This window comes from Escherichia sp. E2661 (assembly GCF_004745185.1).
Taxonomy (GTDB): domain Bacteria; phylum Pseudomonadota; class Gammaproteobacteria; order Enterobacterales; family Enterobacteriaceae; genus Escherichia.
On the sequence record NZ_PDIG01000013.1, the window covers coordinates 1 to 57,671 of the forward strand.

Genomic DNA, 57,671 nt, shown 5'->3' on the forward strand with positions numbered 1-57,671 from the left:
CCAGGCCTGATAAGACGCGCCACCGTCGCATCAGGCATTGAGCACCGAATGCCGGATGCGGCGTGAACGCCTTATCCGGCCTACAAATTCAGCGATTTCAATACGTTGTGAAACTCCAGGCCTGATAAGACGCGGTAAGCGTCGCATCAGGCATTGGGTCTTATCCCTGCTCCCCCATCATCTCCCGCACCAGCTCCACGCAGCGCAGGAAACGGCTGTCGTAATCGTCCTCTTCAACTCGCACAAATTCGATATTGTTCTCTTCCAGCATCTCCACCAGCAAGTTCTGGAACTCTTTGCGATCCACCGAACTGCCGAGGCTGCGTAAACCATCCGCCACCCACGGGGTGTTGTTCTCCAGCAGGATCACCAGATCGAAACGGTATTCATCAATCAGCGCCTGCACGAACGGATGCTCGCGTCCTTCGTACTTTTTGCAGAACGCCTGAGTAGTCACAAAATCAGTGTCGATAAACGCCACTTTATTGGCATATTTTACTGCAAAATCAATGTATTGAGCGTGACCCAGCGCGATCTTATCGTAGTCGGAATACTGCAATGCGATCTCATCGCCGCCGAGATGCGAAAAGACATAATCACGACCAAACTCCCACGCACTGGTGGTGTTGAAGATATTGGCAAGTTTGTTTACCAGGGTGGATTTACCGCTCGACTCGCCGCCGAGGATCGCCACGGTGCGCACAAAGAACGGCTTCACTTCGGTAGGAATATATTCCCAGTAGCGGAACGGGTTTTCGCGGATCTGCGCACCGCTGATACTCATAAAAGTGCGTTTCGGATCGACCAGCACTGTTTCGATCCCCAGATGTTCCATATACTGCGGCGCGTCGGCTTCTTCCGATGTGTAGATCAGATCCGGCTGGATCCCCTTTTCAGCCATAAACTTTTTGATGCCGTTGCTCCACACATCCCAGCCGTGCGGATACGGCTCCATGCCCTCTTCGTTAAAGGCATGAATACGAATGTTTTTTTGATACTTAAAGGTTTGCAATAACCAGCGCAGACGATCCGGCACGGTCGGCTGCTGCGACATGGCGCTGTCTTCGAACAACGCGCGGTCGCGGGTATCGTCAAAACCCATAATGATATGCAGCTCGTCAACCTGGCTACAGGCGCGCTGGATAAGGTAGATATGTCCGGTATGCAGTGGGTAGAACTTACCGAATACAACGCCGATCGTTTTCTTCTGCCGTGGAAACTCAAGCCCCAAAAAACGGTGCAACGCCTCCAGCTTTTGCGCGCTGGGGCTTTTAATTTTGGCATTCAGTAACTGGCTTAAATACCCTTTGGTCATACCGCTGGCATCAGCTACCTGCTGTAGCGTGCAGCCCTGTTGCTTGATGGCAGTTTTCAGGTAATCAAATGACGACATATCTCCCTCCGTATCTCTTATTATAAGTCGTCGAACACGCTAAGCGCGTCGGAGAGTTTTTTAACGCCAAAAATCTGCATCCCTTCCGGCGCTTTTTTCGGTACGTTAGCCGCCGGAACAATTGCCCGCCGAAAACCGTGTTTCGCCGCTTCTGAGATTCGTTCCTGGCCGCTGGGCACCGGGCGGATCTCCCCTGCCAGCCCGACTTCACCAAACACCACCAGATCCTGCGGTAGCGGCCTGTCACGCAGGCTGGAAACCATCGCCAGCAGTAACGCTAAGTCGGCGCTGGTTTCCGTTACCTTCACGCCGCCGACCACGTTCACAAACACATCCTGATCGGCCATTTGCAACCCACCGTGACGATGCAGCACTGCCAGCAGGATTGCCAGACGGTTTTGCTCCAGACCTACCGCCACGCGGCGCGGATTCGCCATCATCGAGTGATCGACCAGCGCCTGAATCTCCACCAGCAGCGGACGCGTTCCTTCCCATACCACCATCACTGAGCTACCGGAGGTCACTTCATCGCCGCGACTTAAGAAAATTGCCGAAGGGTTGCTAACTTCACGCAGCCCCTGTTCGGTCATCGCAAATACGCCCAGCTCATTCACCGCGCCGAAGCGGTTTTTATGGCTGCGCAAGGTGCGAAAACGGGAGTCGGCATCGCCGTCCAGAAGCACCGAACAGTCGATACAGTGTTCCAGCACTTTAGGGCCAGCCAGCGAACCATCTTTGGTTACGTGCCCCACCATGACAATCGCCACACCGCGCGTTTTGGCGAAGCGCGTCAGATAAGCCGCTGTTTCACGCACCTGCGCCACGCTGCCTGGCGATGACTGAACATCCGCCATATGCATCACCTGGATCGAGTCAATTACCATCAGCTTCGGTTGCTCTTCTTCGGCAATCAGGCAGATCTGCTCGATGCTGGTTTCCGACAACATATTGAGATTGTCAGTCGGCAGGCCAAGGCGATGAGCGCGCATTGCCACCTGTTGCAGCGACTCTTCGCCAGTGACATACAGCGTTTTCATCTGCTGCGCCAGTTTGCACAGCGTTTGCAGTAGCAGCGTGGATTTCCCGGCACCTGGGTTACCGCCAATCAGAATGGCGCTTCCCGGCACAACGCCGCCGCCTAATACGCGGTCGAACTCTTTAAATCCGGTGGAAAAAACGCGGCAGCTCTTCAAGGCTGATATCGGAGAGTTTCTGGACTTTAGCCACTCCGGCGCTACCGGCATAGCCACTCAGACGCTCGTTACGCGCCACCGTTGGCGACGCAGCAAGACGCACCTCGGTGATGGTGTTCCAGGCATGACAGGCGCTGCACTGCCCCTGCCAGCGCGGATAATCGGCCCCGCATTCATTACAAACAAAGGCGCGTTTTGGAGCTTTTGCCACGGTGTACCTCGTTAATGCTGTGCCGCCCGCAGGATGACGGGCGGGCAATTACTTCTGATTCAGGCTGCCAGAGAGGATGCAGAATACCCCCATCAAGTCAGCGTGACGGATGGTGACTTCCGTCTTTTCATTCACTTTTGGCTTGGCATGGTAGGCAATCCCCAGCCCTGCCGCTTTGATCATCGGCAGGTCGTTGGCACCATCGCCAATCGCCACGGTTTGCGCCAGCGGAATATCATACTCCTGCGCCAGCCGCGTCAGGGTTTTCGCTTTGTACTGCGCGTCCACAATGTCGCCGATCACATTGCCGGTAAATTTACCGTCCATGATCTCCAGTTCATTGGCTACCACGGCGGTTAATCGCAGCTTGTCGCGCAGGTATTCAGCAAAGAAGGTAAAGCCGCCGGAGGCAATCGCCACTTTCCAGCCCAGCGTTTCCAGCTTCAGCACCAGTTGCGTTAAGCCTGGCATTAGCGGTAGATTTTCACGCACCTGTTGCAGAATGTTCGCGTCAGCGCCTTTCAGCGTCGCCACGCGGCTACGCAGGCTGGCAGTGAAATCAAGCTCCCCGCGCATTGCCCGTTCGGTCACCTCCGCCACCATCTCGCCCGTTCCGGCCAGTTTGGCTATTTCATCAATACATTCTATCTGGATGGCGGTGGAGTCCATGTCCATCACCAGCAAACCCGGCGTGCGCAGGTGCGGGATTTTCCCCAGCGGCGCGACATCCAGCTGCGCTTCGTGGGCCAGGCGCGTAGCCCGGGCGGTGAGTGAACCTGCCAGACGAATCACCTGATAATCTTCCACGCACCAGGCGGCAACAATCACCATTGCCGCGCCCAGTTTGCTTTGGTACTGGGTCAGACGTTGTTTATCCAGCCCACGACCATACAGCAGCCAGCCGCTACGACCTGCGTGGTAATCCAGTGGCATCACTTCATCACCACTTAATGAAAGAGGCAGACCAGGCCATAAAGAGACATCTTCAGGCAGGTCGCACCAGGTAATGTTAGGCATTAAGGCTCCTGTAAAATCGTTCGAAGCAGGGAAAATAACGCATGAGGCTACCTTGTATCCATTGCTTCTGGCAACATTAAGTCTCAAATTTTCAACGGGTGGAATATGGCTCGCACAAAACTAAAATTCCGGCTGCATCGGGCAGTGATTGTCCTGTTCTGTCTCGCGTTGTTAGTCGTACTAATGCAGGGAGCATCATGGTTTAGTCAAAACCACCAGCGACAGCGTAATCCACAGCTGGAAGAACTGGCCCGCACCCTGGCGCATCAGGTAACCCTGAACGTTGCGCCGCTGATGCGTACCAACTCACCTGATGAAAAACGCATTCGGGCGATCCTCGACCAGTTGACGGACGAAAGTCGCATCCTCGACGCGGGTGTGTATGACGAACAAGGCGATCTTATCGCCCGCGCAGGCGAAAGTGTCGAGGTGCGCGACCGGCTGGCGCTCGACGGTAAAAAAGCAGGTGGCTATTTTAACCAGCAGATTGTCGAACCGATTAAGGGGAAAAATGGACCGCTCGGATATCTGCGCCTCACGCTCGACACCCATACGCTCGCCACCGAAGCCAAACAGGTGGATAACACCACCAATATTCTACGCCTGATGCTGCTGCTCTCACTGGCAATCGGCGTAGTGCTGACCCGCACGCTGTTGCAGGGTAAACGTACCCGCTGGCAGCAATCGCCCTTCCTGTTAACCGCCAGCAAACCTGTACCGGAAGAGGAAGAAAGCGAGAAAAAAGAGTGACCCATTACTACAAGAAAGGAAATCGTTATGTCCACATTACGCCTGCTCATTTCTGACTCTTACGATCCGTGGTTTAACCTGGCGGTGGAAGAGTGTATTTTTCGCCAGATGCCCGCCACGCAGCGCGTTCTATTTCTCTGGCGCAATGCCGACACGGTAGTGATTGGTCGCGCGCAAAACCCGTGGAAAGAGTGTAATACCCGGCGAATGGAAGAAGATAACGTCCGCCTGGCACGGCGCAGTAGCGGCGGTGGCGCGGTGTTCCACGATCTCGGCAATACCTGTTTTACATTTATGGCTGGCAAGCCGGAGTACGATAAAACCATCTCCACGGAGATTGTGCTTAATGCGCTGAACGCGCTCGGCGTCACCGCAGAAGCGTCCGGGCGCAACGATCTGGTGGTGAAAACCGCCGAAGGCGACCGCAAAGTCTCAGGCTCGGCCTATCGCGAAACCAAGGATCGCGGTTTCCACCATGGCACCTTGCTGCTCAATGCCGACCTCAGCCGCCTGACAAACTATCTCAACCCGGATAAAAAGAAACTGGCAGCAAAAGGTATTACCTCGGTACGTTCCCGCGTGACCAATCTGACCGAGCTGCTGCCGGGGATCACCCATGAGCAGGTTTGCGAGGCCATAACCGAGGCCTTTTTCGCCCATTATGGTGAGCGCGTGGAAGCGGAAATCATCTCCCCGGACAAAACGCCAGACTTGCCAAACTTCGCCGAAACCTTTGCCCGCCAGAGTAGCTGGGAATGGAACTTCGGTCAGGCTCCGGCGTTCTCGCATCTGCTGGATGAACGCTTTACCTGGGGCGGCGTAGAACTGCATTTCGACGTTGAAAAAGGCCATATCACCCGCGCCCAGGTGTTTACCGACAGCCTTAACCCCGCGCCGCTGGAAGCTCTCGCCGGACGGCTGCAAGGCTGTCTTTACCGCGCGGAAATGCTGCAACAGGAGTGCGAAGCGCTGTTGGTCGACTTCCCGGAACAGGAAAAAGAGCTACGGGAGTTGTCGGCATGGATGGCAGGGGCGGTGCGGTAACTCGCTCATTAAAATATCCAGGGAAGGAAATATGATCGATCTGGAGAACCAGGAACGGGAGATTATCAATTTAATGTTCAGCCAGGGTATATCCTGGCTAGCCGCCGTGCGTATCAGGCATAAATTATCGCTTGCTGAAGTAAGTAAAATGTTAGGTATCTCGATTAATTCTCTAAAACGGCTCGAAAAGACGGAACGGCTTAGTTCAAACATCAAAAGCAAAATGGCAGGAATTTATGGTTGTCCGCCAGAGTTGCTGATATGCCCTTACTGGATGACGGTTGAACATAAATGAATAGATTCGTGAATAGATACTTGAATGGATTTGATTTCCTATCCATATGAAAAATAATAGTAAATCTATAAATCAGTTGCTATTGATGAATAGATACTAAAAAGCCGGAGCAGTCTCCCGCTCCGGCTTCACAAGGCAATCGCCTTTCAGCGAAACACAATTACTCTTTATCGCCCAGCAGAACGGATTCCAGTGCGATTTTGATCATGTCGTTGAAGGTGGTCTGACGCTCTTCAGCAGTGGTCTGCTCGTGAGTACGGATATGGTCAGACACGGTGCAGATAGCCAGTGCTTTCGCACCAAACTCTGCAGCCACGCCGTAGATACCCGCCGCTTCCATTTCCACGCCGAGGATGCCGTATTTTTCCATCACGTCGAACATTTCGCCGTCCGGAGAGTAGAATAGGTCAGCGGAGAACAGGTTACCAACACGCGCATCAACGCCCAGGGCTTTAGCCGCGTCTACCGCGTTACGCACCATGTCAAAGTCAGCGATAGCGGCGAAGTCATGGTCTTTAAAACGGATGCGGTTAACTTTGGAATCGGTGCAGGCCCCCATACCGATAACGACGTCGCGCAGTTTTACGTGCGGCAGAACTGCGCCACAGGAACCTACGCGGATAATTTTCTTCACGCCGAAATCGGTGATCAGTTCTTTGGTGTAGATGGAGCAGGACGGGATACCCATACCGTGGCCCATTACGGAAATTTTGCGGCCTTTGTAAGTACCAGTGAAGCCCAGCATACCGCGAACGTTGTTCACTTCACGGGCATCTTCAAGGAAAGTTTCAGCAATATACTTCGCACGCAGCGGGTCGCCAGGCATCAAAACTACGTCAGCGAAATCGCCCATTTCTGCATTAATGTGTGGGGTAGCCATCGTTTTATCCTTTTTGTGACATAACAAAGGCGGAGTCAACGCTCCGCCCAAATCCATCAGAACATGGCTTTGCCATATTCCATATCAGAAGTACCAAAATATTTTGCCAGAGTCTGGCCGATATCCGCGAAGGTTTCGCGGTGACCCAGCGAACCCGGTTTTACTTTCGGGCCGTAAACCAGTACCGGAATGTGTTCACGCGTGTGGTCAGTACCGGTCCAGGTCGGATCACAACCGTGATCAGCGGTGAGGATCAGGATGTCGTCATCGCGCAGCAGAGACATCAGCTCCGGCAGACGGCGGTCGAACAGCTCCAGCCCCGCAGCATAGCCTGCGACATCGCGACGGTGGCCCCAGGAAGAGTCGAAGTCAACGAAGTTGGTGAAGACGATGGTGTTATCACCCGCTTCCTTCATCTCTTTAATGGTGGCGTCAAACAGCGCGTCCAGGCCGGTCGCTTTCACTTTCTTGGTGATACCGCAGTTAGCGTAGATGTCCGCAATCTTACCGACAGAAACCACCTGACCATGTTTTTCATCAACCAGTTTCTGCAGCACGGTCGGTGCTGGCGGTTCAACGGCCAGGTCGTGACGGTTACCGGTACGCTGGAAGTTACTGGCTTTGTCGCCGATAAACGGACGAGCGATAACACGACCGATGTTGTAGCCGCCGTTGGTCAGCTCTTCACGGGCGATTTCACACAGTTCGTAGAGTTTATCCAGACCGAAAGTTTCTTCATGGCAGGCAATCTGGAACACGGAGTCAGCGGAGGTATAGAAAATCGGCTTGCCGGTTTTCATGTGCTCTTCGCCCAGTTGATCCAGAATGACCGTACCGGAAGAGTGGCAGTTACCGAGGTAACCTGGCAGGTTAGCGCGTTCAACCAGTTTATCCAGCAGCTCTTGCGGAAAGCTGTTTTCGTGATCGGAGAAGTATCCCCACTCAAACAGAACCGGGACACCGGCGATTTCCCAGTGACCAGACGGGGTGTCTTTACCAGATGACATTTCGTGCGCCCATGCGTACGCGCCGATAACTTCAGCGTTGCCGTCCATTCCTGCCGGAATGAAACCGGTAGAACCTTCATGTGCTTTCGCCAGCCCCAGACGGGTCAGATTTGGCAGATTGAGCGGGCCTTTACGACCGTTATCAGCTTCGCCTTTGGCACAGGCTTCTGCGATATGACCCAGGGTGTCAGCCCCGACGTCACCAAAGCGTTCTGCATCTTCTGTAGCGCCGATGCCGAATGAGTCCAGCACCATAATAAATGCACGTTTCATATGTTCTCCGTACTCAGTGCTTCAAATTTAAATGATCAGATCAGTATACCGTTATTCACTGATACGACGATAGACAGTTGGTGTGCTTTCCGGTGCTTTATCGGCAAGTTTAATTGCCGCTTTCACCGCTTTCGCCGCTTCCTGCCAGCTGTTTTCGTCTTTCGCGTGGATAACCGCCAGCGGACGCTGACCGTCTACCTGGTCGCCCAGACGCGCCATATCAGTAAAGCCGACGCTGTAATCGATGGGGTCAGATGCCTGACGGCGACCGCCGCCCATTGCAACCACTGCCATCCCCAGCGCACGGGTATCCATTTCACTGACAAAACCTTCGGTATCAGCATAGACTGCTTTCGTCAGCATCGCTGTCGGCAGATACTTCGCGTAGTTCTCAACGAAGTCGGTCGGACCTTTTTGTGCCGCTACCATACGACCAAAGACTTCTGCCGCTTTACCGTTGTCCAGCACCGCCTGCAATTTCGCGCGCGCTTCGGCGTCATCTTTCGCCAGTTTACCGGAGATAAGCATCTCCACGCACAGCGCCATCGTGACATCAAACAGACGCGGGTTACGATACTCACCCGTCAGGAACTGCACCGCTTCACGAACTTCAACCGCGTTACCTGCACTGGAGGCCAGTACCTGATTCATGTCGGTGAGCAGCGCGGTGGTGCGCACGCCAGCGCCGTTAGCCACGCCAACAATCGCTTCGGCAAGGGCTTCAGAGAGTTCGTAGGTCGGCATAAACGCGCCGCTACCCACTTTCACGTCCATCACCAGCGCGTCCAGACCTTCCGCCAGTTTCTTCGCCAGGATCGAGGCGGTGATCAGCGGAATGGAATCCACGGTTGCGGTAATATCGCGGGTCGCGTAGAAACGTTTATCCGCCGGAGCCAGTGAGCTGGTCTGACCGATAATCGCCACACCGACGTCTTTAATGATTTCGCGGAAACGGTTGTCATCCGGGAAGATGTCGAAGCCAGGGATGGATTCCAGTTTGTCGAGCGTACCGCCAGTATGACCGAGGCCGCGACCGGAGATCATCGGAATGTAACCGCCGCAGGCTGCGACCATTGGCCCCAACATCAGCGAAGTGACATCGCCGACGCCACCGGTCGAGTGTTTATCAACAATCGGGCCATTCAGATGCAGGCCTTTCCAGTCGAGAACGGTTCCTGAATCTCGCATCGCCATGGTCAGCGAGACACGCTCCGGCATCGTCATATCGTGGAAGAAAATGGTCATCGCGAGGGCGGCAATCTGCCCTTCGGAGATAGTGTTGTCGCGAATGCCGTTGATAAAGAAACGAATTTCTTCATCACTCAGCGCATGACCATCACGTTTTTTACGAATAATTTCTTGTGCGAGAAACAAGGTAACCTCCCGTGGAATAAGTTTGAAGGCGTTGTTGCCAGATGGCGGATGTTGTTATTGCCTGATGCTCGCTGCTTATTATCATGCCTACACGGCACTCGCCCCGTAGGCCGGATAAGGCGTTCACGCCGCATCCGGCATCACTGCTGACGGCCTGATGCGATGCTGACGCGTTTTATCAGGCCTACATCCACCCTCTGGCAAAAGGCAGCTTAGTAACTGCTGGCGCTCTTACCGTCGCCGTGGCCCAGAGCTTTCAGCAGGCTTGCCAGCAGGCTGGAAGCGCCAAAGCGATAGTGGCGCGCATCTGCCCAGTCAGCACCGAACAGTTCATCTGCAATGGCGAGATATTTCTGCGCATCTTCCGCAGTACGCACGCCGCCCGCCGGTTTGAAACCAACGGTTTTCTCTACGCCCATATCACGGATCACTTCCATCATGATGCGCGCGCTTTCCGGCGTCGCGTTCACTGCCACTTTACCGGTAGAGGTTTTGATGAAGTCGGCACCCGCTTTGATGGAGATTTCAGACGCTTTGCGGATCAGCGCTTCGTCTTTCAGTTCGCCGGTTTCGATGATCACTTTCAGCAGTATGTTCGCCGCTGCGCAAGCCTCTTTACAGGCTTTCACCAGATCAAAACCAACTTGCTCGTTGCCCGCCATCAGCGCACGGTACGGGAACACCACGTCAACTTCATCAGCACCGTAGGCGATTGCCGCACGGGTTTCTGCCAGTGCAATTTCAATGTCATCGTTACCGTGTGGGAAGTTGGTTACCGTAGCAATACGGATTTCCGGGGTGCCCTGCTCTTTCAGCGTTTTGCGAGCAATCGGGATAAAGCGAGGATAGATACAGATAGCAGCGGTATTGCCGACCGGAGTTTTGGCCTGATGACACAGGGCGATCACTTTCTCGTCGGTGTCGTCGTCATTCAGGGTAGTCAGGTCCATCAATTTCAGTGCACGCAGGCTGCTTGCTTTCAGATCAGTCATTTCATTCTCCTGGCTTGTCGCCAATAAAATTCACCTTGCGAGTTTGTTAGTATTCTAACATCGACTCCGCAACACACTTCGATATACATCACAATTAAGAAAATCTACTTACAAATTTGCAGTACGGTAATGCGATCTGGTTCAAATAATTCACTTTCAAATGAATGCACCGGTGGTGACAAACGCATCAGGATCAAAGTGAACATCACGAAACTTCTTACAATGGCGCATCACCTTTGGCATAAAAGGAAAAGAAGATGCCCACTTCTCACGAGATTGCACTGCAACAACGTTGCCAGCAAATTGTCACAAGTCCGGTGCTTAGTCCGGAGCAGAAACGCCATTTTCTGGCGCTGGAAGCAGAAAACAATCTGCCTTATCCGCAGCTGCCTGCCGAAGCCCGCCGCGCGCTGGATGAAGGCGTAATCTGCGATATGTTTGAAGGTCATGCGCCGTACAAACCGCGCTATGTCTTACCCGATTACGCCCGTTTTCTGGCGAACGGTTCTGAATGGCTGGAGCTGGAAGGCGCGAAAGATCTTGATGACGCGCTCTCTCTGTTGACCATTCTTTATCATCATGTCCCTTCGGTCACATCGATGCCGGTCTACCTGGGGCAGCTGGATGCGTTGTTGCAACCGTATGTTAGAATTCTAACACAAGACGAGATCGACATTCGAATAAAACGTTTCTGGCGTTACCTCGACAGAACCCTGCCAGACGCCTTTATGCACGCCAATATCGGCCCGTCTGATTCGCCCATTACCCGAGCAATTTTACGCGCAGACGCAGAGCTGAAGCAGGTTTCACCGAACCTGACCTTTATCTACGATCCTGAAATTACCCCTGATGACCTGCTGCTGGAAGTGGCGAAAAACATCTGTGAATGTAGCAAACCGCACATCGCCAACGGTCCGGTGCATGATAAAATTTTCACAAAAGGGGGCTACGGGATTGTAAGCTGTTACAACTCACTGCCGCTGGCGGGTGGTGGCAGCACGCTGGTGCGCCTTAACCTGAAAGCCATTGCCGAGCGCAGCGAATCGCTGGAAGACTTCTTTACGCGCACTCTACCGCACTACTGCCAACAGCAGATCGCCATCATCGATGCGCGGTGTGAATTCCTCTATCAACAATCACACTTCTTTGAGAATAGCTTCCTGGTGAAAGAAGGGCTGATTAACCCTGAACGTTTTGTGCCAATGTTTGGCATGTATGGGCTGGCGGAAGCGGTTAACTTGCTGTGCGAGAAAGAAGGGATTGCCGCGCGCTACGGTAAAGAAACCGCTGCAAATGAAGTGGGTTATCGCATCAGCGCGCAACTGGCGGAGTTTGTCGCCAATACCCCCGTGAAATATGGCTGGCAAAAACGCGCCATGTTGCACGCACAGTCGGGGATCAGTTCTGATATCGGCACCACGCCGGGCGCACGCTTGCCGTATGGCGATGAGCCAGATCCGATCACCCATCTGCAAACTGTCGCCCCGCATCATGCTTATTATTACTCCGGCATCAGCGACATTCTGACGCTCGACGAAACCATCAAACGTAACCCGCAGGCACTGGTACAGCTTTGCCTCGGTGCCTTTAAAGCCGGAATGCGTGAATTTACCGCCAATGTCAGCGGTAACGATCTGGTTCGCGTTACCGGTTATATGGTGCGTTTGTCGGATTTAGAAAAATATCGCGCCGAAGGTTCACGCACCAACACCACTTGGCTGGGCGAAGAGGCCGCACGTAACACTCGTATTCTGGAACGCCAGCCGCGCGTGATAAGCCATGAACAGCAGATGCGCTTTAGTCAGTAAGATTATCCCCTTCTCCTGCGTTGACGGGCCAGGCAGTCGTCTGGCTCTGTTTTTGCAGGGCTGCAATCTGCGCTGCAAAAATTGTCACAATCCGTGGACGATGGGGCGCTGTAATGATTGCGGAGAGTGCGTGCCACAGTGTCCGCATCAAGCGTTGCAGATTGTTGATGGCAAAGTGCTGTGGAACGCTGTGGTTTGCGAGCAATGTGATACCTGCCTGAAGATGTGTCCGCAACATGCCACGCCAATGGCGCAATCCATGAGCGTGGACGAAGTGCTTAGCCATGTCCGCAAAGCGGTGCTGTTTATTGAAGGGATAACGGTAAGCGGCGGCGAAGCCACGACCCAGCTGCCGTTTGTGGTGGCGCTGTTTACTGCCATCAAAAATGATCCGCAATTGTGCCATCTCACCTGTCTGGTGGACAGTAACGGCATGTTGAGTGAAACCGGCTGGGAAAAATTACTCCCGGTGTGCGACGGCGCGATGCTCGATCTCAAAGCGTGGGGGAGCGCGTGCCATCAACAACTCACCGGACGCGATAATCAGCAGATTAAGCGCAGCATCTGTTTGCTGGCAGGGCGCGGCAAGCTGGCGGAACTGCGTTTGCTGGTAATCCCAGGCCAGGTGGATTATTTGCAACACATCGAAGAACTGGCGGCGTTTATCAAGGGACTTGGCGATATTCCGGTTCGCCTGAACGCATTTCATGCCCACGGCGTGTATGGCGAGGCGCAAAGCTGGGCGAGCGCCACGCCGGAAGACGTTGAGTCGTTGGCTGATGCGTTACAGGAGCGCGGGGTGAGCCGGTTGATATTCCCGGCGCTGTATTTGTGACATGCCGGATGCGGCCTACGGTTCGGCGCAAGCCTCCAGGCATGAAAAGACGCGTTAAGCGTCGCATCTGGCATTGTGCACCGACTGCCGGATGCGGCGTGAACGCCTTATCCGACCTACGGATCGGCACAGATCTGTAGGCATGATAAGACGCGTTAAACGTCGACATCTGGCATTGTGCACCAACTGCCGGATGCGGCGTGAACGCCTTATCCGACCTACGGCACGTTAAACAACGTATGCGTGTTATTAAGCAACGCTTGCGCAATCTCATCCGCCGGTTCCGGGCGTAACTCGCAAAGCACGGCAAACACACGGGCAGCCTGCTCCGGGCGGTTAGGCTGCCCCTGAAAACCGTTGAGCGGCATATCCGGCGCATCGGTTTCCAGCAACAACGATGCCAGCGGTAATTTTGCGATGACATCGCGGGTTTTACTGGCGCGTGGATAGGTGATAGTACCGCCTACGCCAATTTTGTAGCCCAGCTGTACAAACCTCTCGGCCTGTTGCAGGCTGCCGGAAAAACCGTGAACCACCCCAGTGCACGGCAAATCGTGACGCTTAAGATGCATCGCCAGTTTGTCGTGCGTGCGCCGTGAATGAAGGATCACCGGCAGATCGTAGCGTTTCGCCAGTTTCAGTTGTTCGTCGAGCAACCACTGCTGCCTCTCAAATTGCGGATCGTCGCCGAAGAGATCCAGGCCGATCTCCCCCACCGCCACCACCTTCGCCGGACGCCTTTCCAGCGCCTGCTGTAACTGCTCCAGCGATGCATCGCTATGTTTTGCCAACATACCCGGATGCAAGCCCAATGCGGCATACAGTGGCTGATAATTTTCCGCCAGCGCCAACACGCGGGCAAAATTTGCCGCCTCAGTCGCCGGAACAATGATCTTGCCTACGCCCGCTTGTGCCGCGCGTTGCAGGCTGGCCTCTTCATCGCCACTAAACGGCGGGAAATCAAAATGGCAGTGGGTGTCGATAAAACGGCAAATCAAGCCAGATCCTCATTGTTAAATGTCGGGTCGTTCGCCTGCGGAGCATCGCTCACTTCGGCAACCAGCGTATCGTTGGCGACTGGCGCAGGCGGAATGACTATCGATTCCGGCGTCACCACTGGCACCAGATGGCGGGTAAGTGGCGCTTTTTCAGTTAATAGCTTGCCAACCGTGGCGAGGAAATAACGACCGCATAAACGCCCAAGTTTATAGTCTTCACGCAGCGCCGGAATCCGACTGCCAAGCGCGATACTATGCAATGGCTTCGGCGGGTAAATTTCGAATATCCGCAGCTTGCCCGGTGGTTTCTCAATAAACTGCTGAATGTCACGATAGCTGGTTTCATGATGCTGCACCAGATTGACCAGCGGCTGCAGGCTACTGTCACCCAGCCAGCGTTCCATGCGCTTGAACCACTGCGGCGTGTAGTACATTTGTGACGGCACGGTGCGGATGACGACCAACGTTTTTGCTCCCTGCCTTGCCGCCTCTTTAACCGGAATCGCATCACTGATCCCACCATCCAGGTAGTTAATGCCTTCCAGCGACACTCCGCTACGATAAAAACCAGGTATCGCACTGGAGGCGCGAATCACATCCAGCCAGTTTTGTTTGGTCGGTAAAAAGTAATTCGGCGCATAGTCGTCCTGACGACAGGCACACATATAAAACGATTTACCGCTCTCAAACAGCCGCGCGGCGGTGTCCATTTGCAATGGCATCTGGCTTGCGGTGGCCTCCACCAGCCAGTCGAGATCGATAAGATTTCCTCCACGGACAAAGCGCACTGGATCGAAAAATTCGCGTTTTGTGGTATAGCGCATGATGACTTTGCGCGCGTAACCGGGCTGATTGCAGATATATGCCGAAAGGTTCTGCGCCCCGGCTGATGTGCCGAGATAAAGATCGAAAGGATTAAACTGCGCGCGCATAAACTCATCCAGCACACCAGCCGTGAAAATTCCACGCTGCCCGCCGCCTTCGCACACCAGAGCAATTCGTCCAGGCTGGAACGGCCTTAGCGACAACGGCGCAATATTACCAAGCGTTACAGGTATTCGCTGCCCCACCTCTGCCTTCCTGTTTTTGTTGTGAAAGACTGACAAAGTAACGCAATTTATTATTCGCTAAAACCGCAAAAGCCAGTCCGCTGGACTGGCTTTGTATAAAATTTTCTTAATAGTTTGAAATCTAGGGTCGTTTTCGGCCCATAAACAAACTCACCAGGAACAGAATAATCCCGACGACAAAGACAATTTTAGCTGCGCCTGCAGCGGTACCGGCCAGACCACCAAACCCAAGTGCGGCGGCGATTAACGCGATAACCAGAAATATGATGCCCCAACGAAACATAAGCGTCTCCTTTACCATAGTTAATGTCACCGCTTGATATGAGCGTGAAAATCACTCAATGCGATATTTTTAGTGTGGTGCACATCGCGCCTCCCGACAAAGTTCGGGAGAACGAATTACGACGAATTACTTAGTTTTCAGATCATTTTTAACGCTTTTCACACCATCTACCGCTTTGGCGATACTTTCAGCACGGTCGCTTTGTGCCTGGGAATCGACGGTACCGGAGAGCTGAACCACGCCGTCGGTGGTTTCAACTTTCACATGACGGGAAGGGACGATGTCATCCGCCAGCAGTTTGGCTTTGATTTCACTGGTGGTGGCGGTGTCACCCGCATAGCCCTTCACAGAGCCTTCTTTAGCGTCGCGAACGTGCAGTTTGTCGCTGACAGAGGTCACGCCTTCAACGCCTTTCGCCACTTTCACAGCCTCTTCGGCCTGGGCCTGGCTTTCAACGAAACCGCTCAGGGTCACAACTTTTTTGATCGGTTTTGACAGAGATATCAGTGCTCTTGATGTTGTCATGATCCACCAGGGCCGCCTTCACTTTCGCGGTGATGGCGCTGTCATCCATGAAATTACCGACTTTATTCATAGAGCTATCGACTTTTTGCCCTGCGCTTTCATTGGTTGTCTGCGCGCTGTTTTCCGCAAAAGCAGAGCCGGTCGCGACGGCAGAGGTCAACATTACAGCCAGCAGAGTTTTCGAAATCTTCAGTCTTGTCATAGTCATCGATTTATTCCTGTATGTTTGCTCGTAATTTGAGCCAGGCAACACGAGGTTGCATTGCTGAAAGGGAGAGACTTCACCCTGTACAGAAGTCAATGGTCGCCATCACAAAAGCGATGAGTGATGAATAACGACCATTACAGCCTCTGAATCAGTTATTAATATCAATCGGATGACAGTTAACGGTTTTAAATACTGATATTTACGTATTGATCGGTATTTAAAGCCGTCACAAATGTCATCACTTTGTTAAATATAGATCACAATTTTGAAACCGCTCGCCGTATCGACTAAAAAACGCGCAAACATAAGCAAAAGCGAATGTTTTAAGAACATTCCGCAAGCGGCTAATAAGGAAGGGAAATTGACAGGGCGCGGCGGTTACCGCGCCCTGGAGGCAAGAATTAATGCTCGCGGGTCTGGTGGAACTGAACGTCCGGGTAACGCTCCTGCGCCAGGCGCAGGTTGACCATGCTGGTAGCGATGTAAGCGAGATTGTCGCCGCCATCCAGCGCCAGTTGGCTTTCGTTCTTACGCTTGAACTCTTCGAATTTCTTCGCGTCCGCGCATTCTACCCAGCGAGCGGTGGCGACGTTGACTGACTCATACACCGCTTCGACGTTGTATTCGCTCTTCAGGCGCGATACCACCACATCAAACTGCAGCACACCAACCGCACCAACGATCAGATCGTTGTTGGAGATCGGACGGAACACCTGCACTGCGCCCTCTTCGGAAAGCTGTACCAGCCCTTTGAGCAGCTGTTTTTGCTTCAGCGGATCTTTCAGGCGGATGCGACGGAACAGTTCTGGTGCGAAGTTCGGAATACCGGTGAACTTCATCATCTCACCTTGGGTAAAGGTGTCGCCGATCTGAATAGTGCCGTGGTTGTGCAGACCAAGGATGTCGCCCGGATACGCTTCTTCAACGTGCGAACGGTCACCCGCCATAAAGGTCAGCGCGTCGGAGATCACCACATCTTTCGCGGTGCGCACCTGGCGCAGTTTCATGCCTTTTTCATATTTACCGGACACCACACGCATAAACGCCACGCGGTCGCGGTGTTTCGGGTCCATGTTGGCCTGAATTTTAAATACGAAGCCGGTAAATTTATCTTCGCTCGCTTCTACGGTACGGGTATCGGTCTGACGCGGCATCGGCGCAGGCGCCCACTCCACCAGGCCATCCAGCATATGATCAACGCCGAAGTTCCCCAGCGCAGTACCGAAGAATACCGGAGTGATTTCGCCCGCAAGGAACAATTCTTTGTCGAACTCGTTAGACGCGCCTTTCACCAGTTCCAGTTCGTCACGTAGTTGTTGTGCCAGATCTTCACCGACAGCTGCGTCGAGATCCGGGTTATTCAGCCCTTTAACAATGCGGACTTCCTGAATGGTGTGGCCTTTACCGCTCTGATAGAGATAGGTTTCATCTTTATAAAGGTGGTACACGCCTTTAAACAGCTTGCCGCAGCCAATCGGCCAGGTGATCGGCGCACAGCCGATTTTCAGCTCGTTCTCAACTTCATCGAGCAGTTCCATCGGGTCGCGGATATCACGGTCAAGTTTGTTCATAAAGGTGAGGATCGGTGTATCGCGCAGACGGGTAACTTCCATCAGCTTACGGGTACGATCTTCAACACCTTTTGCGGCGTCGATAACCATCAGGCAGCAGTCCACCGCCGTCAGGGTACGATAGGTATCTTCCGAGAAGTCTTCGTGCCCCGGGGTGTCGAGCAGGTTAACCAGGCAATCGTGATACGGAAACTGCATCACAGACGTAGTAATGGAGATCCCACGCTGCTTTTCCATCTCCATCCAGTCCGACTTGGCGTGCTGGTTAGAACCACGGCCTTTTACTGTACCGGCGGTCTGAATGGCCTGTCCGAACAGCAGCACCTTCTCGGTGATGGTGGTTTTACCGGCGTCCGGGTGAGAAATAATGGCAAAAGTGCGGCGCTTCGCCACCTCTTGCAAATAAGGAGACAACGTCATAATTCTTTCTTCTTGAGTAAGCGGCATCGCGCCGCGCTTGTTGAAAACGAAAAATTGCGGCTATTTTACCCATCAACGGGGGGGAGGCAATCAGTGTTTACACAGGAGCTGCTCCAGTTCGTGCAACGAAGAGACGGTCCAGGTGGGCGCGATGCCTTCTGGTTGCTCGCGATTGTGCGCATTCAGCCAGCAGGTCGCAAGCCCGGCGTTGATGCCACCGAGAATATCGGACTCGGCAGTGTCGCCAACCATCAGCACGCGTGAACGGTCAGGATTGCCTGCCTGTTCCAGCGCATAATCGAAAATTTTCTTATTCGGTTTGGCAACGCCAACTTCTTCGGAAATCACCAGCAAATCGAAGTAATCACGCAGGCCCGTGCGTTCCAGACGCACTTGCTGCAAGGCGCTAAAACCGTTGGTGATGATGCCGATTTTGGCGTTGCCACGAATGGCGTTAAGCAGGGAAACCGCCCCCGGCAGCGGCGTACAGATTTCCGCCATCGCATTAATAAAGGCGTCGTTGAGTTTACCCGGCTCGACGTTCAGGCGTTCGGCCCAGCTCTCAAAACGCCCGTGCTGAAGCTGTAATGAAGTGATCGCGCCGTTTTGATAATCCACCCACAGTGGCTTGTTAACGGCTGATAGTCCTGAAAATCTTCAGCGGTAAAGGTGACGCTGTAATCAAGAAACATCCGCTGCAGGCCGGTGAATGAGTCAAAGGTAAACAGCGTTTCATCGGCATCAAAGAAAATCCAGTCCCACTTCATTATTCCACCTTGTCTTACATACTGATTGGCAACGCCATGATGATGGCGTCTTCGCGACCGTCCGTGGTGGGGTAGTAATTGCGGCGAATCGTCGCCTCGTTAAAGCCTAAACTTTCGTACAGGGCAATGGCGGCAGCGTTTGAGGCACGGACTTCCAGCCATAGCGTCGCCACGCCGCGTTTTTCCAGTTCGTCGATCAGATGTTCCAGCAGCGCCCTTCCCAGTCCCTGACGCTGATAGTCAGGATCGACCGCAATATTGAACAATGTAGCTTCATCCAGCACCACTTGCGTAATCGCAAACGCCGCCATTTTGCCGTTTTGCGTTAACTGAAAGTTGAGATAACGCTCGCCCTGATTGCTGGCAAACGTTTTTTCACTCCACGGAAAGGCGTGGGCGCGTTGTTCAATGTGGAAAGCCGCTGGTAAATCAGTCGTTTCGAGGGAAGAAATCGTGTTCATATGTGCAAATTTGTTGCCATAACGCGGCGCGTGCCGTTGGGTTTGCCCGTAATTCGGTGAGCGCCGGTGATGCCACCTGAGCGCCTTCCAGTGATAGCGGTTCGTCAGTACCCAACCGCCAGCTGTTGCAGCGACTGCCTTGCGGCAGCATCGCGATCCTATCTGGCGTCAGTTGCAGCACTTGATCGGGGCTGACGGTTAATGCACGCAGAACGTCGCTCACCAGGGGATCGGTCAGGGCGGGAAGATCGTTTGCCACCATCACCAGACGGACGTGTGCCGGGATCGCAATGGCAATCTCCCCCTGCAACGCGCCAGGGCGACGCAGCGACCACTGGGTAATGCCCAGTTGCTGTAACTGCCAGTCTCGTCGGGATGTCATAGCGAATCGCTCCTGTTGTCAGGGGCGCAAATATAGCAAATTCGTCGATACCGCGCCAACATATGGCTATAATCGCCGCCAGTATCAATTGAGGAGCATTCCATGTCTGCATTTACCCCGGCAAGTGAAGTCTTGCTGCGTCACAGTGATGATTTCGAACAAAGCCGTATTCTGTTTGCCGGAGACTTACAGGATGACCTGCCCGCGCGTTTAGATACCGCGGCCAGCCGTGCTCATACCCAGCAATTCCACCACTGGCAGGTGTTAAGCCGCCAGATGGGAGATAACGCCCGTTTTAGTCTGGTCGCCACGGCGGATGACGTCGCAGATTGCGATACGCTGATTTACTACTGGCCGAAGAATAAACCAGAAGCCCAGTTCCAGTTGATGAATTTACTTTCTCTGCTGCCGGTGGGGACGGATATTTTTGTCGTTGGTGAAAACCGCAGCGGCGTACGCAGCGCCGAGCAGATGCTGGCCGATTATGCGCCGTTGAATAAAGTCGACAGCGCCCGTCGCTGTGGCCTCTATTTTGGTCGTCTGGAAAAACAGCCGGTATTTGATGCCGATAAATTCTGGGGCGAATACAGCGTCGATGGCCTGACGGTCAAAACGCTGCCGGGCGTGTTTAGCCGCGACGGTCTGGATGTCGGTAGCCAGTTGCTGCTCTCGACGTTAACCCCGCACACGAAAGGTAAAGTGCTGGATGTCGGCTGTGGCGCGGGTGTGCTTTCAGTTGCCTTTGCGCGCCATTCGCCGAAAATTCGTCTCACCTTGTGCGATGTCTCTGCACCAGCAGTTGAAGCCAGCAGTGCAACACTTGCGGCCAACGGTGTTGAAGGTGAAGTCTTTGCCAGCAACGTCTTTTCCGAGGTGAAAGGTCGTTTTGATATGATCATCTCCAACCCGCCGTTCCACGATGGGATGCAAACCAGCCTGGATGCGGCGCAAACGCTCATTCGCGGCGCGGTGCGTCATCTTAACAGCGGCGGTGAATTGCGGATTGTAGCGAACGCCTTCCTGCCTTACCCGGATGTGCTGGATGAGACATTTGGCTTCCATGAAGTTATCGCGCAAACCGGTCGCTTCAAGGTGTATCGTGCCATTATGACCCGCCAGGCGAAGAAAGGTTAAGTATCTGGCACCTGTCGCCGCAAGCCTTGTGGGATGCGGCGTGAACGCCTTATTCAACCTACAAAACCTGTACGTTACCCGTAGGCCAGATAAGACGCGCCAGCGTCGCATCTGGCATCTGCACCCGCAAGCCGTGTCGGATGCGGCGTGAACGCCTTATCTGACCGACAAACGAATTATCCACAATCCGCTGATGGCCATTTTTCCAGCAATTACACATCTGGCGATAATTAACTATTGACGAAAAGCTGAAAACCACTAGAATGCGCCTCCGTGGTAGCAATTCTTTTTTAAGAATTGATGGTATGCGAAGGTGGCGGAATTGGTAGACGCGCTAGCTTCAGGTGTTAGTGTCCTTTCGGACGTGGGGGTTCAAGTCCCCCCCCTCGCACCAAACGAGGCGATATCAAAAAGTAAGATGACTGTGCGAAGGTGGCGGAATTGGTAGACGCGCTAGCTTCAGGTGTTTAGTGTCCTCTCGGACGTGGGGGTTCAAGTCCCCCCCTCGCACCAATTATCTTTACTTCCTTTCTTGTTTCTTCCTTGATTTTTCATCCCTGATTCAAATTCATTATCATCAGCATGATGCCAGCACTAAGCGCCAGGCACGATGGTAGCAAAACGTAATGCCGTAACTGTTTGTGATACAGCATCACCGGCGTCAATACTAATCCCATCAGAATGACAATCCGCCACTGATCCGGCGATAAATCCGCATACATCAGCCCTGCAATCAGCAATCCTGGCAGCAACACTCCCCAGCCACTGCCCAGCATACGTTGCAACATGGTTTGATCTCTTTCATTGATAATGATAACCAATATCATATGATAATTTTTATCATTTGCAAGCCAGAGAAATCCCTTGCTATCGGGTAAACCTATCGCTAGGATTAGCAATCATTATCATTTAGATTACTATCACGATTATGGCCTATCGTTCCGCACCGCTCTATGAAGATGTTATCTGGCGAACGCATCTCAAGCCGCAAGATCCCACGCTTGCACAAGCGGTTCGCGCGACGATCGCCGAACATCGTGAACATTTGCTGGAGTTTATCCGTCTGGATGAACCCGCCCCGCTTAGTGCCATGACGCTGGCGCAATGGTCCTCTCCCAATGCGCTAAGTTCTCTACTGGCGGTCTATTCCGATCATATCTACCGCAATCAACCAATGATGATCCGCGAGAACAAACCGCTGATCTCACTGTGGGCGCAATGGTATATCGGCCTGATGGTGCCGCCATTAATGCTGGCGCTGCTGACGCAGGATAAAGCGTTAGATGTGTCGGCGGAACATTTCCACGTTGAGTTTCACGAAACCGGTCGTGCTGCCTGTTTCTGGGTCGATGTGTGTGAAGATAAAAACGCAACATCACATTCGCCACAGCAGCGAATGGAAACTTTAATCAGCCAGGCGCTGGTTCCGGTTGTGCAGGCATTAGAAGCGACAGGTGAAATTAACGGCAAACTTATCTGGAGTAATACCGGTTATTTGATTAACTGGTATCTGACCGAGATGAAGCAGTTGCTTGGCGAGGCGTTAGTTGAATCGCTCCGCCATGCCCTGTTCTTTGAGAAAACGCTCTCCAGCGGCGAAGATAATCCATTGTGGCGCACAGTCGTGCTGCGCGACGGCCTGCTGGTGCGCCGCACCTGTTGCCAGCGTTATCGCTTACCGGATGTGCAACAGTGTGGGGATTGCACGCTGAAATAAGCACACTGCCGGGAGGATAAACCCGGCATTAAGTAGATTAATATGGATGCAACACATTACTTGTTTCTGAAATCCGCATACATAACAGAATATCTGCCGCCTCAAGCAATCCGGCATCAGAACTGACACCCAGTTTCGACATCACATTAAATTTATGCGCGCGGATCGTTTTTATATTGCGTTTAAGCTGTTCAGCAATTTGCGTCATTGAGTAGCCACGCGACATAAACCGTAATATTTCCCTCTCCGTCGGGCTCAGCGTCCGGCTTTGATTAATATACCACTGGTTGTTCAGTCGATCGGTCGCCTGACGTACGCCATTTAATGACAGAAACAGCTCCTGGTGAAAAACATCCAGTGTTGATGCTTTACTTAACACACCATCCAAAGGAGAAGGCGATAATGAGCCAATCAACCGCGCTTCAATATCATCATCCGCAATAACCAAACGCCGGGTACGTGGAAATTTGATTGCCAGCTCAGTCAGACAAGATAATCCCTCCCTGCGCTCAGTTCTCATGGCAGAAAAAAGAAAAAAATGACCGCCGCAAATGAAACCCGCGACATAGCATCCTGAAAAGCCTCCTGGCTGGTATACGTATAGAGTTTATAAGGATTACCCGCAAACTTTCTGAATAAACTCTCAATACCGATACTGCTCATGACGCACTTTTCTATGAGTGCGACATTTCTCTTCTTAATTCGGTTGTGTTCCATTCCGCGGCATCTCCATAAACAGAAGGCAAGTTAAGTTCCCTTGCCCCCTGTGCGCTATTAATCCATGCATACATCTCAGCGTTACTGTGAATTGCCAGCCGACGCATCGCACTGTTTTTTGTGCGCTGATGGTTTTATTGCTTTTCTTAAGCAATGAAGCTATTTGGTTGATGCCCCATCCTTTACCTAACAGCCGCAGTACCTTGCGTTCAGAAAGGGTAAGAATCACGGTGCGATAACCAAATTCCTGAATTTCCGGCATTGCAGGCGAAGTCAGCATGGCGCTGATGCGATCTGCATGGACATTGCCGGAACGAACGGTCTTAACCAGATTCTCAATGGGCTCGATATCGGACAGTAACGTCGCAGTTGGACACATAAGCAGTTCCACCGCCTGAGAGTACCAGGCTCGCGAAACCATGAAAACCCAATGAATTTCCCGGTATTGTGAGATCAATGAATAGTAATGTTCACAAACAGAACGCGGATCTTCTGTTTGTCCGGCTAAATCGGCAATAACTAACCCAGCCCGACGTAATTGTAATATGGTCAGCTCCTCCGCAGAGGTGCTACTCGTTATATCGTATTCAGGGAGATGGGTCCTCATGACCTCTTTTAACCCTGCCTGCATAACGGGTATTTTACTGATAACAATTCCATTTTTGCAGCATCCTGGCAACATATATCCTCCACATCCACTGTCTATAAATTATGATGGTTTATTCAGAATATTCATCCTTTAAATAATTCCAATAAATTAATAGATTCAGCGAATAATTTATCCTTAGCATTCACTTCATATCAGTTTACCCCAGCCACACAAAAAATCCTTTGTATGTTTCAGGAGACTAGCATCAAATAATAACCTGGAAAAATACCTCTGACACATTTAAAATATCTAAATTATGTTGTTAGAAATACTTAATCAACTTCCTCAAAATCAATCAGTTTAAGATATCATTTAAAATAACGAATAAAAGTTAAATGAAACGCCTTTAGCCAGAATATCAAGAAAAAAACCAATAAAAACTGAAGGGTATTTCTTACCAGAAACCGAAAAAAATGATTTCACCGGCCATTACTCAAACGCGTAAAAACAAAACGATAAATTCATTTTAATGATAATATTCATGGAATTATTTATTCCACTCAAAACTTGCATCGCTTCCCTTCAGCGAACTCATCACCGCAACCAGGATTAATCAGCGCAATTTTGATCTTAACCAACGTCAAAACAGCCATGCTTCGTGATACAAAAGGGTTCTCATTTTTTGAAAAATACGCAACGCGTCTATGACAAAGGGCGAGTTATGCAAACAGAGCAACAGCGAGCCGTTACACGGCTATGTATCCAGTGCGGATTATTTCTTTTACAGCACGGGGCGGAGAGCGCGCTGGTTGACGAGCTTTCTTCACGACTGGGTCGGGCGGTAGGGATGGACTGCGTTGAAAGCTCCATCTCTTCCAATGCTATCGTACTGACCACCATTAAAGATGGTCAATGTCTGACATCTACGCGCAAAAACCACGATCGCGGCATTAATATGCATATGGTTACTGAGGTACAACACATTGTGATTCTGGCGGAACATAAGCTGCTGGATTACAAAGGTGTTGAGAAACGTTTTAGCCAAATACATCCCCTGCGCTATCCGCGTTGGCTGGTCGCTTTGATGGTGGGACTCTCTTGCGCCTGTTTCTGTAAACTGAATAACGGTGGTTGGGATGGGGCGTTGATTACATTCTTCGCCAGTATGATCGCCATGTATATCCGCCAGCTACTGGCACAACGCCACCTCCATCCACAAATAAACTTTTGCATCACTGCCTTCGCCGCCACCACAATTTCTGGCCTCCTTCTACAACTTCCGACATTCAGTCATACGCCTACTGTGGCAATGGCGGCCAGTGTTCTTTTACTGGTGCCGGGTTTTCCGTTGATAAATGCTGTAGCCGATATGTTTAAAGGTCATATAAATACCGGACTGGCACGCTGGGCGATTGCCAGCCTGCTGACACTGGCAACCTGCGTTGGCGTGGTGATGGCACTCACAATTTGGGGGCTACGCGGATGGGTGTAATCGAATTTCTCTTAGCATTAGCGCAGGATATGATCCTCGCGGCAATCCCAGCGGTCGGCTTTGCGATGGTGTTCAACGTGCCAATCCGGGCATTACGCTGGTGTGCGCTGCTTGGCGCGATGGGTCATGGTTCACGAATGATTTTAATGACTACCGGACTCAATATTGAGTGGTCGACGTTTATGGCTTCGCTACTGGTCGGCACCATTGGTATTCAGTGGTCGCGCTGGTATCTGGCGCACCCGAAAGTCTTTACCGTGGCGGCTGTCATTCCGATGTTCCCGGGCATCCCGGCGTATACTGCAATGATTTCAGCGGTAAAAATCAGTCAGTTAGGTTACAGCGAACCGTTAATGATTACCCTGTTAACTAACTTTCTTACCGCTTCTTCAATTGTTGGCGCGTTATCCATCGGTCTTTCCGTTCCTGGATTGTGGTTGTACCGCAAGCGCCCCCGCGTATAAAATTGCCTCGCTTAAAGCACATGGATGAGAGGCTGCCTGGCCTCATCCGTGTGTTACTATAAAAGTAATCTCCCTTCTCGTTCATCGTTCCATATTGAGAAACAGTATGTCCTCCAGAGTTTTGACCCCGGACGTCGTTGGTATTGACGCCCTGGTACACGATCACCAAACCGTTCTGGCAAAAGCAGAAGGCGGCATGGTTGCCGTATTTGCCAACAATGCCCCGGCGTTTTATGCCGTTACGCCCGCGCGTCTTGCTGAACTGCTGGCGTTGGAAGAAAAACTGACGCGTCCGGGAAGTGACGTGGCCCTGGACGATCAACTCTATCAGGAACCGCAAGCCGCCCCCGTTGCCGTACCCATGGGCAAATTCGCCATGTACCCAGACTGGCAACCCGATACCGACTTTATCCGTCAGGCGGCATTATGGGGCATGGCGCTAAAAGAGCCGGTGACTGCCGAAGAACTGGCGTCATTTATTGCTTACTGGCAGGCGGAAGGCAAAGTCTTCCATCATGTGCAGTGGCAACAAAAACTGGCGCGCAGCCTGCAAATAGGTCGTGCCAGCAATGGCGGATTAACGAAACGAGATGTGAACACAGTCAGTGAACCTGACAGCCAAATTCCACCGGGATTCAGAGGGTAACGATGAAAAAACGTTGGCGACCTGATGCAACGTCTGCAAAAAATGATGCCAGCCCATATCAAACCCGCCTTCAAAACGGGTGAAGAACTTCTGGCATGGCAGAAAGAACAAGGGGCGCTCCGCGCCGCCGCTCTTGAGCGCGAGAATCGGGCGATGAAAATGCAGCGTACCTTTAACCGCTCTGGCATTCGTCCACTGCATCAAAACTGCTCCTTTGAGAACTATCGTGTTGAGTGCGAAGGGCAGATGAATGCGTTGAGCAAAGCGCGCCAGTATGTCGAAGAGTTCGACGGCAACATCGCCAGCTTTATCTTTTCTGGCAAGCCTGGAACTGGCAAAAACCATCTGGCGGCGGCAATCTGCAACGAACTGCTGCTACGCGGTAAATCCGTATTGATCATCACCGTGGCCGATATTATGTCGGCGATGAAAGATACCTTCAGAAATAGCGGTACCAGCGAAGAACAACTGCTTAACGATCTGAGCAACGTTGATCTGCTCGTGATCGATGAGATCGGCGTGCAGACCGAATCGAAATACGAAAAAGTGATCATCAACCAGATCGTCGATCGCCGCTCTTCTTCCAAACGCCCGACCGGGATGCTGACCAACAGCAATATGGAAGAGATGACCAAGTTACTGGGCGAACGCGTTATGGATCGTATGCGACTGGGTAACAGTCTATGGGTTATTTTTAACTGGGAAAGCTATCGTAGCCGGGTAACGGGTAAAGAGTATTAATCCTCCTTTCCGGCGCTATACTGCGACACAATTCCACCTTGAGTAATGATGATGAAAACTATTAAACACCTTCTGTGCTGTGCCATTGCCACCAGCGCATTAATTTCCACCGGGGTGCATGCTGCGTCCTGGAAAGATGCGCTTTCCAGCGCCGCCAGCGAGCTTGGCAACCAAAACAACACGACACAGGAAGGCGGTTGGTCGCTCGCCTCATTAACTAATCTGCTTAGTAGTGGCAACCAGGCGTTAAGCGCAGACAACATGAACAATGCCGCAGGCATTTTGCAATACTGCGCGAAGCAAAAGCTGGCTTCAGTTACCGATGCGGAAAACATCAAAAATCAGGTCCTGGAGAAGCTGGGCCTGAACAGCGAAGAGCAGAAAGAAGATACCAACTATCTGGATGGCATTCAGGGTTTGCTAAAAACCAAAGATGGTCAGCAGCTTAATCTGGACAACATCGGTACGACGCCTTTGGCTGAAAAGGTAAAAACCAAAGCCTGCGATCTGGTGTTAAAGCAAGGTCTGAACTTTATTTCCTGATCCGCATAACGCCGCGTTTTAGCTATTAAAAAGCTAACGCGGCCCTTCCCCGCTCTTTTCCCTGTTTCTGGTCGTCTTTCCCTCTGTTACACGGGAAGCTTTCTTGCGCAAAAAAGCCTGTTTATAAACTAATTCCTAACAACATCGCATTTTTTTGACACTAGAATTGCAGCTATATGGCAGCACCATTACATTGTGTTTCTCAAAAAATCTTAAACATCGGCTAACCGGCCTGTTTTAGTGAGGATCGCCCGTTGTCAGAACTATTCTCTTTCGCCCTATTTCTCGCCTCTGTGCTGATCTACGCATGGAAAGCGGGACGTAACACCTGGTGGTTTGCCGCCACGTTAACGGTACTGGGGTTATTTGTCGTTTTAAACATTACCCTGTTTGCCAGTGACTATTTTACTGGCGATGGTATTAACGACGCGGTGCTCTATACCTTAACTAACAGCCTGACCGGTGCTGGCGTCAGCAAGTATATCCTGCCGGGAGTGGGTATCGTGCTGGCGCTGGCGGTAGTTTTCGGCGCGCTGGGCTGGATCCTACGCCGACGCCGTCATCATCCTCACCATTTTGGCTACAGCCTGCTGGCGCTCTTACTGGCGCTGGGTTCTGTGGACGCCAGCCCGGCGTTTCGCCAGATAACGGAGCTGGTAAAATCCCAGTCACGCGACGGCGATCCTGACTTTGCGGCTTATTATAAAGAACCGTCGAAAACCATCCCTGCCCCCAAACTTAACCTGGTTTATATCTATGGTGAGAGTCTGGAGCGGACCTATTTTGATAACGACGCTTTTCCGGACCTCACTCCCGAACTGGGCGCACTGAAAAATGAAGGGCTGGATTTCAGTCATACTCAACAACTGCCAGGAACGGATTACACTATCGCGGGCATGGTGGCGTCTCAGTGCGGGATTCCACTGTTTGCCCCGTTTGAAGGTAACGCCTCTGCCTCGGTTTCCAGCTTCTTCCCGCAGAACATCTGTCTTGGCGATATCCTGAAAAACTCCGGTTATCAGAACTATTTTGTGCAAGGGGCTAACCTGCGTTTTGCGGGTAAAGATGTGTTCCTGAAATCACACGGTTTCGACCATTTGTATGGTGCAGAAGAGCTGAAAAGTGTGGTGGCGGATCCGCATTATCGCAACGACTGGGGATTCTACGACGATACCGTGCTGGATGAAGCGTGGAAAAAGTTTGAAGAGCTTTCCCGCTCTGGTCAGCGATTCTCACTGTTTACTCTGACGGTCGATACCCATCACCCGGATGGTTTTATCTCTCGCACCTGCAACCGCAAAAAATATGATTTTGACGGTAAGCCGAATCAGTCATTCAGCGCGGTAAGTTGCAGCCAGGAGAACATCGCGACGTTTATCAATAAAATCAAAGCGTCACCGTGGTTTAAAGATACCGTCATCGTCGTCTCATCTGACCATTTAGCGATGAACAACACGGCGTGGAAATACCTTAATAAACAGGATCGTAACAACCTGTTTTTCGTCATCCGTGGCGACAAGCCACAGCAAGAGACGCTGGCGGTGAAGCGCAACACCATGGATAACGGCGCTACAGTGCTGGATATTCTTGGTGGCGATAACTTTATCGGCCTTGGGCGTAGTAGCCTCTCTGGTCAATCCATGTCGGAAGTGTTCCTCAACTTTAAAGAGAAAGTGCTGGCGTGGAAGCCCGATATCATTCGTCTGTGGAAATTCCCCACCGAGATGAAAGAGTTCACCATTGATCAGAATAAAAACATGATCGCCTTCTCGGGTACCCATTTCCGTCTGCCGCTGCTGTTACGCGTGTCGGATAAACGTGTGGAACCACTGCCAGAAAGCGAATATTCTGCACCACTTCGTTTCCAGTTGGCCGATTTCGCTCCACGCGACAATTTCGTCTGGGTTGACCGTTGCTACAAGATGGCGCAGCTATGGGCGCCAGAGCTGGCTCTCTCCACTGACTGGTGTGTTTCCCAGGGGCAGCTTGGTGGTCAGCAAATTGTTCAACATGTTGATAAAACAACGTGGAAGGGCAAAACCGCATTTAAAGATTCCGTCATCGATATGGAACGCTACAAAGGCAATGTCGATACGCTGAAGATTGTCGATAACGATATTCGCTACAAAGCCGACAGTTTCATTTTTAACGTCGCGGGTGCACCGGAAGAAGTGAAACAGTTTAGCGGGATTTCCCGTCCGGAGTCGTGGGGACGCTGGTCCAACGCGCAACTGGGCGATGAAGTGAAAATCGAGTACAAACATCCTCTGCCGAAGAAATTTGACCTGGTGATCACCGCCAAAGCATACGGTAATAACGCCAGCCGTCCCATTCCGGTACGCGTAGGCAACGAAGAACAAACCATCATACTGGGCAATGAAGTGACCACCACCACGCTGCATTTCGATAACCCAACCGATGCCGACACACTGGTAATTGTGCCGCCGGAACCTGTCTCAACCAACGAAGGGAATATCCTCGGACACTCGCCGCGTAAGCTCGGCATTGGCATGGTGGAAATTAAAGTGGTGGCGCGTGAAGGATAATTCCTGACTGATTTGTAGGTCGCATAAGGTGCGACCTACACGCCTTCTCCGACCTACAAAACATTATTAAGAAACAGAAAAAACAGCGCCCAACATTTCCCCGGGCGCTGCATGGCAACTCGCATTATCAGAAAGTAATCACGCCCTTAATCAACTCACGATTGTTAATCACATCGCGCTCATAGATTTCTGCCAGCGTGGCGAATGGATAGCGATGGGTTAACATCATGTCGGCAGTAATTTTCCCTTCCGCCATCAGCCGCCCGACTTTCGCGAAATCTTCCGGCGTGGCATTTCGGCTGCCCATCATTGTGGTTTCTTTTTTATGGAATTCTGGATCAGAGAACTGCAACTCGCCTTTAAACAGGCCAACAAATACTACCGTGCCGCCATGACGAATCAGATTAACGGCGTTATTCATCGCATGTTGATTACCTGTTGCGTCGATCACTTTCTGCGCCAGCGAACCACCAAATTGCGCCCGCAACTGGTCGTCAAAATCCTCGGCTGACGGGTCCATCACGGGCAACTCCAGACGCGTTGCCACATGCTCACGCCGCGCCGGACTGGTATCCGCCACCACCACCTGTGCGCCATCGGCTTTAGCGATTGCTGCCGCGCCCAGACCAATTGGTCCCGCCCCGACCACCAGCACCTGCTCACCTGGCGCAATTGCTGCGCGACGAACCGCATGAGCGCTAATAGCGAAAGGTTCAATCAACGCTGCCGCCTGCGGATCAATACCATCCGCAGGCAAAATGTTCGCCACCGGCACGCTCAAATACTCACTAAAACCGCCATCCTGATGCACGCCAATGACCGAAATTTTTTCACAGCAATTGGTGCGACCGCTTTTACACGCCGGACATTCCTGACAAGAAATATACGGAATTACCGCAACTTGCTGTCCAATATTAAAATTGTGAATGTTTTTTCCTGATTCAATAATTTCCCCACATATTTCATGGCCTAAAACGCGTGGATAACTAAAAAATGGCTGATTACCTGCCCAGGCATGAATATCAGTACCACAAATCCCAACAGACTTAATTTTTATTAATGCTTCATTATCACCAGGAATAGGTATCTCGCATTGTTTCCAGATTAATTCTTTCGGCTGCTGGCAAATTAAAACATTCATCGTAGACATGATTCGGCTCTCCATTTTTTGTTGCCTTAGATATCAATGAAAATGAAAAATGGCAGCGGAACGGAAAATCTGTTTTGTGAAAACACACGCATAAAAAATGTTTTAAATCGGTTTTTAATGGACTCACAAGGAGAATAATATGAGTCGTTCACAAAATTTACGCCACAATGTGATTAACCAGGTCATTGATGATATGGCGCGGGGTCATATCCCTTCCCCACTTCCATCGCAAAGTGCGCTGGCGGAAATGTACAACATCAGCCGCACTACAGTGCGTCATATTCTCAGCCACTTACGCGAATGCGGCGTCTTAACGCAGGTTGGAAACGACTATGTTATTGCGCGTAAACCTGACCATGATGACGGTTTCGCCTGTACTACCGCTTCAATGAGTGAACAAAACAAAGTGTTTGAGCAGGCTTTTTTCACGATGATAAACCAGCGCCAGTTACGCCCTGGGGAAACTTTTTCTGAACTGCAACTGGCTCGGGCCGCGGGTGTCAGCCCGGTTGTAGTAAGAGAATATCTTTTAAAATTCGGCCGTTATAATCTTATTCAAAGCGAAAAGCGCGGCCAGTGGAGCATGAAGCAATTCGATCAATCCTACGCTGAGCAGCTGTTTGAGCTACGCGAAATGCTCGAAACACATTCACTTGAGCACTTTCTTGACCTGCCTGATCATGATCCCCACTGGCTGCAGGCGAAAAGCATGCTCGAACGCCATCGCCTACTACGAGACAACATCGGCAATAGCTTTCGTATGTTTTCCCAACTGGACAGAGATTTTCACTCCTTACTGCTTTCAGCTGCCGATAATATCTTTTTTGATCAATCGATTGAGATAATCTCAATCATCTTTCATTTTCACTATCAATGGGACGAAAGCGACCTTAAACAGCGCAATATCATTGCCGTCGATGAGCATATGACCATTCTCAGCGCTCTGATTTGCCGCAGTGACCTGGATGCCACCCTTGCGCTCCGTAACCATTTGAATTCAGCTAAACAATCAATGATTCGCTCCATTAATGAGAACAAACGTCATGCTCATTAAGTACGGATTAAAAACAGCAAACTATTAGCGAGTGCACGGTTTTATTAAAAGATAAATACCGGAAAATTTCCACTTACCTATGCTCACAATCAGTCGACTAAAAATGTTTTGTGAGCGGCAGTAAAGTCCTAAAACTTTAACCTGCCATTAATATCAACCTTGCGTAATGCATAATTACGCAAACCAATTAAAATTATAAATACAGGAGTCCGGCGTGGAAAAAGAAAATATCAACCTCGATCCGCATTCTTCGTTTACTGCATCTTCGTTGGCAGATATTCCCGTGCCACCAGATGGATTAGTTCAACGCAGCGCCAGAATTAAACGCATTCAAACCACCGCCATGTTATTATTATTTTTTGCGGCGGTAATCAATTATCTCGACCGCAGTTCGCTGTCGGTAGCAAATTTAACGATTCGTGAAGAACTGGGGTTAAGTGCCACCGAGATCGGCGCTTTGCTCTCCGTGTTTTCACTCGCTTACGGGATTGCGCAACTCCCTTGCGGCCCACTATTGGATCGCAAAAGCCCGCGACTAATGCTGGGCCTTGGGATGTTCTTCTGGTCACTGTTCCAGGCAATGTCTGGCATGGTGCACAGCTTTACGCAGTTCGTGTTGGTTCGTATCGGTATGGGGATTGGTGAAGCGCCGATGAACCCATGCGGTGTAAAAGTCATTAACGACTGGTTCAACATCAAAGAGCGCGGACGCCCGATGGGCTTCTTCAACGCAGCGTCTACCATTGGCGTAGCCGTAAGCCCACCGATTCTGGCGGCGATGATGCTGGTGATGGGTTGGCGCGGGATGTTTATTACCATTGGTGTGTTGGGTATTTTTCTCGCCATCGGCTGGTATATGCTCTATCGCAACCGCGAGCACGTAGAACTGACTGCCGTTGAACAAGCTTATCTCAATGCTGGTAGCGTCAATGCCCGCCGAGATCCGCTCAGTTCTGCCGAATGGCGCAGCCTGTTCCGTAACCGCACAATGTGGGGAATGATGCTCGGATTCAGTGGCATCAACTACACTGCGTGGCTGTATCTGGCCTGGCTTCCTGGTTACCTGCAAACAGCCTATAACCTGGATTTAAAAAGCACAGGGTTGATGGCGGCTATCCCTTTCCTGTTTGGGGCTGCCGGGATGCTGGTCAACGGTTACGTTACCGACTGGCTGGTCAAAGGGGGAATGGCTCCGATTAAGAGCCGGAAGATCTGCATTATTGCCGGGATGTTCTGTTCTGCCGCCTTTACGCTGGTAGTACCGCAAGCGACAACATCCATGACGGCGGTTCTGCTGATTGGCATGGCACTGTTCTGTATTCACTTTGCCGGAACATCCTGCTGGGGATTGATCCACGTCGCTGTCGCTTCTCGCATGACTGCGTCGGTGGGCAGTATCCAGAACTTTGCCAGCTTCATCTGCGCCTCTTTCGCGCCGATTATTACCGGTTTTATTGTTGATACCACACACTCATTCCGTCTGGCGTTAATCATCTGCGGTTGCGTTACCGCAGCGGGGGCACTGGCGTACATCTTCCTGGTTCGTCAGCCGATCAACGACCCACGTAAAGATTAATCTCCCTATGCCCGATAACATTTTGCTTATCGGGCATTTTTCATGGCGATTAAAACGTTTCCCAGTTATCCCCGCTATCAGCGACGGCAATTTTGCGCGGCACAACAACCGGCAACGCTGCGTTTACCACTGGTAAAGCTTCATGCTGACGCTGTTGCGTTTGCTGTATACGGAACACCGCCACGGCTTCGGTCAGACGGCTGGCCTGCTCTTCCAGCGCGGCGGCAGCGGCGGCAGACTCTTCCACTAACGCGGCGTTCTGTTGCGTTACCCTATCCATTTCGACAACCGCTAAACCAACCTGATCAATGCCACGGCTTTGCTCATCAGAGGCTGAAGCGATTTCTCCCATAATGTCAGTAACGCGTGTTACGGCGCTGACAATCTCTGTCATGGTTTCCCCGGCACTTTCGACCTGCGTAGATCCGACATCCACTTTACTTACGGAGTCTTCAATCAGGCTTTTAATTTCACGGGCCGCCTGGGCGCTACGCTGCGCCAGGTTACGCACTTCCCCCGCAACTACCGCAAAACCACGCCCTTGCTCACCCGCGCGCGCCGCTTCAACCGCCGCGTTCAAAGCCAGAATGTTGGTCTGGAAGGCAATACCATCGATAACGCTGATAATATCGGCTATCTTCTGCGAACTGGTGGAGATATCGCGCATCGTCTGCACCACGTTATCCACTACCTTGCCACCACGTTGCGCGGTTTCAGAAGCACTTAACGCCAGATGACTGGCCTGACGCGCGTTCTCGGCGTTCTGTTTCACCGTTGCAGTCAGTTGCTCCATGCTGGCCGCCGTCTCTTCCAGTGAAGCCGCTTGCTGCTCAGTACGTGATGAGAGATCGTTATTACCCGTGGCAATTTCGCTGACACCGCTATAAATGGCATTAGCACCGTTACGTACATCTCCGACAGTACGCATCAGTTCACTTTGCATATGGCGCAAACTCTGAGCCAGTTGTCCTACTTCGTTAGAACCATCCACCTCAATGGGTTTTACCAAATCCCCGCCAGCAATATGACAAATGCTTTCGATCAGGCGATTCATTGGTGCTACCAGCGAGGCTTTAATACCAAACCAGACGGACACAATGACGGCTAATACGACGATCAACACGCCCACCAGCACCCACATCGCCTGGTTATAGGAAGCATTATTATCGCTGACGGCAATATCGTAGAGACGATCGTTTTGCTCCATATAAGCCATATACAGCTTCTCGAAACCGTCCTGATATCCCTGAGTTGGCTGATCAAAGAACTCATTGATTTTGCCTGCGCCTAACAGCTGGATCAGCTCCGCCAGCGCATTGTGGTAAATATCGTAATTACGTTTGATTTCCGCCGCTGCGGCTGTGCTCTGACGCGGGTCACGCGGCAACGCTTCGTAGTCCGCCCAGTTTTTTTCCGCTTGCTTCAGCGAAATACTGGCACTCTGCATCAGCTCGGCGACGGTTGAACCGCTGCCAATATTGTTCTGATCCATCATGTAGCGGATACCCGCGCGGTTGAGAGTGTTACGTGTCTGCAACAACGCGACCCAGCTGCCATTCAGCGTGGACTGCTGCTGACGAATGGTTTGTAAAACGGAGAAATTTTCTTTGTCATTTTTTAAGGCATTAAAGAACAAACCGCCTGATGTCAGTTGTAAAAGGCCAAAAACGGCCAAAACCAGCAATAAGCTGGTCACGATCTTAATACGTTTAAACATGGTTTCTCTTCCCTCCAGACCTGATACTCAGGTTGTCGGCCTGGTGGTAGAAAACTTTATGATCTGGAGCGGTGTTGAGCGTTTTTTTGTCGCTGCGTACTTACATTTTTTATGAGGGTCACACTCTGGAGCAATTTTTATGGTACAAAGTACCAGTTTTTACTGAATCAGTGATACTCCCATGGCTTATAGCATCGATATCATCTCCTGCATTACCGAACGGTTTATGGCGTTAACCGCCACTGAAAAGCGTATCGCACAATTTATTCTTGATGACGTCTCCGCAGCCGTGGAACTGCCAATTGCCGAGCTGGCGCGGTTAACACAAACCAGCCAGGCGTCGGTGACGCGTTTTGCCCGTGCATTGGGTTGCAAAGATGTCCGCGAACTGAAAGTCAAACTGGCGCAGTCACTGGCTATCGGGCAGCGGTTTATTCTCGATGTACCGGATCTTGACGGCGTTCAGGGGATCTACGAATCAATTATCAGCGTGCTGGAAACGCATCGTCGCTCACTGGATATGAACGCCATCAGTCAGGCGGTCAGTTGGTTAAGTCAGGCACGGCAAATTCTTGCATTGGGAACGGGCGGCGGTTCTACCATCTGCTCGCAGGAGATCCAGTACCGTCTGTTCCGTCTGGGATTGCCAGTGGTCAGTCAGAACGATGCTCTCATGATGAGAATGATGTGCTCAGCCGTGATGCCGCAGGATGTGGTGATAGTTCTTTCACTCGGCGGCTATACGCCAGAAATCATCGAAAGTGCTGCTATCGCCCGTCAGTACGGCGCGCGTGTTATTGCCATTACGCCTGCACAAACACCACTGGCAGAACAGGTGGATCTGGTATTGCCGTTGCTGGTTCAGGAAAGTGATTACATTTTTAAGCCCACGCCTTCCCGTTACGCCATGCTCGCGATGATCGATGTGCTGGCAACAGAGCTGGCTATGGCAAATAAAGCGCAGGCGAAAGATCGCCTGCGGCGGATAAAACTGGCATTAGACAGCCACCGGGGTGGCGCTAACCGCCAGCCACTTGGCGATTAGCACTATTGGTTATGCCTCTTCAGGTTTGGTGATCACGATACTCTGGTTTTCACGCTCATTGGTGATAATAGCCAGAGCTTCTTCCCGGCTGATCTCGCTTGCTGGCGTTACCAGCGTCACCAGTACGCCAGCGACCAGGCTTCCCAGCACTGACGGAATACACGGGTTACCCCAGTAAGCCAGCCAGTCGGCATTCATCAGCACCACAATTGACATCACCATACCGCTCACTAACGCCGCCAGTGCGCCCTGCCAGTTAAAGCGTAGCCAGAAGCGACCGAGAATCGAGCAGATAAACAGCCCGGACATCAGCATCGAAATCATTTTGGTAATGTAGCTGATGATGTCATTAGAGGTCAGAGCAAAGACCAGCGCCAGGCCAATAACAAAGGTCAGCATCCAGCGTGAGTAAGTGATTGCCTTGTTCTCCGGCGGCATTTTGCCGGTAATCATGGTGTAGACATCGCGCATCATAATCGCCACCGCTGCGATGGCATCGGAGCTGGCAGAAGACATGGTGGCAGAAAGCCCGGCAATCAGTACCACCAGGCCAAGCAATGGCGGCAGAAAACTGGTGGCGAACAAGAAGGCATAGTTACTGTTTTCCAGATTCGGGTTCATGGTGAACGCCGCCATGCCGATAATGGCAGGCAGAATCGAGAAGAACAGATACAACACGCCAGTAATAACAAACGAACGGCGTACAGAGGGAACATCTTTACCCGAGTAAATACGCTGGCGATAAGACGGTGTGGCCAGTACACCAACGCCAATAACCAGCGCCAGCGAAAGCGCAGGTAACACGCCCATTTTATCAATCGCAAACAGGCTCATCGCTTTTGGGTCCATCGCCTGTTCAATCGCACTCCAGCCGCCTACGTGAACAACGGCAAGAATAGCCATCAAAATAAAACCAAAGAACAGAATTAAGGCCTGAATGGTGTCTGTCCACACTACCGCCGAATAACCGCCGATAATAACGTAAATCGCAAAAGCTAAGGCAATAATTAATTTTGCCACAGTAAGATCAATACCTGTTGCCCAGGCAAGATACATACTGCCACCTAAAATATGCGCACCCAGCCAGCCAATAGAAGCAATAAATATCATCAGGCCGACAATATTTTTAATTAAATGACTCCCGCCAGTATAATAAGAGAGTTCTTCACTCATGGTCATAAAACGTAATTTACGTACCGGAGCAAACAGCCACGCCACCAGCAATATACCTACGGCCCCACCGACGCCATAAAGCATTCCGGCCCAGCCATTGCTGTAACCAAAGCCCACTGCGCCCATACTGGAACCCGTGCCAACCATCGTGGCAACGGTTGAACCCAGCGTCAGAAACAGCGGCAGCGAGCGCCCGCCCAGCAGAAAATCTTCTCCGCTTTTCTGATTACGAGAAACAAACCAACCAAGCCAAATCATGGCGATGGCATAAATAATAAAGCCGACTAAAAAGATATGACTGTTCATAATTCACATCCTGCCAGTAGAGAGAAATTAATGTAAGAGTTCCCGGAGTGCTGAATGTATTCAGCACTCAATTGCGGTCTGTTTTTTTAATTCTTAAATTTATTAGCGGGTCGCGTTATAACAGGTCACATCGACTTCGACTTTACAATCGACAACCAGATCAGCCACACAACAAATACGTGCAGGCGGATTCTCGCCAAAAAATTCTCTGAATACTTTATTAAATGACTGGAAATAGCGGGCGTCGGTCAGGATCACTTTCACGTGAACCACATCCGCCAGGCTATAACCGGCTTCAGTCATGATGTCGACACAGTTTTGGATCGCCAGTCGTGACTGTTCAACGATACCGCCTTCTACCACTTCACCATTTTTCATGGGGGTTTGCCCGGAGACGTACAGCCAGCCGCCCGCCTCAACCGCCCTGGCAAACGGCAAATGCTGCCCGCCAGTGCCTGTTCCACCTTCCGTACCGTAACGTTTAATGCTCATATTCACTCCTTAATGTGAGGTCTGGCGGCGCAGGAAACGGCCCGCACGGCCTGTAATATGTTTATCGCGACCATAGCTCATAACGCCGTTCACCATCACCGCCTCAATGCCATCTGCCGGGCGTTTGGGATCAGAAAAACTGGCAACATCACGAATGGTTTGCGGATCGAACAACACCAGGTCCGCAAAATAGCCGACTTTCACCAGCCCACGCTGGGGCAGACGAAAACGGCTGGCAGAAAGCCCGGTCATTTTGTGGATAGCCGTGGTCAGCGGGAATAAGCCTTCATCACGACAATAGTGACCCAGCACGCGAGGGAAAGCGCCCCATAAACGCGGATGCGGCATGGGATCATTGGGCAGACCGTCAGAGCCAATCATACTGACCGGATAACTCAACACTCGGCGGACGTCGCGCTCGTCCATGTTGTAATAGATAGCCCCGGCAGGCATTAGCAGCTTTGCAGCCTCCAGCATACTCATCTGCCAGTCGATGGCGATTTGTGCCAGTGTCTTCCCGGCCTGCTGCGGATGTGTTTGTGACCAGGTGATCACAATATCGAATTCGTCGGTGACTTGTTTGAGATCCAGCGTTGAAGAGCTGGCCGAGTAAGGGTAGACATCGCAGCCAATTTCCTGGTGTTGACGCATTTGGTCAAAAAAAGCCAACGTTTCTTTTGTCCGCCCCCAGTTTTTCGCCCCAGCGCATTTATGGTGGGAAACCACAACAGGCACTTTGCCATGACGCCCAATACGAAACGCCTCATCCAGCGCATCCAGAATCGGTTCGAATTCAGAACGCAGATGAGTGGTATAAACTCCCTTCTCACCTGCCAGTTCTTCCGCCAGCGCCATGACTTCTTCGGTAGTCGCCTGAAATGCCGTGGCATAGGCCAGTCCGGAACTTAACCCCAGCGCCCCCTGACTCAACGCCAGACGTAAGTCGGCACGCATAGCGGCAATTTCATCCGCCGTCGCCGGGCGAAACAGGTCGTCCATATGATTATTACGCAGCGCCGTATGACCAATCAGCGTGCCAACGTTCAGTGACGGTCTGGCTGCTTCCACTGCCTGGGCATAGCTTTCAACGGTGGGATAAATAAAGTGCTCCGCTTCCCCCAACAGATTCATCGGGTCAGGGACTTCGCCTTTCATTTTCGCCGACGCTGCACTGATCCCGCAGTTGCCGACAATCACCGTGGTGATCCCCTGGCTGATTTTTGGCAGATATTCCGGGATACGAATAACGTTGATATCGTCATGGGTATGAACGTCGATAAACCCTGGTGCCAGCACCCGTCCTTCACCGTCAATAACCTGCTGCGCCGTAACGTTAAGCGCAGGGGCAATATCGACAATCCGATCGCCTGTTATTGCCACGTCACCGCGAAATTCAGGGCCGCCGCTGCCGTCGATAACCGTCACATTTTTGAATAACCAGTCAACCTGCATGTTCGTCACTCCATTTCTGCAATGGTGATAAGTTAACCATTTACAAGGATGAAAAACAGTGGAAAACTACGCAAAACCCAGATGATTTTCTGATACTTTTATTCATAAATCATAAGATAAATAAACTAAATATTTATATTTCATTTAGTTACAAATGATACTCGCATCCGATACGGTGAAAAACTCAAAAGGTAAATGTTATGAAATACCACTCAGAACCTCTGGTTCCCCATAAATCTGCTCTGATGCAAATGCCCGCAAATATCCTTGCCGAAGATGTTTGTTTACCTGCCGCGATCATTAAAAAGCAGGCGCTGGAGAACAACATTGCGTGGATGCAGCGTTACGCTGACGCGCGCGGCGTTTCGCTGGCACCGCACGGTAAAACCACCATGACGCCGTGGATTTTTCAGGCGCAGCAGGCGGCTGGTGCCTGGGCAATAGGTGTCGGTAGCGCGTGGCAGGCTGGTGCGGCAATGGCGAGCGGTATTCAGCGTGTGCTGATGGTTAACCAGTTGGTCGGCAAGGCGAATATGCAGTTGATTGCCCAGTTGCAACGGCATTACCCGACGGTCGATTTTATCTGCTGTATCGACAGCATTGAGACGCCCGCGCTTTGTCTGCCTTTTTTGCCAGCCAGCAACAGACGCTGAACGTGATGATTGAACTGGGTGTTCCCGGCGGGCGCTGTGGTTGCCGCTCAACGGATGCCGCACTGGCACTGGCTAAGCAGGCGCCCCAGTTACCAGGATTACGTCTGCGGGGGCTTGAGTTATATGAAGGTGTTTTACACGGTGACGATCCACAACCGCAGGTAGAAGCGCTGCTACGGAATGCCGCACAACTGGCTTGTGATATGGCAAGTCTGGTTGATGGCGAGTTTATTCTCACCGGAGCAGGCACGGTCTGGTATGACGTGGTGTGCAATATCTGGCTGGCGGCAGAAAAGCCTGATAACTGCCGGATCGTCATTCGCCCAGGCTGCTACATCACCCATGACGCAGGGATCTACGACATCGCGCAACAGCAATTGATCGCCCGTGATCCAGTGGCTTGCGATCTGGCAGGCGATCTCACATCTGCACTGGAACTGGTCGCCATGGTGCAATCGGTGCCGGAGGCCGATCGTGCGGTGGTTAATTTTGGTAAGCGTGATTGCGCCTTCGACGCCGGACTGCCGCAACCAGTCGCCCACTATCGCAACGGTAAGCCACTGGCGTTTAATCCTGAGGCTATTCGCAGTGTCGGCATTATGGATCAGCACTGTATGTTGCAACTGTCAGCTAATAGCGACGTGCAGGTGGGGGATATTCTGGTGTTTGGTACATCGCATCCGTGCCTGACCTTCGACAAATGGAAAACGTTGTTATTGACTGATGACGACTACAACGTACTGGCAGAGCTGGATACGTTGTTTTGATAGCGCAGATGGCGGGATCCTTCCCGCCATTAATTGTATGTATATCCTTTAGTATCTATCAGCTACTTAAGGATCGAATATCGTCATAGAGTGATTGGCTGATCTCTACACCCTGTTGCTCACTGCGCAATCGTGCCTGGTAGCGACGTTCTCCTGGCAGGCGCGCGCCCTGTGCCTGCATCTGACTAAACAGTGTTTCCGCCCTTGCCAGATGCCTCCCGGCATCCTCACCAAGAAAACGCTGCGGATCGAGTGCCAGGATCAACTCTCCACCATACGGCAAACCACCTGCACCGTTATCCCACGCAAGAGACTCAGCACTGGTCATATCGCCAATCAGTGGCCCCGCAATCAGCTCCACCATCGCTGCCAGTGCCGAACCTTTATGACCGCCGAAGGTTAACATGGCTCCGTCCAGCACAGCTTGTGGATCGGTGGTGGCATTGCCATTGCTGTCGATCCCCCAACCTTCAGGAAGTGATTTCCCGGCTCGCTGATGTAACTGAATCTCACCGCGTGCCGCCGCACTGGTCGCCATATCAAAAATAAATGGCGGCTGTTTGTCGCGCGGCCAACCAAACGCGATTGGGTTAGTACCAAAAAGAGGTTTGCGCCCCCCTTTCGGCGCAACCCAGGCATGGCTTGGCGTGGTCGCCAGCGCCACCAGTCCGACTTCAGTCAGCGGTTCAACATCCGCAAATAAGGCGGAGTAGTGAACACAATGATTAATCGCCAGTGCTGCAATCCCGCACTGACGCGTTTTCTCGATCAGTAACGGCAGTGCCTGCTGATAAGCCAACAGCGAATAGCCACCTTTGGCATCGGCCTTCACGATTGCCGGAGCCTGAGATTCCACTGTCGGCAGAGCATCGGCAGAGACTTTCCCTTTTCGCAGCGTGTCAACAATCCCCAGCAGTCGCCATAAACCGTGCGAGGCACAGCCGTCGCGCTCCCCGGCGGTAACGTTGTTTGCAATCACCACTGCATGTTGCTCACTAAATCCGTTACTGATGAGCGCATGATAGGCTAGTGCGTAAGCCTCTGATAATGAGAGGATTACTCTATCCATTTTCTACTCCTTTATTCTTCTTCATCCCCGTTAAAGTTCGCCCGAGGAAGACAGGTGTATGCGCCCCAGTAATAAATTCCCAACGACATCAGCGCGACGACGATAGTATCCCACGGGTGACCTATAATGCCGCTACCGCCAAAACTACCCAACCAGGAAAACAGCATAATCAGGGCATAGAAGGCAATAAGCCACAATGAAGATTTAATCTGCTGCGCCAGGCTGACATGCTGAACAGGCACTTTCGACTTACAAACCACGTAAACCACAAACATTACGATTTGTAGCCCCAGCAGCCAGGAAAGCGTTCCCCAACCAGACCAAAAAACAATCAGCGCGGAAATCATAAAAGAGAGTGGGCCGAGCACCGCAAAACCACGAACGCGGAACGGGCGCGGCATATCTGGTGCATTACGACGCAGCCCGGCAGCTGTAACTGGCGCGATGGCGTAGCTCAGTACCAGAGCCGCAGAAACCACGCTAATCAATTGCTCCCACGACGGGAACGGCAGCGTCCAGAAGATAGATAAACCAAACGTCAGCCACAGTGCCGGACGTGGAATACCTGACTCCTTATCGATATGAGTAAAGGTTTTAAAGAATGTTCCCGCCTTCGCCCAGCCATAGATCACGCGCGGTGTCGCATTCATGTAAATATTGCCAGTGCCGCTGGGAGACACAATAGCATCACATACCACCATAAATGCCAGCCAGCCCATCCCAAGGGTAATGGCGATATCACGATACGGCAGCGAATAGTTCTTACTGATCTCCGCCCAACCCCCACTTAGCGATTCAGTAGGAATGCTGCCCAAAAAAGCCACCTGCAGCAGAACGTAGATGATGGTCGAGAGAATTACCGAGAGGATCAGCGCAAATGGGATGGTACGTTGCGGATTTTGCGCCTCGCTGGCAACGGAGATAATCGGTGTCAGCCCAAGGTAAGCGAAGATAATCCCACCCGCGCTAATTGCCGCTTCCACTCCTGACATACCAAATGGAGCCATACCCTGTATATGCAGATTCTCCGGTTTGAAGAAGGCAAATAACGTTATTACCACCAGCAACGGCACCAGAAACTTCAGCACACTAATAAAATTGTTCGAGCGGGCGAACGTTTTGACACTGTAGTAGTTCAGGGCAAAAAAGATGCACAACAGTAAGAACTGCACCACCCAGCCTAACAGCGTCGGGTCACTGCTCCCCGTCTGCGTCAGCGCCGGAAACCAGGCGGCAGCATATTGCCGTGCGGCTACAATCTCAATGGAGATCAGGCTGGAGAAGGCAATCAGGGTAATAAAGCCCAGCAGATAGCCCATCAATTCGCCGTGCGAAAATACCGGGTAACGAATAATACCGCCCGCGCGGGGAAGCGCCGCCCCCAGTTCGCAGTAAATAATCCCCAGTAGCAACACCGCAAAACCGCCAATAACCCAGGAAGCAATCCCGGCTGGGCCAGCGATCGATGCGACATGGCTGGCAGCAAACAGCCAGCCAGAACCAAAAATCGCCCCCAGACCAATAAAGGTCAAGTCGGTGAGCGTTAACTGCTTTTTAAACTTCCCCGACTCAACAACGACGGTTTGCGTGCTTTGGGTAGAAGGAATTGTCATAGTGATGCCCTTCAATGAGTCAACAAGGAGGAAATGGCTTCCCGGGTCCACTGGCCGTTAACCAGGCGCAGCAGGTTTAATGGATTACTGTCCTGCAACGCAGGCGGTAATAGCGCAGCGGGTGCATTTTGCAGGCATACCGGGCGCAGAAAACGAGTAATGGACAGCGTGCCTACGGACGTGCCGCGCGCGTCGCTGGTTGCCGGGAACGGACCACCGTGTACCATGGCATCGCAAACCTCAACGCCGGTGGGATAGCCGTTGAACAATACGCGTCCGGCTTTATCAGCCAACAACGGCAATAAACGACCAGCCAGTTGCCGGTCATCCTCATCCGCCTGAAGTGTGGCAGTAAGTTGCCCTTGCAGAGCGTTAATCACCTGCAACAACTCCGCTTCATCAGCGGCTTCAACCACAATCGCGAGCGGCCCGAACACTTCCTCCTGCAACAGAGGATCTTTTTCAAGTACGCTTGCCACCTGAGCCTGATAGAGACGAGCTTCTGCACGTCCGGTCTGATGATTATCATCCCCCGCCAAACACCGAATTGTCGGATGTCCTGCCAGTTTCTCTACGCTGTGGCGATAGTGCTCAAGCGTGGAGGCATTTAGCATGAGTTGCGGTGAAGCGGCATTCACTTTCTCAACCAGTTGCTGCAAAAAGTCCGCGTTGTTCTCCCCCTTCAGCAACACAATCAGGCCTGGTTTAGTGCAGAACTGTCCACATCCCTGCGTGAACGACGCGACTAAATCGCGGGCCAGCGTATCGGCACGTACTGATAGCGCCTGCGGCAGAATGAAAAAGGGATTGAGAGCCGACATTTCGGCAAAAACCGGTATCGGCTGTGGACGCTGTTGGGCCAAACGAAAGAGCGCCATGCCACCACGTAATGAGCCGGTAAAACCCACCGCCTGAATTGCGGGATGTTTCACCAGTTCAGCACCGATATCAGTACCGAAAATCATATTGAATACGCCTGCGGGCATAGCGCATTTAGTCACGGCACGAGCGATCGCTGATGCGATAATTTCTGCCGTTGCCATATGCCCAGGATGCGCTTTTACGACTACCGGGCATCCTGCAGCCAGTGCCGCAGCTGTATCACCACCGGCGGTAGAAAAAGCGAGTGGAAAGTTGCTGGCACCAAATACCGCCACCGGCCCGAGAGCCGTTTTATACTGGCGCAAATCCGGTCGAGGCAAAGGCTGACGCTCCGGCAACGCAGTATCAATTCTTACCTCAAACAGATCGCCCCGACGTAATAACCCGGCAAACATGCGCATCTGCCCGCTGGTTCTTGCCCGCTCTCCCTGTAAACGCGCCAGGGGTAACGCCGTCTCCTGATGTGCCGTAGCGAACAGTTCGTCGCCTGCCGCATCAAGTTCATCGGCGATGGTTTCTAAAAAATCGGCACGTTGCCCGGCACTGGTCTGTGAATAGCGCACAAAAGCCTGTTGCGCCGCAATAGCCGCCTGCGCGGCCTCCTCCACGGAGGCCGGGTAAAAACGTTGCCCGGTAGGTTCGCCATCCTGCGCTCGCAGGCTGACCAGAGACGGTTCACCGCTGGCAACACGTTGCCCGGCGATGAACTGTTGCCCGGTGAAAGGGAAAGTTTCAGTCATAGTCTCTCCCCACCTCAAAGGCCCACGTCCGGCAGCGCAGGGCGAGTCGCCAGCGCTTTCTCAACTATCGCCACAACCTGGGCACGCGTTTCACCTTCCAGCGCCAGACGCGGCGGGCGAGTAACCTCACTGCCACGCCCCAACAGGGCTTCGCACAGCTTGATACACTGCACCAGGTCAGGGCGCGCATCGAGATGCAGCAGCGGCATAAACCAGCGATAGAGCGCCATAGCCTCGTCAAAACGCTGTTGTTTTGCTAAACGGAACAACGTCTCACCTTCGCGTGGGAAGGCGTTTGACATCCCGGAAATCCAGCCTTCAGCGCCCACCGCAATGCTCTCAACCACGACATCATCCAGCCCTGCAAACAGCACAAAGCGATCTCCTACCGCATTGCGAAGATCGATAAAGCGACGAGTATCACCAGAGGAATCTTTAAAGCAGACAATATTTTCGCAATCAGCGAGTGTTTCCAGGATATCAGGGGTGACATCGTTTTTATAAATCGGTGGGTTGTTATAGACCATGATCGGCAGGTCGGTCGCCATTGCCACACTGCGGAAGTGCGCTGCAGTTTCATGAGGCTTAGACGAGTAAACCAAAGCAGGCATCACCATAACGCCATCAACACCGACCTTCTCGGCCTCTTTTGCCATCGTCCGGGCAAAGGCGGTGGTGAACTCAGCAACCCCGGCAATCACCGGAATTTTTCCGCCAGCAGCATCTTTCGCGACTTCGATGATTTGCAGTTTTTCCTGAGTGGTAAGTGACGTGTTTTCTCCTACGCTACCGCACACTACCAGGCCAGAAACCCCGTCTTTAACCAGGTTTTTCATCACCGCATGGGTGGCATCCAAATCAAGTGAGTAATCACTACGGAACTGAGTGCTAACCGCCGGAAAAACGCCACTCCAGTTAATCGCTTTATTGCTCATCTTTGGTTTCCTTATTGTCAACATGTTGCGTTAATGTGAATTAAAAGTGAATTCTCATTAACAGATTGACCTCTCCTTGCGCTGGCGGCTTGTCGATTTTCTTTCCCCAGGATGACGAAATTAGCACAATGCCCGGTTGCGATTTGTCGTGCTACCCGACCAACGTCATCCGAAAATCACGCGGTGTTGAGCCTGTCATCGCCTTAAATTGACGGCTGAACGCACTGTGGTCGGTATAACCGCACTGCAAAGCGATATCGGTAATCGGCGTAGTTCCGGCAAGCAACTCCGTGGCCTTTTCCAGTCGAACTTTGTGGATCATCTGGCGAGGAGTCAGGTGAAAAATCCGCTTACAGTAGCGTTCAATTTGCGCCACAGACATTCCGCTCATTTCAGTCAACTCTTCCATAGAGATCGCGCGGTGGTAGTGATTGCGAATGTGCTCATCGATGATCGCCAGACGTTGCCAGGCAGGATGACGCGCATGTGCTTCCTGGAGATCATGTGAGACTCCCCGCCATTCCGATCACACGCCCCTGCATATCGCGCAGTGCCAGTTTCTGCGTCAGGCACCAGCCGCGTTCGCGCCCGTTATAGAGATGCATCTCCAGTTGATCACGTAACGCAACCCCTTCGCGTAGCACACGCAGATCCTGTTCGGTATATCCTCGTCCCAGCGCAGAAGGGAAAACATCTGCCGATGTCTTCCCCAGTAGCGATGTCACGTTTTTAAACCCGCAGCGTCGCGCCAATGTCATATTGACTAACAGATAACGGGCCTGCACATCCTTAATAAAAAACACCACATTAGGAATGGCGTTGAGAAGTGGCGCAATCAGCGCCAGTGCATTTAACAATGCCTGAATATTTTGTGGACGCTGCCGCGCCAGCCCCTCGCAAATTTGACTAAGTTCATCAACGGCCAGCGCAGTTTCTTCACAAGGGGAAAACTCAATAGTCTGATGACATATGCTGGACATAGCTGTTCCTCATGGCGATTGAGGATGAATGTTTATTAACCTTTAGTTAACATGACAAGTACTGAAAGCGCATTTTGCGATCCTTCCGTGTATTTCCACTTTCCGTTGCTCTCACTACTGACGAACGCTTGTTCTTGGTCTAACACATCACTAACAAGATGATTAATATTAAAAAAATATGACCACTCCTGGTGTCTCGAAATAATTCACTGTGCTGATTTCGTCATTTCCCTTGCAGAAACCCTTCAAGCGATAAAGTTGCAATTACGCCAGCATTTAGAAACATTTCGTTAACCACATGGAGCCAGAGCATGCATGTTCCTCACCAAATCACTGAACTCAGGGCTATCGACTCCCATACCGGAGGCGAGCCGACCCGGTTGATTATTGATGGCTTTCCCGATCTCGGTAGCGGCAGCATGGCCGAACGGCGCGAACGTTTTGCCCGGGAATTTGACAGTTGGCGCAAAGCCATAATTCTTGAGCCACGCGGCAACGACGTGCTGGTCGGCGCGCTACTGTGTGAGCCGGTTTCCCCTGATGCCACGGCGGGTGTCATCTTTTTCAATAATGCCGGATACCTGAATATGTGTGGGCACGGCACTATCGGGCTTATTGCTTCACTGGCCTGGTTAGGTCGTATTAAACCAGGCGTTCACCGCATTGAAACCCCTGTTGGAGATGTAAACGCCACATTGCATGACGATGGCAGTGTGTCAGTTGAAAACGTTCCGGCCTGGCGCTGGCAAAAGCAGGTAAGTGTGGAAACGGCGGTGGGTACAGTTACAGGTGATATCGCCTGGGGTGGCAACTGGTTTTTTCTTATTAATGATCATCCATTTGATATTGTGCCGGAACAGATCCCGCAGTTAACTGAATACGCCTGGGCGGTACGGGAAGGACTCGATAATGCGGGGATCGTCGGTGAAAATGGTGGCATTATCGATCATATCGAACTTTTTGCCGATGACGATCAGGCGGATAGCCGTAGCTTCGTCCTTTGCCCAGGCAAAGCGTGGGATCGTTCTCCCTGTGGCACAGGTACCAGCGCCAAGTTGGCCTGTCTGGCAGAGGACGGAAAACTCGCCCCCGGCGATATCTGGCGCCAGGCCAGTATTATTGGTAGCCAGTTTACGGCTCACTATACCCGCCATGGCGAGAAGATTATCCCCACCATTCGTGGAGAAGCCTGGGTATGCGGCGACAATCGCCTGCTCCTTAATCCGGACGATCCCTTCTGCTGGGGGATTAGCCTGTGAACAGCACGGAGGTCATTGTCATCGGCGCAGGCATCATCGGGGCCGCCTGCGCATGGCAACTGGCAAAACGTGGGGTGAGAGTCACGTTAATTGACGACGGCCGAGCCGGAGCTACAGCTGCAGGGAATGGGGCATCTGGTCTGTATGGATGATGATCCCGCAGAACTGACGCTCTCTGCCTGGTCGCTGGAACTGTGGCGCACGTTGACGCCTCAGTTACCGGAAAGCTGTGCCTGGCGCGGCTGTGGCACATTGTGGCTGGCGGAAACACCAGAAGAACTGGAAATTGCCCGAGAGAAGCAGCGACGTCTGGCATCGCAGAAAGTAAACAGCGAAATGCAAAGCGCCGCACAATTGGCTGAGCGAGAAGTTATGCTACGCCCGGGGTTATCCGGCGGGTTATGGGTGCCGGGCGATGGCATCGTCTATGCCCCAAACGTTGCCCGTTGGTTTATTGCCAATGCGGGCGATAAGCTGACACATCTGGTTGATCCCGCCATTCGTCTGGAAGAACCAACAGTGACATTACAGAGCGGTCGCCAGGTACGCGCCGACGCGATCGTCATCGCCAGTGGTCTGGGAGCCAATACGTTACTGGGGGAGCCATGGCTGCGCGCGAAGAAAGGCCAACTGGCGATTACTGATCGCTATGGTCCACTGGTCAATCACCAACTGGTTGAACTTGGCTACGGCGCCAGTGCTCACGGCGGCGGCACGTCAGTGGCCTTTAATGTGCAGCCTCGTCCCACCGGCCAACTGCTGATTGGCTCTTCGCGTCAGTTCGATAACCAGGATCGCGAACTGGACCTTCCACTCCTGGCCGCGATGCTGTCCAGAGCGCAACACTTTCTGCCGTCTCTGGCAACGCTCAATATTATTCGTTGCTGGAGCGGTTTTCGCGCCGCCTCGCAGGATGGTAATCCCCTTCTCGGCCCGCATCCTTCCCGTGCTGGCGTCTGGCTGGCTCTTGGTCATGAAGGGCTTGGCGTGACCACTGCCCCCGCCAGCGCGTCGCTGTTAGCCGCACAGTTGCTGGGTGAACGTAGCCTCGTATCTCCTTCCCCCTGGCTACCCGCCAGACTTATCTCCCTGGAGGCCAGCGCATGAGTGGCACTATTCGAATTTTTATTGCCGGACAGCCCTGGTTTGTCCCGACGGGTATTAGCGTAGCGGCGGCACTGGCCTTAACCGATAACCCCATTACGCGCCTTTCGGTGAGCGGGCAACCACGTACACCCTTCTGCGGCATGGGCGTTTGCCAGGAGTGTCGGGTGAGCGTTAATGGTCGTCGGGTACCAGGTTGTCAGACCCTTTGCCAGCCAGACATGCAGATTGAAAGGAGCGGATATGCAGACCTTACAGTGTGACATTTTAATTCTCGGTGCAGGTCCGGCGGGGCTATCAGCTGCCCTGGCCGCAGCAAAGTGCGATAAGCAGGTCATCATCCTTGATGATAATCCGCTTCCTGGCGGTCAAATCTGGCGCGATGGCCCACAAAGTCAGCTTCCTCCACTGGCCCGCCATTACCGTGATGCCGTCGCCAACGAATCGCGGATTCGTGTGCTCAACGGAGCGAGGTTAATCGCTCGCCGCAGCGAAAATTGTGTACTGTTCGAAACCGCAGAAGACTACGGCACAGTAAGCTGGAATAAGCTGATTCTCTGCTGCGGTGCACGTGAACTTGCATTACCGTTTCCAGGCTGGACGCTGCCCGGTGTCAGTGGCGCGGGTGGGTTACAGGCACAAGTGAAACAGGGGCTGCACATGGCGAATCAAAAAAGTGGTTATTGCCGGAAGCGGGCCACTATTACTGGCCGTTGCTGACACCGTTCGCCGTGCCGGAGGCGAAGTGGTGGCGATTGTGGAACAAGCCCCACGCGCAGCGCTATTGCGCTTTGGCCTCGGGCTATGGCGTTGGCCGGGTAAGCTGCGCCAACTGGCGACACTATTTCCTCGTCGTTATCTCAGTGCAAGCCAGGTTATCGCTGCTCACGGCGACGCCACATTGCGTGCTGTCACCCTCCGACACAATGGTAGGGAAATCACACTGCCATGCGACAAATTGGCTATTGGCTATGGTCTGGTGCCTAATCTTGAACCAGGGTTGTTCTTCAGTTGTGTCATCAGCAATGATGCCGTGCAGGTGGATGAACTTCAGCGAACCTCGGTTAAAAACATCTATGCAGCCGGTGAATGTACTGGATTTGGTGGCAGTGAACTGGCGCTGATAGAAGGTGAGATAGCCGGGCTTTGTGCGGCCGATCGCGCCCATGAAACCAGGTTTCTGCAACAAAAACGTGCCGGGTGGCAGCGCTTCGCCCTTGCACTTCATAAAACCTTTGCCCTGCCCGAAAGTCTCAAGCGCGTTGCGACACCAGAAACGCTGCTTTGCCGCTGCGAAGACATTCGCTGTAGCGATGTAGAGCAAGCACAAAGCTGGCTGCAGGCCAAATTAACGACCCGCTGCGGCATGGGAGCCTGTCAGGGGAGAACCTGCGCCGCTACCGCTCGATGGTTATACGGCTGGCCATTACCGCAACCGCGAGAACCCCTTTCCCCCTCTCGCTGCGAAACGTTAATTGCCCTGGCGCACCAGCCACCTTCACCACATTAAATCCCTGATAAGGATTTGATGTTAATGGCTTATCCGGTCTGGTAATTCCTACAAATTCAATACATTGCAGAATCTATCCAGGCCAGATAAGCATGGCGCATCTGGCAATTATTGAGGCGCAAACGAGAAATCTATCCAGGCAAAAAAAAATTCGTGATCTCAATCACATATTAGCCTAATGAATAATTCTTGCCCAACCGCTCACCGCCATTCCTGACCGCTTACGTCCCTAATATAACCACTCAGTTATTTACCTTACTTTACGCGCGCGTAACTCTGGCAACATCACTGCAGGATAGCGGTCAATTTACCTCCTCAAACGCAACGCAAACCTAGAACGGCTTCGGCCTATGATTAACAAATTACTCTATGGATTTTGGTTTGCAGGAAGGCAGCAAGTGAGTGAATCCCCTGTCACTTACAAAAGTAAAGTGACAGAGGTGAACGAACGCAGCTGCCGCACCTGTAAGCCAAAAGACGACGAGTAAAATGCCAGGTTTTACTATGGATACGAAAAAACTATTCAAGCACATACCCTGGGTGATTCTCGGAATCATCGGTGCATTCTGCCTCGCGGTAGTTGCATTACGTCGGGGGGAGCACGTCAGCGCCCTGTGGATCGTGGTCGCCTCTGTGTCGGTGTATCTGGTGGCGTATCGCTACTACAGTCTGTACATCGCCCAGAAGGTGATGAAACTCGACCCCACGCGCGCGACGCCTGCGGTTATTAACAACGACGGTCTGAACTACGTTCCGACCAACCGTTACGTGTTGTTTGGTCACCACTTCGCCGCTATCGCCGGTGCCGGTCCGCTGGTTGGTCCGGTGCTCGCCGCGCAGATGGGCTACCTGCCTGGCACGCTGTGGCTGCTGGCGGGGGTAGTGCTGGCCGGTGCGGTACAGGACTTTATGGTGCTGTTTATCTCCTCTCGCCGTAACGGCGCATCTCTCGGTGAGATGATCAAAGAAGAGATGGGACCAGTACCGGGGACTATCGCGCTGTTTGGCTGTTTCTTAATCATGATCATCATCCTCGCCGTCCTGGCGCTGATTGTGGTTAAAGCCCTGGCCGAAAGTCCGTGGGGTGTCTTCACCGTTTGCTCAACCGTACCAATTGCGCTGTTTATGGGTATCTACATGCGCTTTATTCGTCCGGGGCGTGTGGGTGAAGTCTCTGTTATTGGTATCGTGCTGCTGGTTGCCTCTATCTACTTCGGTGGCGTGATTGCTCACGACCCGTACTGGGGTCCGGCACTGACCTTTAAAGACACCACCATTACCTTCGCGCTGGTTGGCTATGCGTTTGTTTCCGCACTGCTGCCGGTGTGGCTGATCCTCGCACCGCGCGACTATCTGGCAACTTTCCTGAAAATCGGCGTTATCGTCGGCCTGGCGCTGGGTATCGTGGTGCTGAACCCGGAACTGAAAATGCCTGCGATGACCCAGTACATTGACGGTACTGGCCCGCTGTGGAAAGGCGCTCTATTCCCGTTCCTGTTCATCACCATCGCCTGTGGTGCGGTATCTGGCTTCCACGCGCTGATCTCTTCCGGTACGACGCCGAAACTGCTGGCTAACGAAACCGACGCGCGTTTCATTGGTTACGGCGCAATGCTGATGGAGTCCTTCGTGGCGATTATGGCGCTGGTTGCTGCGTCTATCATCGAACCGGGTCTTTACTTCGCGATGAACACCCCGCCTGCTGGCCTTGGCATCACCATGCCTAACCTGCATGAAATGGGTGGCGAGAACGCGCCGATCATCATGGCACAGCTGAAAGACGTTACCGCACACGCGGCGGCGACCGTCAGCTCCTGGGGCTTCGTGATTTCGCCAGAGCAGATCCTGCAAACCGCGAAAGACATTGGTGAGCCTTCTGTCCTGAACCGTGCAGGTGGTGCGCCGACGCTGGCGGTAGGTATCGCTCACGTGTTCCACAAAGTGCTGCCGATGGCTGACATGGGCTTCTGGTATCACTTCGGTATTCTGTTCGAAGCACTGTTCATCCTGACCGCGCTGGATGCCGGTACCCGTTCTGGCCGCTTTATGCTGCAAGATCTGTTGGGTAACTTCATCCCGTTCCTGAAAAAACCGACTCTCTGGTTGCCGGTATCATCGGTACTGCGGGCTGTGTGGGTCTGTGGGGCTACCTGCTGTATCAGGGCGTGGTCGATCCGCTGGGCGGCGTTAAGAGCCTGTGGCCGCTGTTCGGTATTTCCAACCAGATGCTGGCAGCCGTAGCGCTGGTACTGGGCACCGTTGTGCTGATTAAGATGAAGCGCACCCAATACATCTGGGTAACTGTTGTTCCGGCTGTATGGCTGCTTATCTGCACCACCTGGGCGCTGGGCCTGAAACTGTTCAGCACCAACCCGCAGATGGAAGGCTTCTTCTACATGGCAAGCCAGTACAAAGAGAAGATTGCTAACGGTACTGACCTGACGGCGCAGCAGATTGCCAACATGAACCACATCGTTGTGAACAACTACACCAACGCAGGTCTGAGTATTCTGTTCCTGATTGTGGTGTACAGCATCATCTTCTACGGTTTCAAAACCTGGCTGAAGGTGCGTAACAGCGACAAACGTACTGACAAAGAAACTCCGTACGTTCCAATCCCGGAAGGCGGCGTGAAGATCTCTTCGCACCACTAATCGGTTGCCGGATGCGCTGCGCGTATCCGGCCTACAAAGTGTCTATCGTAGGCCGGATAAGGCGTTTACGCCGCATCCGGCAAATCCCCAGCCCGGACCTTCCGGGCTTTACGCATATCTGGAAGGCAAAATGTTTGGTAACTTAGGACAGGCAAAAAAATATCTCGGCCAGGCGGCGAAGATGTTGATTGGCATTCCAGACTACGACAACTACGTCGAGCATATGAAGACCAACCATCCCGACAAGCCGTACATGAGCTATGAAGAATTCTTCCGCGAACGCCAGAACGCGCGCTACGGCGGCGATGGTAAAGGCGGTATGCGCTGTTGTTAATGGAGAGAGCATGAACCCGATTGCAGTTACCCTACTCACCGGTTTTTTAGGCGCGGGCAAAACCACCCTGCTGCGCCATATTCTTAACGAACAACACGGCTACAAGATTGCCGTGATTGAAAACGAATTCGGCGAAGTCTCCGTTGATGATCAACTGATTGGCGACCGCGCCACGCAGATCAAAACGCTGACCAACGGCTGCATCTGCTGTTCGCGCTCCAACGAGCTGGAAGACGCCCTACTCGACCTGCTGGATAATCTCGACAAGGGCAATATTCAGTTCGACCGTCTGGTGATTGAATGCACCGGCATGGCCGATCCCGGCCCGATTATTCAGACCTTTTTCTCCCATGAGATTTTATGCCAGCGTTACCTGCTGGATGGCGTGATTGCGCTGGTGGATGCGGTACATGCCGATGAACAGATGAACCAGTTCACCATCGCCCAGTCCCAGGTTGGCTACGCCGACCGTATTCTGCTGACTAAAACCGACGTCGCAGGCGAAGCAGAAAAACTGCGTGAACGTCTGGCACGCATCACGCCCGTGCACCGGTCTACACCGTCACCCACGGCGACATCGACCTGGGCCTGTTGTTCAACACCAACGGTTTTATGCTGGAAGAAAACGTCGTCAGCACCAAACCGCGTTTCCACTTTATCGCGGATAAACAAAACGATATTTCGTCGATTGTGGTGGAACTGGATTACCCGGTAGATATCAGCGAAGTTTCCCGGGTGATGGAAAACCTGCTGCTGGAATCGGCGGATAAACTGCTGCGTTACAAAGGAATGCTGTGGATTGACGGCGAACCTAACCGCCTGCTGTTCCAGGGCGTCCAGCGCCTCTACAGCGCCGACTGGGACCGCCCGTGGGGCGATGAAAAACCGCATAGCACGATGGTGTTTATCGGGATTCAGCTGCCGGAGGAAGAGATTCGGGCGGCGTTTGCGGGGTTGAGGAAGTAATTTTGGATGATGGCCGCCATGTGGCGGCCTGAATTATTTTTGTTCTGATCGCGCAGCATCGCTTCACGTAAAATTGCGTTCAGGCGAGTTTGATAGCCTTTGCCAGGTCGCTTCAGCCATTCCATCACATCAGCATCAATACGCACCGAAGCCTGAGTTTTCAATGGCCGATAAAACTTACCGCGTTCTGCGTTAGACCATTGCTCATCGCTGGAAGGTGGGATATCACTATAATCAATATCTTCGTCGGATTTATTCGCCAGCGCCTTCAGTTCGGCCTCATGCTGCACATCGAGTGTAGAGGAGGTCCCTCGTTTATGTTTAACCATGCTCATAGCGATTCCGTTCGTTGTGAATCATCAAACACTAACACCGCATCTTCAAAGCAGATGCCATGTTTCACCCGATTACCTTTGGCCTTGTTTGCATCCCATTCAAACTCCATTGGCATAGTTGCCATCCCTAATTGTATATACAAAAATGTATGTACAATTATTCTGCAATTATAGCGTTGATGTTGGAAATAGCATCACGTTTCGAATAATCAACCATGAAATTGACAATGTGTGAGTTGGACTTGATTCATCCAATAGAATTTCTCGCCTGACATGGCACACTAAGCACCTCGCTGTCGTTAAGGGATTACCGTGAAAAACTACAAAGTTATTACTCCGCTTTTTCCTACCTATGCGCAAGTTAAGGCTATGATGAAAGCCGTATCAGGCTATTCCCTGAAAGCGGTGCGCAATATGATTACTGCCATTCACGAGCAAACCGGAACGCCGCAAAAACCCGTTGACTGGTCGGAACCTGACCTGTGGATCAGCGAACGCTTAACGGGTGAAGATGCCGACATCGCCCGTCGTATTTGGGATACCGATAATCACATATTGAACCCGCGCCACAGCTACGGCTGCTACTTATTCCTCAACTATCCCCAGTTTGAGCTGATGGAAAGCACGCCAGACGATACCTGGCAGCCCACCTCGCGCGGGCAAAAATTCCTGCAAGATGACGAAAAAACGCTGCGTTCACTGGACGATCAGGAAGGCATTCTGCAACTTCTTGAACTATTAGCTGGCCGCGAAATGTCGCGCCGCGCCGATTTATTGCCGGAATGGCAGGCCTTTTTGCATCAGCATTCGAAATTCGCGTCTGCAAGTTCAGTGAAAAGTACGCTCTACTCCCGTCTCTATAACCTTATCGACCGTGACATGGTTAACCGTGAAGGCATGAGCTATCGCATCACCGATACCGGGCGCGCCTGGCTTGGAAAAGCGTTGCCGGCACGAAAAAGCGATCCACGTAAAGAGCTGCTGGAAGCGGTGAAACGCTACAACGAGCAGCAAAAAGAGCTGCTGCGCGAACAAATCAGCACGATGAACCCGTACAAGTTTGAGCAACTGGTCGGTCAATTACTGGAAGCAATGGGCTACGAGCAGGTCGAAGTGACCAAAGCCTCAGGCGATAAAGGCGTGGACGTGATTGGTCAGGTGCAGGTCGGCATCACCACCATTACAGAAGTGGTGCAGGTCAAAAGAATGCAGAACACTATCACTCGCCCGTATATCGACCAGTTGCGCGGGGCGTTGCCTTACCACAAAGCCATTCGCGGTACGCTCATCACCACCGGGAAATTTGCGGCGAAATGTGCAGAAGCGGCGCTCTTTCCGGGGGCAGCGCCCATTACGCTTATCGACGGCGATCGCTTACTGGAACTGTTAATCGAAAATAACGTCGGCATTCGCCGCAGCAATGCAGTGGAATTGCTGGATGTAGATTTGCAGTTGTTTGATGAGCTGGAGATGGATTAAAGGGCGAAATCTGCCGTCTCTACCATTACAATAGCGACCCAATTTATCTGAACAGAGTTCATCATGGCCAAAGCACCAAC

Annotated in this window: 42 protein-coding genes, 2 tRNA genes and 14 pseudogenes (1 of these 58 running past the window's edge); 28 read left to right on the forward strand and 30 right to left on the reverse strand. The window is 52.2% G+C overall.

Features of this window, described 5'->3' with window-relative positions:
• Window positions 1-160 precede the first annotated feature (160 nt).
• The 3 genes and pseudogenes from nadR to serB form a co-directional block, all read right to left on the reverse strand.
• Entirely contained in the window at window positions 161-1,393 is a 1,233-nt protein-coding gene (gene nadR, locus CRI63_RS06650; protein ID WP_130204790.1) for a multifunctional transcriptional regulator/nicotinamide-nucleotide adenylyltransferase/ribosylnicotinamide kinase NadR, read from the reverse strand.
• 20 nt (window positions 1,394-1,413) lie between these two features.
• Window positions 1,414-2,797 (reverse strand): annotated as a pseudogene (gene radA / locus CRI63_RS06655) (DNA repair protein RadA).
• A gap of 48 nt (window positions 2,798-2,845) precedes the next feature.
• Window positions 2,846-3,814, reverse strand: coding sequence for a phosphoserine phosphatase (gene serB, locus CRI63_RS06660; RefSeq protein WP_130204788.1), 969 nt, complete (start codon window positions 3,812-3,814; stop codon window positions 2,846-2,848).
• A 105-nt stretch (window positions 3,815-3,919) separates the two neighbouring features.
• Here serB and CRI63_RS06665 point away from each other — a divergent pair, with 105 nt between their 5' ends.
• From CRI63_RS06665 to CRI63_RS06675, 3 genes are read left to right on the forward strand one after another with little or no spacing between them, the layout of a single operon-like run.
• A complete protein-coding gene (locus tag CRI63_RS06665; protein ID WP_135518906.1) occupies window positions 3,920-4,564 on the forward strand; it encodes a YtjB family periplasmic protein in 645 nt (214 codons plus the stop codon).
• A 27-nt stretch (window positions 4,565-4,591) separates the two neighbouring features.
• Window positions 4,592-5,608 (forward strand): lipoate--protein ligase LplA, encoded by a 1,017-nt coding sequence (gene lplA / locus CRI63_RS06670; protein WP_135518908.1) that lies wholly within the window; start codon window positions 4,592-4,594, stop codon window positions 5,606-5,608.
• A 31-nt stretch (window positions 5,609-5,639) separates the two neighbouring features.
• Entirely contained in the window at window positions 5,640-5,903 is a 264-nt protein-coding gene (locus tag CRI63_RS06675) for a helix-turn-helix transcriptional regulator (RefSeq protein ID WP_135518911.1), read from the forward strand.
• Window positions 5,904-6,063: 160 nt separating this feature from the next.
• Here CRI63_RS06675 and deoD read toward each other — a convergent pair whose 3' ends face one another.
• The 4 genes from deoD to deoC form a co-directional block, all read right to left on the reverse strand.
• Window positions 6,064-6,783, reverse strand: coding sequence for a purine-nucleoside phosphorylase (deoD, locus tag CRI63_RS06680; RefSeq protein ID WP_000224878.1), 720 nt, complete (start codon window positions 6,781-6,783; stop codon window positions 6,064-6,066).
• A gap of 56 nt (window positions 6,784-6,839) precedes the next feature.
• Window positions 6,840-8,063: a phosphopentomutase gene (gene deoB, locus CRI63_RS06685; protein ID WP_135518914.1), complete on the reverse strand. Its 1,224-nt coding sequence runs from the start codon at window positions 8,061-8,063 to the stop codon at window positions 6,840-6,842.
• Window positions 8,064-8,114: 51 nt separating this feature from the next.
• Window positions 8,115-9,437 (reverse strand): thymidine phosphorylase, encoded by a 1,323-nt coding sequence (deoA, locus tag CRI63_RS06690; RefSeq protein ID WP_135518917.1) that lies wholly within the window; start codon window positions 9,435-9,437, stop codon window positions 8,115-8,117.
• Window positions 9,438-9,649: 212 nt separating this feature from the next.
• Window positions 9,650-10,429, reverse strand: coding sequence for a deoxyribose-phosphate aldolase (gene deoC, locus CRI63_RS06695; protein ID WP_001342436.1), 780 nt, complete (start codon window positions 10,427-10,429; stop codon window positions 9,650-9,652).
• 257 nt (window positions 10,430-10,686) lie between these two features.
• Here deoC and CRI63_RS06700 point away from each other — a divergent pair, with 257 nt between their 5' ends.
• Window positions 10,687-12,237: a YjjI family glycine radical enzyme gene (locus CRI63_RS06700; protein WP_135489608.1), complete on the forward strand. Its 1,551-nt coding sequence runs from the start codon at window positions 10,687-10,689 to the stop codon at window positions 12,235-12,237.
• Window positions 12,209-13,072, forward strand: coding sequence for a YjjW family glycine radical enzyme activase (locus tag CRI63_RS06705; RefSeq protein WP_135518920.1), 864 nt, complete (start codon window positions 12,209-12,211; stop codon window positions 13,070-13,072). Before CRI63_RS06700 ends, CRI63_RS06705 begins: the two co-directional genes overlap by 29 nt.
• 218 nt (window positions 13,073-13,290) lie before the next feature.
• Here CRI63_RS06705 and CRI63_RS06710 read toward each other — a convergent pair whose 3' ends face one another.
• From CRI63_RS06710 to holD, 8 genes and pseudogenes are all read right to left on the reverse strand, one after another.
• Entirely contained in the window at window positions 13,291-14,070 is a 780-nt protein-coding gene (locus CRI63_RS06710) for a metal-dependent hydrolase (protein WP_135518923.1), read from the reverse strand.
• The gene (locus tag CRI63_RS06715; protein ID WP_130221689.1) at window positions 14,067-15,140 is read right to left on the reverse strand and encodes a patatin family protein; all 1,074 of its coding nucleotides are present in this window, start codon (window positions 15,138-15,140) and stop codon (window positions 14,067-14,069) included. Before CRI63_RS06715 ends, CRI63_RS06710 begins: the two co-directional genes overlap by 4 nt.
• 121 nt (window positions 15,141-15,261) lie before the next feature.
• Window positions 15,262-15,423 (reverse strand): DUF1328 family protein, encoded by a 162-nt coding sequence (locus tag CRI63_RS06720; RefSeq protein ID WP_000490275.1) that lies wholly within the window; start codon window positions 15,421-15,423, stop codon window positions 15,262-15,264.
• A 126-nt stretch (window positions 15,424-15,549) separates the two neighbouring features.
• Window positions 15,550-16,156 (reverse strand): annotated as a pseudogene (gene osmY, locus CRI63_RS06725) (molecular chaperone OsmY).
• Between the two features lie 401 nt (window positions 16,157-16,557).
• Window positions 16,558-18,147 (reverse strand): peptide chain release factor 3, encoded by a 1,590-nt coding sequence (gene prfC / locus CRI63_RS06730; protein ID WP_000175943.1) that lies wholly within the window; start codon window positions 18,145-18,147, stop codon window positions 16,558-16,560.
• A 90-nt stretch (window positions 18,148-18,237) separates the two neighbouring features.
• Window positions 18,238-18,914, reverse strand: a pseudogene (gene yjjG, locus CRI63_RS06735) (pyrimidine 5'-nucleotidase).
• A 14-nt stretch (window positions 18,915-18,928) separates the two neighbouring features.
• The gene (gene rimI / locus CRI63_RS06740) at window positions 18,929-19,375 is read right to left on the reverse strand and encodes a ribosomal protein S18-alanine N-acetyltransferase (protein ID WP_001092450.1); all 447 of its coding nucleotides are present in this window, start codon (window positions 19,373-19,375) and stop codon (window positions 18,929-18,931) included.
• Entirely contained in the window at window positions 19,344-19,757 is a 414-nt protein-coding gene (gene holD, locus CRI63_RS06745; protein WP_130204768.1) for a DNA polymerase III subunit psi, read from the reverse strand. The genes rimI and holD overlap by 32 nt, the downstream gene beginning before the upstream one ends.
• A 102-nt stretch (window positions 19,758-19,859) precedes the next feature.
• Between holD and rsmC the strand changes: the two genes are divergently transcribed.
• From rsmC to CRI63_RS06760, 3 genes are all read left to right on the forward strand, one after another.
• Entirely contained in the window at window positions 19,860-20,891 is a 1,032-nt protein-coding gene (gene rsmC / locus CRI63_RS06750) for a 16S rRNA (guanine(1207)-N(2))-methyltransferase RsmC (RefSeq protein WP_130214378.1), read from the forward strand.
• A 307-nt stretch (window positions 20,892-21,198) separates the two neighbouring features.
• Window positions 21,199-21,285 (forward strand) — tRNA-Leu (locus tag CRI63_RS06755).
• 32 nt (window positions 21,286-21,317) lie between these two features.
• Window positions 21,318-21,404 (forward strand) — tRNA-Leu (locus CRI63_RS06760).
• Window positions 21,405-21,442: 38 nt separating this feature from the next.
• Here CRI63_RS06760 and CRI63_RS06765 read toward each other — a convergent pair.
• A complete protein-coding gene (locus CRI63_RS06765; RefSeq protein WP_130216543.1) occupies window positions 21,443-21,679 on the reverse strand; it encodes a DUF1435 domain-containing protein in 237 nt (78 codons plus the stop codon).
• A 140-nt stretch (window positions 21,680-21,819) separates the two neighbouring features.
• Here CRI63_RS06765 and fhuF point away from each other — a divergent pair, with 140 nt between their 5' ends.
• Window positions 21,820-22,608 carry a siderophore-iron reductase FhuF gene (fhuF, locus tag CRI63_RS06770; RefSeq protein WP_130259584.1) on the forward strand — a complete coding sequence of 263 codons (789 nt, stop codon included), beginning with the start codon at window positions 21,820-21,822 and terminating at the stop codon, window positions 22,606-22,608.
• Window positions 22,609-22,645: 37 nt separating this feature from the next.
• Here the strand turns inward: fhuF and bglJ are convergent.
• Together bglJ and CRI63_RS06780 are read right to left on the reverse strand one after the other, a co-directional pair.
• Window positions 22,646-23,325, reverse strand: a pseudogene (gene bglJ / locus CRI63_RS06775) (DNA-binding transcriptional activator BglJ).
• Window positions 23,283-24,007: pseudogene (locus CRI63_RS06780) on the reverse strand (response regulator transcription factor). The pseudogenes bglJ and CRI63_RS06780 overlap by 43 nt, the downstream one beginning before the upstream one ends.
• A gap of 628 nt (window positions 24,008-24,635) precedes the next feature.
• Here CRI63_RS06780 and CRI63_RS06785 point away from each other — a divergent pair.
• From CRI63_RS06785 to opgB, 6 genes and pseudogenes are all read left to right on the forward strand, one after another.
• Window positions 24,636-25,406, forward strand: coding sequence for a threonine/serine exporter ThrE family protein (locus tag CRI63_RS06785; RefSeq protein ID WP_135518927.1), 771 nt, complete (start codon window positions 24,636-24,638; stop codon window positions 25,404-25,406).
• On the forward strand, window positions 25,397-25,870 hold the full coding sequence (locus tag CRI63_RS06790; RefSeq protein ID WP_130204757.1) for a threonine/serine exporter: 474 nt from the start codon (window positions 25,397-25,399) through the stop codon (window positions 25,868-25,870). Before CRI63_RS06785 ends, CRI63_RS06790 begins: the two co-directional genes overlap by 10 nt.
• 106 nt (window positions 25,871-25,976) lie before the next feature.
• On the forward strand, window positions 25,977-26,516 hold the full coding sequence (gene dnaT / locus CRI63_RS06795; RefSeq protein WP_130221693.1) for a primosomal protein DnaT: 540 nt from the start codon (window positions 25,977-25,979) through the stop codon (window positions 26,514-26,516).
• A 6-nt stretch (window positions 26,517-26,522) separates the two neighbouring features.
• A pseudogene (dnaC, locus tag CRI63_RS06800) lies at window positions 26,523-27,257 on the forward strand (DNA replication protein DnaC); the annotation flags it as partial.
• Between the two features lie 48 nt (window positions 27,258-27,305).
• Window positions 27,306-27,800: a DUF2501 domain-containing protein YjjA gene (gene yjjA / locus CRI63_RS06805; RefSeq protein WP_135519011.1), complete on the forward strand. Its 495-nt coding sequence runs from the start codon at window positions 27,306-27,308 to the stop codon at window positions 27,798-27,800.
• Window positions 27,801-28,054: 254 nt separating this feature from the next.
• Window positions 28,055-30,346, forward strand: coding sequence for a phosphatidylglycerol--membrane-oligosaccharide glycerophosphotransferase (opgB, locus tag CRI63_RS06810; protein WP_135518929.1), 2,292 nt, complete (start codon window positions 28,055-28,057; stop codon window positions 30,344-30,346).
• 127 nt (window positions 30,347-30,473) lie between these two features.
• On the opposite strand, the gene lgoD is transcribed toward opgB, so the two are convergent.
• Window positions 30,474-31,496, reverse strand: a complete 1,023-nt coding sequence (lgoD, locus tag CRI63_RS06815; RefSeq protein WP_135518931.1) for an L-galactonate oxidoreductase — start codon at window positions 31,494-31,496, stop codon at window positions 30,474-30,476.
• A 139-nt stretch (window positions 31,497-31,635) separates the two neighbouring features.
• Here lgoD and CRI63_RS06820 point away from each other — a divergent pair, with 139 nt between their 5' ends.
• Together CRI63_RS06820 and CRI63_RS06825 are read left to right on the forward strand one after the other, a co-directional pair.
• Window positions 31,636-32,550 (forward strand): GntR family transcriptional regulator, encoded by a 915-nt coding sequence (locus CRI63_RS06820; protein WP_135518934.1) that lies wholly within the window; start codon window positions 31,636-31,638, stop codon window positions 32,548-32,550.
• A 214-nt stretch (window positions 32,551-32,764) separates the two neighbouring features.
• Complete coding sequence (locus tag CRI63_RS06825) at window positions 32,765-34,126, forward strand: MFS transporter (protein ID WP_135518937.1); 1,362 nt, start codon at window positions 32,765-32,767, stop codon at window positions 34,124-34,126.
• A gap of 49 nt (window positions 34,127-34,175) precedes the next feature.
• Here CRI63_RS06825 and tsr read toward each other — a convergent pair whose 3' ends face one another.
• The gene (gene tsr / locus CRI63_RS06830; protein WP_135518940.1) at window positions 34,176-35,843 is read right to left on the reverse strand and encodes a methyl-accepting chemotaxis protein; all 1,668 of its coding nucleotides are present in this window, start codon (window positions 35,841-35,843) and stop codon (window positions 34,176-34,178) included.
• Between the two features lie 181 nt (window positions 35,844-36,024).
• On the opposite strand from tsr, the gene CRI63_RS06835 reads away from it, so the two are divergent.
• Window positions 36,025-36,888, forward strand: coding sequence for a MurR/RpiR family transcriptional regulator (locus CRI63_RS06835; RefSeq protein WP_130216569.1), 864 nt, complete (start codon window positions 36,025-36,027; stop codon window positions 36,886-36,888).
• Window positions 36,889-36,897: 9 nt separating this feature from the next.
• Here CRI63_RS06835 and CRI63_RS06840 read toward each other — a convergent pair whose 3' ends face one another.
• The 3 genes from CRI63_RS06840 to CRI63_RS06850 form a co-directional block, all read right to left on the reverse strand.
• The gene (locus CRI63_RS06840) at window positions 36,898-38,367 is read right to left on the reverse strand and encodes a sodium:solute symporter family protein (protein ID WP_135518943.1); all 1,470 of its coding nucleotides are present in this window, start codon (window positions 38,365-38,367) and stop codon (window positions 36,898-36,900) included.
• Window positions 38,368-38,469: 102 nt separating this feature from the next.
• Entirely contained in the window at window positions 38,470-38,859 is a 390-nt protein-coding gene (locus CRI63_RS06845; protein ID WP_000023754.1) for a RidA family protein, read from the reverse strand.
• Window positions 38,860-38,868: 9 nt separating this feature from the next.
• Window positions 38,869-40,311 carry a D-aminoacylase gene (locus tag CRI63_RS06850; RefSeq protein WP_104920094.1) on the reverse strand — a complete coding sequence of 481 codons (1,443 nt, stop codon included), beginning with the start codon at window positions 40,309-40,311 and terminating at the stop codon, window positions 38,869-38,871.
• A gap of 200 nt (window positions 40,312-40,511) precedes the next feature.
• On the opposite strand from CRI63_RS06850, the pseudogene CRI63_RS06860 reads away from it, so the two are divergent.
• Window positions 40,512-41,731: pseudogene (locus tag CRI63_RS06860) on the forward strand (amino acid deaminase).
• A 58-nt stretch (window positions 41,732-41,789) separates the two neighbouring features.
• Here CRI63_RS06860 and CRI63_RS06865 read toward each other — a convergent pair.
• The 5 genes and pseudogenes from CRI63_RS06865 to CRI63_RS06885 all read right to left on the reverse strand — a co-directional run bounded on the left by CRI63_RS06865 (window position 41,790) and on the right by CRI63_RS06885 (window position 47,950).
• A complete protein-coding gene (locus tag CRI63_RS06865; RefSeq protein WP_130257900.1) occupies window positions 41,790-42,800 on the reverse strand; it encodes an Ldh family oxidoreductase in 1,011 nt (336 codons plus the stop codon).
• 11 nt (window positions 42,801-42,811) lie between these two features.
• Window positions 42,812-44,413 carry an APC family permease gene (locus CRI63_RS06870; RefSeq protein WP_135518946.1) on the reverse strand — a complete coding sequence of 534 codons (1,602 nt, stop codon included), beginning with the start codon at window positions 44,411-44,413 and terminating at the stop codon, window positions 42,812-42,814.
• 11 nt (window positions 44,414-44,424) lie between these two features.
• Window positions 44,425-46,035, reverse strand: coding sequence for an aldehyde dehydrogenase (NADP(+)) (locus CRI63_RS06875; protein ID WP_135518949.1), 1,611 nt, complete (start codon window positions 46,033-46,035; stop codon window positions 44,425-44,427).
• Between the two features lie 14 nt (window positions 46,036-46,049).
• A complete protein-coding gene (locus tag CRI63_RS06880) occupies window positions 46,050-46,970 on the reverse strand; it encodes a dihydrodipicolinate synthase family protein (protein ID WP_130204736.1) in 921 nt (306 codons plus the stop codon).
• Window positions 46,971-47,121: 151 nt separating this feature from the next.
• Window positions 47,122-47,950: pseudogene (locus CRI63_RS06885) on the reverse strand (AraC family transcriptional regulator).
• 311 nt (window positions 47,951-48,261) lie between these two features.
• Between CRI63_RS06885 and CRI63_RS06890 the strand changes: the two are divergent.
• The 7 genes and pseudogenes from CRI63_RS06890 to yjiA all read left to right on the forward strand — a co-directional run bounded on the left by CRI63_RS06890 (window position 48,262) and on the right by yjiA (window position 55,777).
• A complete protein-coding gene (locus CRI63_RS06890; protein WP_135518952.1) occupies window positions 48,262-49,209 on the forward strand; it encodes a 4-hydroxyproline epimerase in 948 nt (315 codons plus the stop codon).
• Window positions 49,206-50,316 (forward strand): annotated as a pseudogene (locus tag CRI63_RS06895) (FAD-dependent oxidoreductase). The gene CRI63_RS06890 and the pseudogene CRI63_RS06895 overlap by 4 nt, the downstream one beginning before the upstream one ends.
• Window positions 50,313-50,576 carry a (2Fe-2S)-binding protein gene (locus tag CRI63_RS06900; RefSeq protein WP_000017085.1) on the forward strand — a complete coding sequence of 88 codons (264 nt, stop codon included), beginning with the start codon at window positions 50,313-50,315 and terminating at the stop codon, window positions 50,574-50,576. Before CRI63_RS06895 ends, CRI63_RS06900 begins: the two are co-directional and overlap by 4 nt.
• Window positions 50,557-51,823, forward strand: a pseudogene (locus CRI63_RS06905) (FAD/NAD(P)-binding oxidoreductase). Before CRI63_RS06900 ends, CRI63_RS06905 begins: the two are co-directional and overlap by 20 nt.
• A gap of 504 nt (window positions 51,824-52,327) precedes the next feature.
• Window positions 52,328-54,477 (forward strand): annotated as a pseudogene (gene btsT / locus CRI63_RS06910) (pyruvate/proton symporter BtsT).
• Window positions 54,478-54,607: 130 nt separating this feature from the next.
• Entirely contained in the window at window positions 54,608-54,811 is a 204-nt protein-coding gene (locus tag CRI63_RS06915) for a YbdD/YjiX family protein (protein ID WP_000467859.1), read from the forward strand.
• A gap of 10 nt (window positions 54,812-54,821) precedes the next feature.
• Window positions 54,822-55,777: pseudogene (gene yjiA, locus CRI63_RS06920) on the forward strand (GTPase).
• Between the two features lie 38 nt (window positions 55,778-55,815).
• On the opposite strand, the pseudogene CRI63_RS06925 reads toward yjiA, so the two are convergent.
• Together CRI63_RS06925 and CRI63_RS24275 are read right to left on the reverse strand one after the other, a co-directional pair.
• A pseudogene (locus tag CRI63_RS06925) lies at window positions 55,816-56,112 on the reverse strand (BrnA antitoxin family protein); the annotation flags it as partial.
• A 14-nt stretch (window positions 56,113-56,126) separates the two neighbouring features.
• Window positions 56,127-56,228 (reverse strand): annotated as a pseudogene (locus CRI63_RS24275) (BrnT family toxin); the annotation flags it as partial.
• Window positions 56,229-56,424: 196 nt separating this feature from the next.
• On the opposite strand from CRI63_RS24275, the gene CRI63_RS06935 reads away from it, so the two are divergent.
• Together CRI63_RS06935 and CRI63_RS06940 are read left to right on the forward strand one after the other, a co-directional pair.
• Entirely contained in the window at window positions 56,425-57,591 is a 1,167-nt protein-coding gene (locus CRI63_RS06935) for a restriction endonuclease (RefSeq protein ID WP_000800829.1), read from the forward strand.
• Window positions 57,592-57,654: 63 nt separating this feature from the next.
• Window positions 57,655-57,671, forward strand: partial view of a class I SAM-dependent DNA methyltransferase gene (locus CRI63_RS06940; protein WP_135518958.1) — the start only. Its footprint extends 1,603 nt past the window's final position; the window shows 17 of its 1,620 coding nt (coding positions 1-17); the start codon lies at window positions 57,655-57,657; the stop codon falls past the right edge of the window.

Excerpts from the sequence above, each read along its gene's own strand:
- nadR (WP_130204790.1), bottom strand. The coding sequence starts at position 1,393 with ATGTCGTCATTTGATTACCTGAAAACTGCCATCAAGCAACAGGGCTGC.
- serB (WP_130204788.1), bottom strand. The coding sequence starts at position 3,814 with ATGCCTAACATTACCTGGTGCGACCTGCCTGAAGATGTCTCTTTATGG.
- CRI63_RS06665 (WP_135518906.1), top strand. The coding sequence starts at position 3,920 with ATGGCTCGCACAAAACTAAAATTCCGGCTGCATCGGGCAGTGATTGTC.
- lplA (WP_135518908.1), top strand. The coding sequence starts at position 4,592 with ATGTCCACATTACGCCTGCTCATTTCTGACTCTTACGATCCGTGGTTT.
- CRI63_RS06675 (WP_135518911.1), top strand. The coding sequence starts at position 5,640 with ATGATCGATCTGGAGAACCAGGAACGGGAGATTATCAATTTAATGTTC.
- deoD (WP_000224878.1), bottom strand. The coding sequence starts at position 6,783 with ATGGCTACCCCACACATTAATGCAGAAATGGGCGATTTCGCTGACGTA.
- deoB (WP_135518914.1), bottom strand. The coding sequence starts at position 8,063 with ATGAAACGTGCATTTATTATGGTGCTGGACTCATTCGGCATCGGCGCT.
- deoC (WP_001342436.1), bottom strand. The coding sequence starts at position 10,429 with ATGACTGATCTGAAAGCAAGCAGCCTGCGTGCACTGAAATTGATGGAC.
- CRI63_RS06700 (WP_135489608.1), top strand. The coding sequence starts at position 10,687 with ATGCCCACTTCTCACGAGATTGCACTGCAACAACGTTGCCAGCAAATT.
- CRI63_RS06705 (WP_135518920.1), top strand. The coding sequence starts at position 12,209 with ATGAACAGCAGATGCGCTTTAGTCAGTAAGATTATCCCCTTCTCCTGC.
- CRI63_RS06720 (WP_000490275.1), bottom strand. The coding sequence starts at position 15,423 with ATGTTTCGTTGGGGCATCATATTTCTGGTTATCGCGTTAATCGCCGCC.
- prfC (WP_000175943.1), bottom strand. The coding sequence starts at position 18,147 with ATGACGTTGTCTCCTTATTTGCAAGAGGTGGCGAAGCGCCGCACTTTT.
- rimI (WP_001092450.1), bottom strand. The coding sequence starts at position 19,375 with ATGAACACGATTTCTTCCCTCGAAACGACTGATTTACCAGCGGCTTTC.
- holD (WP_130204768.1), bottom strand. The coding sequence starts at position 19,757 with ATGACATCCCGACGAGACTGGCAGTTACAGCAACTGGGCATTACCCAG.
- rsmC (WP_130214378.1), top strand. The coding sequence starts at position 19,860 with ATGTCTGCATTTACCCCGGCAAGTGAAGTCTTGCTGCGTCACAGTGAT.
- CRI63_RS06765 (WP_130216543.1), bottom strand. The coding sequence starts at position 21,679 with ATGTTGCAACGTATGCTGGGCAGTGGCTGGGGAGTGTTGCTGCCAGGA.
- fhuF (WP_130259584.1), top strand. The coding sequence starts at position 21,820 with ATGGCCTATCGTTCCGCACCGCTCTATGAAGATGTTATCTGGCGAACG.
- CRI63_RS06785 (WP_135518927.1), top strand. The coding sequence starts at position 24,636 with ATGCAAACAGAGCAACAGCGAGCCGTTACACGGCTATGTATCCAGTGC.
- CRI63_RS06790 (WP_130204757.1), top strand. The coding sequence starts at position 25,397 with ATGGGTGTAATCGAATTTCTCTTAGCATTAGCGCAGGATATGATCCTC.
- dnaT (WP_130221693.1), top strand. The coding sequence starts at position 25,977 with ATGTCCTCCAGAGTTTTGACCCCGGACGTCGTTGGTATTGACGCCCTG.
- yjjA (WP_135519011.1), top strand. The coding sequence starts at position 27,306 with ATGATGAAAACTATTAAACACCTTCTGTGCTGTGCCATTGCCACCAGC.
- lgoD (WP_135518931.1), bottom strand. The coding sequence starts at position 31,496 with ATGTCTACGATGAATGTTTTAATTTGCCAGCAGCCGAAAGAATTAATC.
- CRI63_RS06820 (WP_135518934.1), top strand. The coding sequence starts at position 31,636 with ATGAGTCGTTCACAAAATTTACGCCACAATGTGATTAACCAGGTCATT.
- tsr (WP_135518940.1), bottom strand. The coding sequence starts at position 35,843 with ATGTTTAAACGTATTAAGATCGTGACCAGCTTATTGCTGGTTTTGGCC.
- CRI63_RS06835 (WP_130216569.1), top strand. The coding sequence starts at position 36,025 with ATGGCTTATAGCATCGATATCATCTCCTGCATTACCGAACGGTTTATG.
- CRI63_RS06840 (WP_135518943.1), bottom strand. The coding sequence starts at position 38,367 with ATGAACAGTCATATCTTTTTAGTCGGCTTTATTATTTATGCCATCGCC.
- CRI63_RS06845 (WP_000023754.1), bottom strand. The coding sequence starts at position 38,859 with ATGAGCATTAAACGTTACGGTACGGAAGGTGGAACAGGCACTGGCGGG.
- CRI63_RS06850 (WP_104920094.1), bottom strand. The coding sequence starts at position 40,311 with ATGCAGGTTGACTGGTTATTCAAAAATGTGACGGTTATCGACGGCAGC.
- CRI63_RS06865 (WP_130257900.1), bottom strand. The coding sequence starts at position 42,800 with ATGGATAGAGTAATCCTCTCATTATCAGAGGCTTACGCACTAGCCTAT.
- CRI63_RS06870 (WP_135518946.1), bottom strand. The coding sequence starts at position 44,413 with ATGACAATTCCTTCTACCCAAAGCACGCAAACCGTCGTTGTTGAGTCG.
- CRI63_RS06875 (WP_135518949.1), bottom strand. The coding sequence starts at position 46,035 with ATGACTGAAACTTTCCCTTTCACCGGGCAACAGTTCATCGCCGGGCAA.
- CRI63_RS06880 (WP_130204736.1), bottom strand. The coding sequence starts at position 46,970 with ATGAGCAATAAAGCGATTAACTGGAGTGGCGTTTTTCCGGCGGTTAGC.
- CRI63_RS06890 (WP_135518952.1), top strand. The coding sequence starts at position 48,262 with ATGCATGTTCCTCACCAAATCACTGAACTCAGGGCTATCGACTCCCAT.
- CRI63_RS06900 (WP_000017085.1), top strand. The coding sequence starts at position 50,313 with ATGAGTGGCACTATTCGAATTTTTATTGCCGGACAGCCCTGGTTTGTC.
- CRI63_RS06915 (WP_000467859.1), top strand. The coding sequence starts at position 54,608 with ATGTTTGGTAACTTAGGACAGGCAAAAAAATATCTCGGCCAGGCGGCG.